The 57,005-nt window shown below is 70.4% G+C and carries 45 protein-coding genes and 8 pseudogenes (1 of these 53 running past the window's edge); 20 read left to right on the top strand and 33 right to left on the bottom strand.

Going from position 1 to position 57,005, the window contains the following annotated elements:
- Positions 1-577, top strand: partial view of a TetR/AcrR family transcriptional regulator gene (locus tag ABEB07_RS31275; protein ID WP_345671410.1) — the 3' portion only. The gene continues 32 nt to the left of window position 1, outside the view; the window shows 577 of its 609 coding nt (coding positions 33-609); its start codon lies off the left edge, out of view; the stop codon is at positions 575-577.
- 1,726 nt (positions 578-2,303) lie between these two features.
- Here the strand turns inward: ABEB07_RS31275 and ABEB07_RS31270 are convergent.
- From ABEB07_RS31270 to ABEB07_RS31225, 9 genes and pseudogenes are all read right to left on the bottom strand, one after another.
- Positions 2,304-3,608: a hypothetical protein gene (locus tag ABEB07_RS31270; protein ID WP_345671409.1), complete on the bottom strand. Its 1,305-nt coding sequence runs from the start codon at positions 3,606-3,608 to the stop codon at positions 2,304-2,306.
- A 747-nt stretch (positions 3,609-4,355) separates the two neighbouring features.
- Positions 4,356-5,735 (bottom strand): condensation domain-containing protein, encoded by a 1,380-nt coding sequence (locus ABEB07_RS31260; RefSeq protein WP_345671408.1) that lies wholly within the window; start codon positions 5,733-5,735, stop codon positions 4,356-4,358.
- Positions 5,732-6,940: a cytochrome P450 gene (locus ABEB07_RS31255; RefSeq protein ID WP_345671406.1), complete on the bottom strand. Its 1,209-nt coding sequence runs from the start codon at positions 6,938-6,940 to the stop codon at positions 5,732-5,734. The genes ABEB07_RS31260 and ABEB07_RS31255 overlap by 4 nt, the downstream gene beginning before the upstream one ends.
- A gap of 110 nt (positions 6,941-7,050) precedes the next feature.
- Positions 7,051-8,259, bottom strand: a complete 1,209-nt coding sequence (locus ABEB07_RS31250; RefSeq protein WP_345671405.1) for a cytochrome P450 — start codon at positions 8,257-8,259, stop codon at positions 7,051-7,053.
- Positions 8,260-8,354: 95 nt separating this feature from the next.
- On the bottom strand, positions 8,355-8,918 hold the full coding sequence (locus ABEB07_RS31245) for a hypothetical protein (protein ID WP_176146549.1): 564 nt from the start codon (positions 8,916-8,918) through the stop codon (positions 8,355-8,357).
- Between the two features lie 102 nt (positions 8,919-9,020).
- Positions 9,021-10,136 carry a cytochrome P450 gene (locus ABEB07_RS31240; protein WP_345671404.1) on the bottom strand — a complete coding sequence of 372 codons (1,116 nt, stop codon included), beginning with the start codon at positions 10,134-10,136 and terminating at the stop codon, positions 9,021-9,023.
- A 175-nt stretch (positions 10,137-10,311) separates the two neighbouring features.
- Positions 10,312-11,520, bottom strand: coding sequence for a beta-ketoacyl-[acyl-carrier-protein] synthase family protein (locus ABEB07_RS31235; RefSeq protein ID WP_425589111.1), 1,209 nt, complete (start codon positions 11,518-11,520; stop codon positions 10,312-10,314).
- A gap of 93 nt (positions 11,521-11,613) precedes the next feature.
- The gene (locus ABEB07_RS31230; protein ID WP_176151674.1) at positions 11,614-11,874 is read right to left on the bottom strand and encodes an acyl carrier protein; all 261 of its coding nucleotides are present in this window, start codon (positions 11,872-11,874) and stop codon (positions 11,614-11,616) included.
- 396 nt (positions 11,875-12,270) lie between these two features.
- A pseudogene (locus ABEB07_RS31225) lies at positions 12,271-12,402 on the bottom strand (helix-turn-helix domain-containing protein); the annotation flags it as partial.
- Between the two features lie 219 nt (positions 12,403-12,621).
- Here ABEB07_RS31225 and ABEB07_RS31220 point away from each other — a divergent pair.
- A complete protein-coding gene (locus ABEB07_RS31220) occupies positions 12,622-13,458 on the top strand; it encodes a tat (twin-arginine translocation) pathway signal sequence (RefSeq protein ID WP_345671401.1) in 837 nt (278 codons plus the stop codon).
- Here ABEB07_RS31220 and ABEB07_RS39330 read toward each other — a convergent pair.
- Positions 13,391-13,639, bottom strand: a pseudogene (locus tag ABEB07_RS39330) (type I-E CRISPR-associated endoribonuclease Cas2); the annotation flags it as partial. The gene ABEB07_RS31220 and the pseudogene ABEB07_RS39330 sit on opposite strands and share 68 nt — an antisense overlap.
- Here ABEB07_RS39330 and ABEB07_RS31210 point away from each other — a divergent pair.
- The 4 genes from ABEB07_RS31210 to ABEB07_RS31195 all read left to right on the top strand — a co-directional run bounded on the left by ABEB07_RS31210 (position 13,640) and on the right by ABEB07_RS31195 (position 23,544).
- Entirely contained in the window at positions 13,640-14,419 is a 780-nt protein-coding gene (locus ABEB07_RS31210; protein ID WP_345671422.1) for an MFS transporter, read from the top strand.
- Between the two features lie 327 nt (positions 14,420-14,746).
- A complete protein-coding gene (locus ABEB07_RS31205; RefSeq protein ID WP_176146552.1) occupies positions 14,747-16,369 on the top strand; it encodes a right-handed parallel beta-helix repeat-containing protein in 1,623 nt (540 codons plus the stop codon).
- Positions 16,370-18,028: 1,659 nt separating this feature from the next.
- Positions 18,029-18,955, top strand: a complete 927-nt coding sequence (locus ABEB07_RS31200; RefSeq protein WP_345671399.1) for an alpha/beta hydrolase — start codon at positions 18,029-18,031, stop codon at positions 18,953-18,955.
- The gene (locus ABEB07_RS31195) at positions 18,952-23,544 is read left to right on the top strand and encodes an nSTAND1 domain-containing NTPase (RefSeq protein WP_345671397.1); all 4,593 of its coding nucleotides are present in this window, start codon (positions 18,952-18,954) and stop codon (positions 23,542-23,544) included. The genes ABEB07_RS31200 and ABEB07_RS31195 overlap by 4 nt, the downstream gene beginning before the upstream one ends.
- A 43-nt stretch (positions 23,545-23,587) precedes the next feature.
- On the opposite strand, the pseudogene ABEB07_RS31190 reads toward ABEB07_RS31195, so the two are convergent.
- Positions 23,588-23,695, bottom strand: a pseudogene (locus tag ABEB07_RS31190) (IS5 family transposase); the annotation flags it as partial.
- Between ABEB07_RS31190 and ABEB07_RS39325 the strand changes: the two are divergent.
- From ABEB07_RS39325 to ABEB07_RS31180, 3 genes and pseudogenes are all read left to right on the top strand, one after another.
- Positions 23,654-23,755, top strand: a pseudogene (locus ABEB07_RS39325) (hypothetical protein); the annotation flags it as partial. The pseudogenes ABEB07_RS31190 and ABEB07_RS39325 overlap by 42 nt on opposite strands.
- A gap of 139 nt (positions 23,756-23,894) precedes the next feature.
- On the top strand, positions 23,895-24,281 hold the full coding sequence (locus ABEB07_RS31185; RefSeq protein WP_345671396.1) for a hypothetical protein: 387 nt from the start codon (positions 23,895-23,897) through the stop codon (positions 24,279-24,281).
- An 80-nt stretch (positions 24,282-24,361) separates the two neighbouring features.
- Positions 24,362-24,853, top strand: coding sequence for a hypothetical protein (locus ABEB07_RS31180; RefSeq protein ID WP_345671395.1), 492 nt, complete (start codon positions 24,362-24,364; stop codon positions 24,851-24,853).
- A gap of 24 nt (positions 24,854-24,877) precedes the next feature.
- Here the strand turns inward: ABEB07_RS31180 and ABEB07_RS31175 are convergent, their stop codons facing one another.
- Positions 24,878-25,222: a hypothetical protein gene (locus tag ABEB07_RS31175; protein WP_345671394.1), complete on the bottom strand. Its 345-nt coding sequence runs from the start codon at positions 25,220-25,222 to the stop codon at positions 24,878-24,880.
- A 123-nt stretch (positions 25,223-25,345) separates the two neighbouring features.
- On the opposite strand from ABEB07_RS31175, the gene ABEB07_RS31170 reads away from it, so the two are divergent.
- Positions 25,346-25,840, top strand: a complete 495-nt coding sequence (locus tag ABEB07_RS31170; protein ID WP_345671393.1) for a hypothetical protein — start codon at positions 25,346-25,348, stop codon at positions 25,838-25,840.
- Between the two features lie 78 nt (positions 25,841-25,918).
- Positions 25,919-26,443, top strand: a complete 525-nt coding sequence (locus ABEB07_RS31165; protein ID WP_345671392.1) for a hypothetical protein — start codon at positions 25,919-25,921, stop codon at positions 26,441-26,443.
- Between the two features lie 126 nt (positions 26,444-26,569).
- Here ABEB07_RS31165 and ABEB07_RS31160 read toward each other — a convergent pair whose 3' ends face one another.
- Genes ABEB07_RS31160 through ABEB07_RS39315 form a run of 5 tightly spaced genes read right to left on the bottom strand, consistent with a single transcriptional unit; the run spans position 26,570 to position 31,068 of the window.
- Positions 26,570-27,268 carry a hypothetical protein gene (locus ABEB07_RS31160; protein WP_345671391.1) on the bottom strand — a complete coding sequence of 233 codons (699 nt, stop codon included), beginning with the start codon at positions 27,266-27,268 and terminating at the stop codon, positions 26,570-26,572.
- Entirely contained in the window at positions 27,265-29,625 is a 2,361-nt protein-coding gene (locus ABEB07_RS31155; RefSeq protein WP_345671390.1) for an XRE family transcriptional regulator, read from the bottom strand. The genes ABEB07_RS31160 and ABEB07_RS31155 overlap by 4 nt, the downstream gene beginning before the upstream one ends.
- Entirely contained in the window at positions 29,622-29,948 is a 327-nt protein-coding gene (locus ABEB07_RS31150) for a helix-turn-helix domain-containing protein (protein ID WP_345671389.1), read from the bottom strand. The genes ABEB07_RS31155 and ABEB07_RS31150 overlap by 4 nt, the downstream gene beginning before the upstream one ends.
- Positions 29,945-30,319: a tyrosine-type recombinase/integrase gene (locus ABEB07_RS39320; RefSeq protein WP_425589108.1), complete on the bottom strand. Its 375-nt coding sequence runs from the start codon at positions 30,317-30,319 to the stop codon at positions 29,945-29,947. Before ABEB07_RS39320 ends, ABEB07_RS31150 begins: the two co-directional genes overlap by 4 nt.
- The gene (locus tag ABEB07_RS39315) at positions 30,283-31,068 is read right to left on the bottom strand and encodes a tyrosine-type recombinase/integrase (RefSeq protein ID WP_425589107.1); all 786 of its coding nucleotides are present in this window, start codon (positions 31,066-31,068) and stop codon (positions 30,283-30,285) included. The genes ABEB07_RS39320 and ABEB07_RS39315 overlap by 37 nt, the downstream gene beginning before the upstream one ends.
- A 199-nt stretch (positions 31,069-31,267) precedes the next feature.
- On the opposite strand from ABEB07_RS39315, the gene ABEB07_RS31140 reads away from it, so the two are divergent.
- Positions 31,268-31,639 (top strand): hypothetical protein, encoded by a 372-nt coding sequence (locus ABEB07_RS31140; RefSeq protein WP_345671388.1) that lies wholly within the window; start codon positions 31,268-31,270, stop codon positions 31,637-31,639.
- An 839-nt stretch (positions 31,640-32,478) separates the two neighbouring features.
- The gene (locus ABEB07_RS31135; RefSeq protein WP_345671387.1) at positions 32,479-32,907 is read left to right on the top strand and encodes a DUF5959 family protein; all 429 of its coding nucleotides are present in this window, start codon (positions 32,479-32,481) and stop codon (positions 32,905-32,907) included.
- Here ABEB07_RS31135 and ABEB07_RS31130 read toward each other — a convergent pair.
- A pseudogene (locus ABEB07_RS31130) lies at positions 32,899-33,177 on the bottom strand (transposase); the annotation flags it as partial. The gene ABEB07_RS31135 and the pseudogene ABEB07_RS31130 overlap by 9 nt on opposite strands.
- A 140-nt stretch (positions 33,178-33,317) precedes the next feature.
- Positions 33,318-33,914, bottom strand: coding sequence for a TetR/AcrR family transcriptional regulator (locus ABEB07_RS31125; protein ID WP_345671385.1), 597 nt, complete (start codon positions 33,912-33,914; stop codon positions 33,318-33,320).
- A 167-nt stretch (positions 33,915-34,081) separates the two neighbouring features.
- Between ABEB07_RS31125 and ABEB07_RS31120 the strand changes: the two genes are divergently transcribed.
- The gene (locus tag ABEB07_RS31120) at positions 34,082-36,610 is read left to right on the top strand and encodes an MMPL family transporter (protein ID WP_345671384.1); all 2,529 of its coding nucleotides are present in this window, start codon (positions 34,082-34,084) and stop codon (positions 36,608-36,610) included.
- Between the two features lie 151 nt (positions 36,611-36,761).
- Here the strand turns inward: ABEB07_RS31120 and ABEB07_RS31115 are convergent.
- The 3 genes and pseudogenes from ABEB07_RS31115 to ABEB07_RS31105 form a co-directional block, all read right to left on the bottom strand.
- Positions 36,762-37,133, bottom strand: a pseudogene (locus ABEB07_RS31115) (MmyB family transcriptional regulator); the annotation flags it as partial.
- Positions 37,134-37,166: 33 nt separating this feature from the next.
- Positions 37,167-37,534, bottom strand: a pseudogene (locus tag ABEB07_RS31110) (transposase family protein); the annotation flags it as partial.
- Positions 37,535-37,621: 87 nt separating this feature from the next.
- Positions 37,622-38,473, bottom strand: a complete 852-nt coding sequence (locus ABEB07_RS31105; RefSeq protein ID WP_345671382.1) for a helix-turn-helix transcriptional regulator — start codon at positions 38,471-38,473, stop codon at positions 37,622-37,624.
- A 139-nt stretch (positions 38,474-38,612) separates the two neighbouring features.
- On the opposite strand from ABEB07_RS31105, the gene ABEB07_RS31100 reads away from it, so the two are divergent.
- The 3 genes from ABEB07_RS31100 (at position 38,613) to ABEB07_RS31090 (ending at position 41,288) form a co-directional block, all read left to right on the top strand.
- Positions 38,613-38,900, top strand: a complete 288-nt coding sequence (locus ABEB07_RS31100) for an Atu4866 domain-containing protein (protein ID WP_176146559.1) — start codon at positions 38,613-38,615, stop codon at positions 38,898-38,900.
- Positions 38,901-38,997: 97 nt separating this feature from the next.
- Entirely contained in the window at positions 38,998-40,434 is a 1,437-nt protein-coding gene (locus tag ABEB07_RS31095) for an MFS transporter (RefSeq protein ID WP_176146560.1), read from the top strand.
- 80 nt (positions 40,435-40,514) lie between these two features.
- A complete protein-coding gene (locus tag ABEB07_RS31090) occupies positions 40,515-41,288 on the top strand; it encodes an SDR family NAD(P)-dependent oxidoreductase (RefSeq protein WP_345671380.1) in 774 nt (257 codons plus the stop codon).
- 623 nt (positions 41,289-41,911) lie between these two features.
- Here the strand turns inward: ABEB07_RS31090 and ABEB07_RS31085 are convergent.
- Positions 41,912-42,742: a glycoside hydrolase family 19 protein gene (locus ABEB07_RS31085; RefSeq protein ID WP_425589110.1), complete on the bottom strand. Its 831-nt coding sequence runs from the start codon at positions 42,740-42,742 to the stop codon at positions 41,912-41,914.
- 323 nt (positions 42,743-43,065) lie between these two features.
- Positions 43,066-44,130, bottom strand: coding sequence for an aldo/keto reductase (locus ABEB07_RS31080; protein WP_345671379.1), 1,065 nt, complete (start codon positions 44,128-44,130; stop codon positions 43,066-43,068).
- 116 nt (positions 44,131-44,246) lie between these two features.
- Here ABEB07_RS31080 and ABEB07_RS31075 point away from each other — a divergent pair, with 116 nt between their 5' ends.
- Entirely contained in the window at positions 44,247-45,080 is an 834-nt protein-coding gene (locus tag ABEB07_RS31075; protein ID WP_176146564.1) for a helix-turn-helix transcriptional regulator, read from the top strand.
- 112 nt (positions 45,081-45,192) lie between these two features.
- Positions 45,193-45,495: a hypothetical protein gene (locus ABEB07_RS31070; protein WP_345671378.1), complete on the top strand. Its 303-nt coding sequence runs from the start codon at positions 45,193-45,195 to the stop codon at positions 45,493-45,495.
- On the opposite strand, the gene ABEB07_RS39310 is transcribed toward ABEB07_RS31070, so the two are convergent.
- From ABEB07_RS39310 to ABEB07_RS31055, 3 genes are all read right to left on the bottom strand, one after another.
- On the bottom strand, positions 45,393-45,728 hold the full coding sequence (locus ABEB07_RS39310) for a tRNA-dependent cyclodipeptide synthase (RefSeq protein ID WP_425589109.1): 336 nt from the start codon (positions 45,726-45,728) through the stop codon (positions 45,393-45,395). The two genes, ABEB07_RS31070 and ABEB07_RS39310, sit on opposite strands and share 103 nt — an antisense overlap.
- A gap of 452 nt (positions 45,729-46,180) precedes the next feature.
- Positions 46,181-46,453 (bottom strand): hypothetical protein, encoded by a 273-nt coding sequence (locus ABEB07_RS31065; protein ID WP_345671377.1) that lies wholly within the window; start codon positions 46,451-46,453, stop codon positions 46,181-46,183.
- A gap of 740 nt (positions 46,454-47,193) precedes the next feature.
- Positions 47,194-48,822 (bottom strand): tannase/feruloyl esterase family alpha/beta hydrolase, encoded by a 1,629-nt coding sequence (locus ABEB07_RS31055; RefSeq protein ID WP_345671376.1) that lies wholly within the window; start codon positions 48,820-48,822, stop codon positions 47,194-47,196.
- Between the two features lie 242 nt (positions 48,823-49,064).
- On the opposite strand from ABEB07_RS31055, the pseudogene ABEB07_RS31050 reads away from it, so the two are divergent.
- Positions 49,065-49,490: pseudogene (locus ABEB07_RS31050) on the top strand (ABATE domain-containing protein); the annotation flags it as partial.
- 109 nt (positions 49,491-49,599) lie between these two features.
- Here the strand turns inward: ABEB07_RS31050 and ABEB07_RS31045 are convergent.
- From ABEB07_RS31045 to nicT, 6 genes are all read right to left on the bottom strand, one after another.
- Positions 49,600-50,556 (bottom strand): DUF5996 family protein, encoded by a 957-nt coding sequence (locus ABEB07_RS31045; protein ID WP_345671375.1) that lies wholly within the window; start codon positions 50,554-50,556, stop codon positions 49,600-49,602.
- A gap of 510 nt (positions 50,557-51,066) precedes the next feature.
- Positions 51,067-51,480: a hypothetical protein gene (locus ABEB07_RS31040; protein WP_176146570.1), complete on the bottom strand. Its 414-nt coding sequence runs from the start codon at positions 51,478-51,480 to the stop codon at positions 51,067-51,069.
- 535 nt (positions 51,481-52,015) lie between these two features.
- Complete coding sequence (locus ABEB07_RS31035; protein ID WP_345671374.1) at positions 52,016-52,681, bottom strand: deoxynucleoside kinase; 666 nt, start codon at positions 52,679-52,681, stop codon at positions 52,016-52,018.
- A 1,123-nt stretch (positions 52,682-53,804) separates the two neighbouring features.
- Positions 53,805-54,431, bottom strand: a complete 627-nt coding sequence (locus ABEB07_RS31030) for a sigma-70 family RNA polymerase sigma factor (RefSeq protein ID WP_345671372.1) — start codon at positions 54,429-54,431, stop codon at positions 53,805-53,807.
- Positions 54,432-54,720: 289 nt separating this feature from the next.
- Complete coding sequence (locus tag ABEB07_RS31025) at positions 54,721-55,473, bottom strand: hypothetical protein (RefSeq protein WP_345671371.1); 753 nt, start codon at positions 55,471-55,473, stop codon at positions 54,721-54,723.
- Positions 55,474-55,871: 398 nt separating this feature from the next.
- The gene (gene nicT / locus ABEB07_RS31020) at positions 55,872-56,972 is read right to left on the bottom strand and encodes a Nickel transporter NicT (protein WP_345671421.1); all 1,101 of its coding nucleotides are present in this window, start codon (positions 56,970-56,972) and stop codon (positions 55,872-55,874) included.
- Between the last annotated feature and the right edge of the window lie 33 nt (positions 56,973-57,005).

Genomic DNA, 57,005 nt, shown 5'->3' with positions numbered 1-57,005 from the left:
CACCCGCCGCACCCTGCTCGACACGGGGCTCAGCCTCTTCACCGAGCGGGACTACACGGCCGTCTCCGCAGAGGAACTGGTGCGCACGGCCGGGCTGACGCGCGGCGCGCTCTACCACCACTTCGACGGCAAGGCCGGGCTCTTCGAGGCCGTCTTCGAGGCGCTGGAGCGCCAGGCCGCCGAGGACATCCGGGCGGTGGTCACTTCCGTGGCGGATCCCGGTGAGCGTGCCTACCGGGCCGTCGACGCGTTCCTCGACGTCTGCAGGGGGCGGGCGTACCGGCACATCGTGCTGCAGCAGGGCCCGATCGCCCTGGGCTGGCAGCGGTGGCGCGAACTGGACCAGCTCCACCTCGGCGGCCTGGTGCTGGACGTCGTGAATGCCGCGCTGGACGCCGGCCGCCTGCGGCCCCACCCCGCCGCTCTGGTCGCCCGGGCCTTCTACGGCGCGCTCACCGAGCTCTCCATCACGATCGCGGAAGCCGACGAGCCGGAGCAGACCCGTACCCAGGCCGCGGAACTCGTACGCGACCTCATCGCCGGAGTGGTGACCGACGGCGGCCCGCCCCCGGCATGACCCGCCGCCGCCTCGTCCTCGCCCCGGCGTCGCCCCGCAGCGGGCGGCGCCGACAGCAAGACGGTCCCGGAGGAGAGCACCAGGTGCTGGACGAGGACGTCGCCAGGCCCTCCTTCGAACGCTGGATCGCAAGGAGGCTCGCGGGGCTCGCGGGGCTCGCCCCCGGCATCCACTCAGAGGCCGAGCGCTGGACCCGCGTCCTGCGTGACGGCGGCCCCCGCAGCCTCCCGCGGCGGGAAGGCACGGTCTGGCTCTACCTCAACCGAGTCCGCCCGGCACTGCTGGAATGGTCAAACCCCTACGACCACCTGCGCGAAGTGACCTGGCCGGTAACTCGCAGAGGCCCTGACCCACGGGCCCGATCCGCTCCACCTCGCCGAGGTGTTCGGGCTCGACGACAGGACCGCGATGCACGCGTTCGGGTTCCGTGAGTGCACGGTGGAGGACCAGGCCCAGCTCGCGGAGTGGCTGACCGGCGAGCTGTGCGGGGCCGACAGCGCGGGCCGGGTCCGCGGCATGGCTGTGCAGCGCGCCCGACGCCTCCCCGTCCACCTTGCCCCCCTCCTGGGCGATACGGCGTATCTGGTCGTCGACGGCGCCCTGCGGCGGGATCGCCGCCGCAGGCTCACCCGCTTCCTGATGCGCGAGGCGTGCAACGAGCGGGGGTGTCCGGACCCGGAGACGGGCGGCCTCCGCACGACGGACCGGGTCCGTGGAGTGGCGGGGCTCTGCCGCCCCAGGCGTGCATCGCCGGGTGCGGCCTGGCCGTGGCGCGCGGGAAAGGGTGACCTGCTCGCGGGCCTGCCCGGACATCCCTCACCCGCAGACGTCCACAGGCGGCAGGGGGCGGACGGGCCCTGCGGCGCCTGCGGCGAGACCGTTACGCTGAGCGTGCGGATTCTGCCTACTGCGACGCAGCGTGCCGCCAGAAGGCATACCGCCGATGGCGAGCAAACCGACCGGCAGACCGGGTCAACGGATCGAACGACCGGCACGGCCAGCCGCGACACCACCGCACCAGCCGATCTCCCATGAGCAACGGAACGCCCGCTGCCCTCGACCCGCCATCGGGCCACCACCTCCTGACCGCCAATGAGGACGCCGGCCCAGTGAACGGCGCACGCGAACAGACACCCCAGCGCCCGCGCCCGCGGATCCGACCGCAGCGGCACCGGCTCCTCCACCGCCCTCGCCAGGGCGCCGTCGTCTGCGGCGGCCGGGTCCGGACCGCCGTCGCCGTCGGGAGCGAAACCGTCCCCGGCCTGCCCGGTCGAGGCAGTGCTGCCGACGGCAGACCGGGCCAGCACGTCCACGGCCGGGCAGCCGGCCGCCGCCCGTTGCACACGGCGGCGACCCTCAAGGTCCCGCGTCGGCCGGCGCAGCCAGCCATGCCCGGGCCGCGTCCAAGTCGGCGCCGACGACGTGGTCGAGGAACAGGGCAGCCGACCACCGGCCGGCCTGATCGCCATCAGCAAGTACGGGGCCATACTCGGCCAGGACGCCCGACCTCACCGGCGCCGGGCCACACCGGAAGAAACACGCCTCGCCCCGCAGGTCCGCCCAGCAGACAAGCCCGACGCCCCGACGGCCAGCGAGTCACTCCTCGTCGCGGGCCCACTCCAGGGCCGGACCATCCCCGCAGGGACGAGGAGCACATGCACCGAACGGAGATCAAGCTGGGCGCTGTGGTCGACGGCACCTGCGGCTCTCGTGCCGTCGGGGCCGGTTAGTCCCAGGTGGAGTCCTGAAGGTTGAACTTGCCCGGAGTGGCAGCCTGCATGAACCGCAGGTAGCCGTCCTGGACGGTGAGCGGCCGGCCGGTCTCGCGGTCCTTCTGCCAGATCTCGTAGTACGGGCCCATGTCGTAGAACGTGACCGGGTCGCCCTTGGCGGGCTGGGGCCGCACCCATCCGTCGCTGGAGTCGATCCACTGGCCTTGCGCCGTGGCGCAGGTGACCTGGAGGCGTCCGCCCCAGTTGCCGTCCTTGCACCACGCGCCGTCGGCGATCTTCACCCACAGGGTGGCAGCGGTCTGGCCGGTAGCGACCGTCTGATTCTTTTCATGGTCCCACCGGCTTTCACCGAGATGCGAGTTGATGCCGAGCCGGTCGGTGCGACCGTCCCTGAAACGGACGGTGGACTCGGAGGTGCGCTCCGGGCGGTAGGTGAGGTCCGGCAGCTTGGCGCGCGAGGTCACGATGCCGTACACGTCCCACGCGAAGGAGCGCAAGTACTGTTGGTTGGTGTCCGGGAAGGTGGTCCGCAGGTACTGCTTGAACGCGTTCTCGTCGACGATGCTCTCGTCCTGGACTGCCTGGACGATCGCCCGCCAGGGCGCCCCGTCGGGGCCCCCGACGCGTTCTGCGGCGGCTTCCTCCGCTGCCTTTACGACCGCCTCGTCGGTGGGGAACTGCGCCAGGATGGCGGCCGGGTCGAGCGTGCCCTCCGCCTCGGCCTTGAGCTCCTTCGCCTCCTCCTCGTCCGCCCCTTCCAGCTCCCGCGCGAGCTCCTGCTTGCGCTGCTCCACGATGGCGGCGACCAGCACGTCGCCGGTGGCCAGGTCCGGGACCGAGATGTCCTCCTCCGCCGCAAGGCTGCGAAGGTCTCCCAAGCGCTCCTCCTCGTCGGTCGGAAGCTGCGCCAGGATGGCGGCCGGGTCGAGCGTGCCCTCCGCCTCGGCCTTGAGCTCCTTCGCCTCCTCCTCGTCCGCCCCTTCCAGCTCCCGCGCGAGCTCCTGCTTGCGCTGCTCCACGATGGCGGCGACCAGCACATCTTCCGTGACCAGGTCGAAAACCGAAATGTCCTCCTCCTCCGCAAGGTTGCGAAGGGCCTCCGTCTGCTCCCTCTTCGTGTGGAGCTTCGGAGGCTCGATGCCCAGCTTCGCCCGGATCAGGGCCTCGACGCGATCGTTCTTACCCGCTTCGTGCGCGGCCTCGATCGCGGTGATCTCCTGCTGGTCGAGGGTCTTCTCCTCCGCCGGCGCGTCCGGGTCGTGGAAGATCAGGAAGCTCCTCTTGCGCAGGTACCCCATGGGGTGCCTCCTTCCTTGTTGACGCCTCGCCTACTTTGTTGTGAACGCTAAGCGATCAAGGGACCGGCGGGGCCCGCCCAAGCCGCATCCACCTGATCGGGTGAGCGCGACCACCCGGGCAGCGCGGCTGTGCGAAGCCGCTTCCGGATTCGCGCAGGCGTTGCCGGTCTCCGCTGGCCGACGGGGCAGCGCGCGGGAGTGGAGCGTGTTGGAAGCGTTGACGAGCCGCTGCCCCGTCAGTCGCTCAGACGACGTGGATGGTGGCGGCCAGGGTGTGAGGCGTCCCCGTGGGTGTGGACACTCTGACGATGGATCTTGGTGTCCCGAGGAAGAGGTGTCCTGGCGGGACGCAGGTCTCCGTATCCGCTGGAGTTCAGGAACGATGCGGTCGCGCTGTGGCGCGCGGCGGACGGGAAGCGCGCGTACGCGGCGGTCACGGCGGACGTCCGGGGGACCGGCGAGACGCCGCGGTCCTGGGTGTGTCAGGCCGACGAGGCGGCGGGACGGGTACGCGGCGACGAACAGACGGCAGTGGAATACGATCTGGTCCGCCGAACCGGCTGGCCCAGTAGGCGCGGGGGTCGGAAGCGTTGCCGCTGAAGCAGGCCGCGAAGCCCAAGCTCATGGTGCCGCACAACAGGGGTGATGGCGCGCCCGGAGGCGAATGCGATCGACGAGGTCCTGGTACCCCGGGTTCTTGCGGCGCTCGGCTGGCAAAAGCGGGCCAGGACAAGGAAACCGTCATCTTCATGCACTCGCGAGTATGCGCAACCTCCGAGTGAGCCTGCGAACCAGACAGCCGACGGTGCGTCGTGCGAGCGGGGTGTCGGCGTGGAGGGTGTTCAGGTGCAGTCCGCTGTGGTTGCGGTGGAACCAGAAGAAGGTTCCGTTGGAGGCCGGGTACCACAGGTGCACTCTCGCGGCGCGGTTTGTCGGGTGCTCGGCCCCGGGCACGGTGCGGAAGTCGAGGTAGGAGAAGAAGAGGGCAGGGCGGTCGTCGGTCGCGGTGTCGTCCGCGTGGCCGAGGAGCTGCTGTGCCCGTGCGGACTGCACTGCGGCTTGCCGGCGTGCTGCTTCGTAACCCTGGCCGGCCCGGGCCATCAGCGCGTCGGTGGAGGCGTGGCGCGGGGCGGGGATCGCGATGGGGACGGCGCTGACGAACCAGCCGAGGGAATGGGAGTGCTGGCCTGGTCCGCGCCGGTTGATCGGCATCAGGGCCCGGAAGGTGTCGGGGCCGCCTTCGTCCCGGACGGAGGCGGCCGTGGCAGCGAGAAGCCCAGTGAGCAGGGTTCCGCCGGACGCCCGGCACGCTGTTTCCACTCGTTGCGTCAGGTGAGCGGCCAGCAGGTTACGGGTGCGGTTGACCGGCGGGTAGCGGTGGCCTGGCTGGACGCCGAGGGCGAGGGGGAAGGCAGGGAGGAACGGCGTTTGGCCGGTGGTGAAGTCCCGCCAGTGCCGCAGTTGTTCGTCTGTCGCGCGCAGCGCTTGGTTGTAGGTGCGCTCCTGACGTGCGAAATCCCAAAAGCTGCCGGCGGGCGTGGGATCCGGTCGGCGGTGGTGGGTGAGATCTTCGTAGGCGCGGGTGAGGTCGGCGACGGTGATCGGGGCGGACAGGACATCGGCCACCAGGTGGTCGTAGACGATGTGAACCGTGGCCGACCTCTCGCGGACGACGGCTCCCATCACGACCAGGGGCCCGGTGATCGGGTTCACCTGCCGGAGCAGCTGGTGCAGGTGGGCGCGTGTGGAGGCTCGTGAGGTGAGTGGTCCCGCCTCGACATGTTCGAGGTGTGCCCGGGTGGGCGCGCAGCCGTGGACGGACACGCCCCATGCGGTGGGGCGGCAGCGGGTGCGCAGGACTTCGTGCCGCTGTACCAGGTGCAGGAGGGCGGCTTCGAGTGCGGGCAGGTCGAGGCGGCTGGGCAGGTCGAAGCTGCAGGCGATGGCGAAGGTGGTGACCGGCCGGTTCGCCGCGTGTGCGGCCCAGGCTGCGGCGAGGTGAACGGCCTGGTTGTAGCTGGTGGGCAGACGGGCAGCCGGCGCGGCAGGGTCGTGTGGGAAGGAGAGGTGCCAGGTGTGGGCGTGGCCGGGGTCGATCTCTGCCTCCTCCACGGGCAGTTGGATCACCGGGTTGCCTTGGTGGCGATGTTGCCGCTGTACACGGGCACGCGCTCGAAGCCGCGCTCGATGAGCACTCCCTGCCGGCGTAGTTCGGTCTCCGCGGTGGCGAGGCGGAGGTCGGGAAACCGGTGGAACAGTGCGGTGAGCGCGTCGGTCGCCTGCAGGCGGGCGAGGGGCGCGCCGGGGCAGTAGTGCGGGCCGAGCCCGAACGCCAGGTGACCGCCCTGGTGCCGGTTCAGCCGCGCGGTGCCGGGTTTGGGGAAGGCCGCCGGGTCGCGGTTGGCGGCCGCCAAGGCGACCAGCACCACCGAGCCCTGGGGAATCACGGTGGTGTCGAGGGCGACGTCGTCGAGGGCGAAACGCCAGACGGAAACCGGGAAGGGGCTGGTGATCCGGAGCAGTTCCTCGGTGAGGCGGGCCGCGGTGGCTTCGGCACGGAGGGCATCGCGCAGGTGGGGGCTGCGCATGATCTCGATCGCTGCGGAGGCGATCAGTGTGGTGGTGGGTGAGATGCCGCCGGAGAAGAGTCCCCAGGCCACAGTGACCAGCTCCTCCGCAGTGAGGTGACCCTGGCTGTGGGCGTGGGAGAGGTGGGTGAGGAGGTCGTCGGCGGGTTGGCGCCGTTTGTGGCCGACGATGCGGGCCCACAGCCCGAACAGGGTGGCTCTTTGTCTGCGGACCGTGGGTTGGTCGGGGTCGACTGCCCTGATCATCTCCAGAGTCAGGCGGGTCAGCTGCTGCCGCGCTGCGGCCGGGATGCCCAGGACGGCCGCGGTGGTCCGCACGGCGAGCGGGCGGGCGTAGTCGGTGACCAGGTCCGGCTCGGCGGCCGCGGCCATGTCGTCCAGAAGCTCGGTGCAGGTCCGCGCGATGAACGGCTTCCATCGTTTGGCGGCCGTACGCGACAGCAGCGGAGCAAGGACCGTCCGCAGCCGGTGGTGGTCAGTGCCGTCGCTGTTGAGCAGGTGACGGCCTTCGGCGGAGAAGATGTCGTCGGGGTAGCGGCGGCCGCCGAAGCCCTGCCGGGGATCGGGCAGTCGGCGCATGTCGTGGGCCAGACGTGCATCCGCCAGCGCTTGTCGTGCCTGGGCGGCGCCGGTGATCAGCCAGGCGACGAGATCCCCGGGCAGCACGACCTGCTGGACGGGCGCCTGCTGGCGCAGTTCCCGGAAGGCCATGGCCGCGTCCCAGGACGAGGGATCGCCGCTCACCAGCCGCGGGTGGGGACATGACCGGGCAGCGGGAGGATGCTGCACCGCCTGGGGGTCGACGGACGTCATGGTCGCTGGTGGTTTCCTTTGGCGAGGGCGAGGGCGCGGGGTCAGGTGAGGGTGACGGGGAGGGCTGTCACGCCGCGGATCGTGGCGGTGATGTCCTTGTGCCGGACCACCCGGTCGGCCAGTTCGATGCTGCGGGTCCGGGCGAGCAGCCGGCCGAGGGCCAGGGAGGCTTCCAGCCGGGCGAGCGGGGCGCCGAGGCAGTAATGAATGCCTGCGCCGAAGCTCAGGTGCGGGTTGGGTGCGCGGTCCACGTCGAGCCGGTCGGGGCGGGCGAAGACGCGGGGGTCGTGGTTGGCCGATCCGATCAACAGGGCCACCGGTGTCCCCCGGTGCAGTGGCGTGCCCGCGATCGAGGTCGGGCGCTGCACCGTGCGGAAGGTGATCTGGATGGAGGAGTCGTAGCGCAGCAGCTCGTTCATGGTGCTGCTGTCCAGACGTCCGTGGCCGGCTCGGCCAGCTTTGCTGCGGGCGGTGGCGAGTTGGGCGGGATGGCGCAGCAGGGCGAGGGCACTGTTGGTGATGATGTTGGCGGTGGTCTCGTATCCGGCCATCAGCAGCAGGGCGCACAGCGGAAGCAGGTCGTGGCGGGCCAGCGTGGTCCCGGAGTCGGCTTCGGCGATCAGGGCGCTGAGGGCGTCGGAGCCGGGGCGCCGGCGCCGGTCGTTGATTTTCCGGTGCAGGTAGGCGACGAATCCGCCGGCCGCCGAGTGGGCGGCGGCCAGGTCGTGCTCGGTGAGGGCATAGGGCGGGTCGAGGAGCCGGGCGATCGGCGGGGTCTGCTCGCGGATCCAGGGCTGCTCCTGTTCGGGCAGGGCGAACAGGCCGCACACCACACGCAGCGACAGGGGGTAGGCGAAGTCGGTGAGCAGGTCGACGTGCTGCTTCTCCAGCGCGATGTCGAGCAGGCCGTCGACGGCGGTGGCGACCTCGGGGGCCAGTGCGCTGATCGCGGCGGGGCCGAAGAGGCGTGCGGCGATACGGCGCAATGGCCCGTGCTCGGGCGGGTCCATGCCCAGGAAGGAGAAGATGCGGTTCGGTGCGGTGAGCGGTCCGTGCCCCAACCGGTTGTCCCGCAAGGCCCGCGACACCTCGGCATGGCGGGTCACCACCATCAGGCCGTGCGGCCCCTCGCACAGGGCGGCCCTTTCGCGCACTGCGGCGTAACGGGCGTACGGGTCGGTGTGGAGGTCGGGATCGAACGGGTCGAAGTACGGCCGTACCGCGAGCCGCAGGGCCGAGGGCGGGTTCATTCTCCAGGTCTTTCGTGCGGAAGCTCGTTCGCCGGTGCACGGCGCGCCGGGGTGTGGCAGCGCCGCGGCGGGGCGCTGCCACCTCCGACGGGTGGTCAGGGCGTGTAGGTGACCGTGCCCTTCTGCGTACTGATGACCTCGCCGTTCGGTTCGGCACCCACGTGGACGGACTGCCCGGTGGCGGAGACGGAGTAGCCGGCGAAGCGGGTGCTGTCGGCGTCGTTGACTCCCTTGATCGTGAGTTCAAGGACACCGTTGTCGCCCGGCCTGGTCTGGAAGTCGGTGAAGGTGCCCGTGGTCACCGTGCCGTCCGACCAGTCCACCCGGCTACGGAAGACGGGCGTGACGCCTGCTGCGGGGGCCGTGGGCGAGGGCAGCGTGCCGCTGAACGTGCTCTCGCCCTCGAGGTAGGCCGTGCCCTGCGCGTCACGACAGGTGACGGTACCCGTTCCCTCGAAGCGGGCCTGGTCGGGGATTCCGGGCTGCGGGGGCGGGGGCGTGCTGGTCGACGTGGTCTCGCAGGTGACAGGCTCGGCCACCGCAGTGGTCGCGGAGGCAGCCGGTGTCAGAAGCGTCATCGACGCGCACACGGCTGCGGCGAGGACAGTGACGGTCGGCAGGCGCCGAGCGGACCTGGCCGCCTTGAGAGAGGGACGCATGGGTCTTTTCCTTTCCTTCTGTCTGTGACGTGTCCGAGCGGGTGTCGTGTCGGGATCGGCTGGGGCACGGCCCAGGAGGCCTTCGCTGTGACGCGATCCGGGTCAGGGGTCGAGCACGACGGGGAAGTGGGTCCAGCCGCGCACATTGACGCGGTCGTTGGGGCGCGGTGAGCCGAAGGGCGCTATGCGGGGAAAGCGCCGCAGCACAGCGGGAAGGACGAGGGAGGCTTCCAGCTTTGCCAGCTGCGCACCCAGGCAGTAGTGGGGACCGCTGCCGAAGGAGAGCAGCCGGCTCGCGGGGCGCTCCGGGGCGAACGTGTCGGGATCGGGGAACTGCTGGGCGTCGCGGTGGGCGTCGCGGATCCACGCCATGACTTCCTGGCCTTCCGGCACCCGCACATCGCCGACGGTCACCTCGCGCCGGGCGATGCGGGTGATCAGCCCGATGGGCGAGGCGAGACGCAGGGCCTCGTTGACCGCAGCGTCGATGGCGTCCTCGTCGCCCGATGCCACCGCCTTGCGTGCCGGTGAGGTCATCAGGCCGTTTACCGCGTGGTCGAGGAGGGTCACCGTGGTGTCGAACCCGCCGGCCAGCGCCAGGGCGAGCGCGGCGGCCGCCTCGTCGTCGCCGAGTGAGGCGGCGACCAGCGAGGCGAGGTCGTCCCTCGGCGTCGCACGCCGTTCGGCCACCAACCGGTCGAGGTAGGGGCGCAGGGTCGCCGCCGCACGGTCCGCACGCGTCACTGCGGCGAGGCCGGTCCCGGGGTCGAGGAGGGCCAGCAGCGGCTGCACCAGCTCGTAGAGAAGAGGACCGTCCTCCTCGGGGACGCCGACGAGAGCGCATCCCGTGCTGCGTGTGACCGGGAGCGTCAACAGCGCATGCAGATCAACGACGTCCCCGCGGGCCCGCTTCTCCAGGAGGTCCAGCTGGTGCTCGACGGTGGTGCGCAGCACGTCGCTCAGCGCGCGCAGCCGCGCGGGCCGGAACGCGGGCGACATGACCCTCCTCAGCCGCTGATGGCTCGCCGCGTTGTGGAACAGCATGTGCGTGCCGAACAACCGCATCCCCGTGCTCTGCCGCCAGCCCGGGAGATGCTCGTCGAACCAGTCGGCGTCCTTGACCATGAACGCCGGATCCCGGGCGATCACCGCCACATCGGCATACCGGCGAAACACCAACACGTCGCTGTCCTGGACCCGGTCCTCGGTGTTCTGCACGCGACTCCTGACGACTACGACGGCATGACATAGAGTCGCCTTGGGAAAGGTCATCTGACCTGCAAAGACACGCGACGCGGTCGGTGATCCCCCTGATGGCCCACGTCGCGGCACATGCGGCTCGCGGTCCGCGCCGCGCACCGGGACGGTGACCGCGGTCTCGGTCCTGTGGACATCAGGCGGTGCCGAACACCAGCGCCGCGTTCTGCCCGCCGAAGGCGAAGGACGTCGACAGGGCGCGGCTGAATTCCACGCTGCGAGCTGTGCCGGTGACGATGTCCATCTCCCGTCCGGGGTCCTGCTCGCCGACATTGGCCGTCGGTGGAACCGACTGCTGCTCCAGCGCGAGCACGGTGACCGCGGCCTCGATGGCCCCCGCGGCGCCCATGGTGTGGCCGATGATGCTCTTCGTCGCCGTCACCGGCGGCACTCTGCCGTCGAAGACCCGTTGGAGCATGATCGCCTCCGCGGCGTCGCCCAGCAGGGTCGAGGTGCCGTGCGCGTTGACGTGGCCGATGCCGCCCGGCGTGCATCCGGCGTCGGCCAGAGCCTGCCGTACGGCCTGCTCGGCGCCCGCCCCCTCGGGGTGCGGGGCCGTCGGATGGTAGGCGTCGGCGGAGGCCCCGTACCCGCACAGCAGAGCGCGGGGGCGGGCCCTGCGGGCGCTCACGTGATCGAGGCGTTCGAGAACGAGAACGGCCGCTCCCTCCCCCAGGACGAAGCCGTCGCGGTCACGGTCGAAGGGGCGCGAGGCGAGCGAAGGCCGGTCGGTCCGTCGCGACAGCGCCCCCATCCGGGAGAAGCAGACGGCGCTCATCCGCGACCACGACTCGCTGCCGCCCGCCAGGACCACGTCGCACAGACCGCCGAGCAGCATGCCCCGGGCCACACCGAGCGCGGTACTGCCCGAGGCGCAGGCGCTGGACACCGTGAAATTCGGTCCCCTGGCCCCGACGTCCAGGGCGATCTCACCGGCCACCATGTTCGGGACACTTCGCGGGAGAGCGAGAGGGGAGACCGCGGCGGGCCGGCCCCGGCCGAGCCGGGTGAACTCGGCGACGTAGGTTCGCAGGCTGTTCGAACCGACTCCGAGTACGACGCCGACCCGCTCCGCAGGACCGTCTGCGAGACACAGGTCCGCGTCCGCTACGGCACGGCGGGCCGCCGCGATCCCCAGATGAGCGAACCGGTCCAGGCGTCGAGTGAGCCGCCCGCCGAGTTCGGCCACAGGATCGAACTCCGCCACGTCACACGAGATGTCGACCGCAAGGCCCTCGAACTCCGGGTTCCTCGCGCCCAGCGAAAGGCCCGTACACAGGTTCTTCCACGTCGTTTCGGCGTCACAGCCCGCTGCCGTGAGCAAGCCGAGACCGGTGACGGCCACCGCCTCACCCACTGGCCCTCCCGAACAGCCGGGCGGACGGGGCGCACAGACGGGCGGGACCCGCAACCGGCAGCGCACAGGCACGGTCCGCTGTCATCGAGGCAGCAGATGCGCGATCGACCAGGCCACCTGGCTCAGGGGCTCGGACCGGGACATGCCGTCCACCAGGGTGCCCAACTCCACACCGGTGCGCTCCTCAAGAACCGCACCCAACTCCATCAGCGCCAGCGAATCCAGGCCCAGCTCATCGAAGGTCGTCGCCGGGGTCAGCATGTCATCCGGGAACGCGAACAACTCCCGGAGAAGATCAAGGAGGCTCTCCGTGCCGAACTCCTCGACCGTCTTTTCCGCCATCACCGGCTCCGTTCCGTCCAAGATCATTCCGAGGTCATTCCGAGGTCATTCCGAGGAGCAAACGACACCGAACGCACGGCGTTACCGTTCTGCACGAATGCACCGGGAAGATCGTTTGTTTATCCGCTTGTCGTTCGTGTGCGGCATGAGGTTCCTGCTCCGGCCGTCCCCGGGCGGCAGCCGTGGAGGAATGCCTGTACCGACACCGAGGATCATGTGCTGCGGGACCAGACACCCCGCCTTTGAGGCTCCTGCGGCTCCGCCCGGGCGGATCGCTCGCCTCCAGGGCCGTCCCAGGCCTGTCAGAGCGACAGTAGCGGACCACGTGCACCAGACCGCGCGACGCGCCGGGCAACGTCGGCACCACCTCTCTCCGGCGGCACGGTGAGTGGTGCGCCGTTGCGCGGTGGAAGAGATCCCGAAACCTGCTCCGAACCGCGAGAGCGCCCCGCTCTTACGCAGATGGACCAGCGTGAGCAACGCCGGACTGAAGCAGCCGAGCTTGCGCCGGCGGGTGTTGGCGCTCCGCGCGGGGTGCGCCCGCAGCGGAGGCGTCGGTAACCCGTTCGAGGGATGGCAGTCCGGGTCCAGACGCGTATCGGGGTGGGGATAGCCCTACCCCATGATCGGCGGCCTGCCCCACAGACCGGCAGGTCAGCGGCGGGTTACCGTCACGTCCTCGGGTCCCGGTCACCGTCCCCCACGGGCCCGCGCCGCCTCTGACGCACCGACACACGAAAGCCCTTCATGGACACCCTTGGCTTCCTGCCCCGTCTCACGACCACACCCCGGCGGCAGATCGGCCTGCTGACCGCCGCGACCGGGGCACTGCTCGTCGCGTTCTTCGTCGCGCCCAACGCACTGGCGCGCAGCTCCGTCAACACCGGCAACGTCGGCACGACCTTCCGGCACGGCCTGGTCACGTACTGGGACTCCGGCAGTCAGGACTTCCCCGGCCAGCTGGACGCCACGGTCTCCTTCTGGTTCCGCTTCCACGTGGTCAAGGCAGGTGTCAGCGCGCTGCTGCTGGCCTCGGTCGTGGCACTCGGCATCGTCTTGTGGCGGCTGCGACGGGAGCGGGCCGGAGAGCGTACGCACCGCTCGCTCGTCCTGCCGTGGATGTTCGTCGCGGTGACCGGACCCTTCGCGCTGGTGGCTCTGATGGCCAATGTGCAGGGCACGGCGGCTCCCTTCGCCTCGCTGCTCCCGATGCTGTCGGGCGGCGGCACGGACGGCGATGTCGGTACGACGGTCGAACAGGCCAGGCAGCAACTCGCCGACTACCCCGACGGCCGGCACTCCCCCGCGCTGACCGTCATGGTCGACGACTTCGCGCTCTACCACGCGGTGCTGGCGGCGATGGCGGCCGCGGTGGCGCTGGCACTCGCCGTGGCGACCGTGATCCTGTGGCGGCGCAAGGCTTCTCCCATGCCGGCCGGAACGCGGGCGCGGTGCCTGATGACATGGAGTGTCGCGGCCTCCACGGCCCTGACGGCCGTAGTCCTGGTCGTGGCCGTCGCGAACGCCACGAGCGCGGCGCACTCCCCGCAGGCCCTCGCGGCCTTCTTCGATGGCGGTTGGTGACCCGACGCGGGTCCCGCAGTGTCGGGCGCTCCCCCCTCTGGGCGTTGGGGCGGCGGATCAGGGTGAGTCCTTCCGCGCGGCCTTGGCCGGCGTATTGCTGGACTTCGTTCCAGAGCACGTCGCGGATGCGTGCGGAGGGGTTGCCGATGAAGACGTCGGCGGAGATTTCGAGGCGCCAGCGATGTTCGGCCTGGCCGTCATTCCCGCCGCCGTCCTCGCGATCGGCATGACCAGGCTGCGGGAGAGCCCCCGCTGGCTGGTCGAGCAGGTGCGCGCCACCGCGGCCTACGCAGTTCTCCAGCGGCTGCGACCTGCGAGATCCGACGTCCGCGGCGAGATCGACGCCATCCGCGAGGTCTCGGCAGCGACGCCGCGCCAGGACAGCCGGGCACTGCTGCAGCCCTGGCTGCGCCCCGTGTTGGTCGTCGCGCTCGGGGTGCCCGCCTTCTCGCGGCTCACCGGTATCAACGCCACCGTCTGCTACGCGTCGACGATCCTGTCCGACGCGGGATTCGGGCAGTCGGTCGCGCTGGTGACCGGCATCGGGAGCGAGCCGATGCTCGTCGCCGCGGGCGTCACCGGGGCCACCACGGTGGACGGCATCGGCCGGCGCAGGACCATGCTCTGGTTCATTCCGCTGTCGGGTCTGGCCATGGCCGTACTGGGTCCGGCCTTCCTCATGGCCGGATCACCCGCGCAGCATTTGATCGTGATCATCGCCCTGTTCGCGTACATCCTGTGCGACGGTATCGGCGTGCGGTCGGTAGTGTGGCTGATCGCCCCGGGGGTCCTGCCGCTCGGGGTGCGCGGTCCTGCGACCAGTCTGGCTACACCGGCGGTCTGGGGCGTCGACCTCCTGATCGCCCTCACCGTGCTCAGCACGATCAACGCGGTGGGCCGCTCGGACACCTACCTCCTCTACCCGCCCTCAACGTGGTCTGCGTCATCTTCGTGGCCCTGAAAGTGCCCGAGACCCGTAACAGACCGTTGGAGAACATCGAACGGGCTCTGCGCGCCCCCGGCTCACTGCGACGCAACGTCGCCGCCTCGCGCTGACCGCTGCGCCCTGTGGTATGCCGAGGGCCGCATCTCCACCTACGGCGGAATCGCGCGCGTCAACGACCGCCCCGAGCCTACCGACCGCCGTGCGAGGACGACTACGAAACCCGCGACAGGAGCTGCCACCGGGCCCGTCCCGTAGGTCGTCGTCGGCGTCGGCGGGTCCACCGTATGATCCTGCGGTCGAGCCGGTGAGCGCCGGCCGTAAAAGGTATGTGGTGGGGGAAACATGAAGCGTCGGTCCATGCTGCTCGGCACCGGCGGGGCAGTCGGTGTGTGGGGTGCCACGGGTCTTGCCGGAGCGCCGCGTGCGGCGGCCTCCGGTACGGCGTCGGCGCCGGTCTTCGACGTGCGCGGGCACGGAGCGGTGGGGGACGGCGCCACGGACGACACCTCGGCCTTCGTCCAGGCGTTCGGCGCAGCTCGCGCCGCGGCCTTCGGTGCCACCGTACTGATCCCGCCGGGAAGCTACCTCGTCGGCGCGTCACTGGTCATGGGCGCGGGGATGACGGTGAGCGCATACGGCGCGCGCATCACCCGCCTCAAGGACAGCGGTGCGCTGCTGAAGAACTTCGACGCCTCCACTGACGCCCCCGGTTACTCGGGCGCCGGCAACCTGACGGTGCTGGGCGGCACATGGGACATGGCGGGTGATGTGTACAGCAGGACCTCCGACGCCATCGGTTTCGGACACTGCCAGGATGTCCTCGTCCAGGACTGCACGATCCTGCGGGTGCCTTCGGCGCATGCGGTGGAACTCAACGCCGTACGGCGGGCACGCATCGTGAACTGCGTCTTCGACGGCCTGGACGCCACGTACACCACCCGCAGCGACAAGGAAGCCGTACAGATAACGGGCGCCATCAGCGCGGCATCACTGCCGTGCCCGCCCTACGACGACACGCCCTGCGCCGACATCCTCATCACCGGTTGCAGCCTCGTGGACTCGACGCACGGCCTGTTCGGCGCGTTGTGCGGTGACCACGGGGGCAAGGCCGGCGTGGTGCACACCGGGGTCAGGGTGCTGGGCAACCATGTCGAGGCCGCAGCGGGCCACGGAGTGAGGGCCGTGGACTGGAGCGCCAGCGTCGTGCACGGCAACACCGTGGAGCGGGCGCAGATCAGCGGAATCAAGGTGGAGTCCCTCGGCGGCAACCCGATGTCGGCCCTGTCCGTCGAGGGCAACATCGTCACCGGCACCGGCACGGACTCCTCGACGGGAGGCGGCATCGTCGTCATCGACGCCGTCACCGATCTTTCGCTCAGCGGCAACGTCGTCACCGGGGTACGGGGAGAGACCGGAATCTACGTGCGATACGCCCGTCGTGCCACGATCACGGGCAACACCGTCTCGCGGACCGTGAGGAGCACAGGTGTGAGCAACTGCCAGGGTGTTCACGTTCAGCATTCGCCCGGTGCGGTGATCGCCCAGAACACGGTGGCGGACTGCGAGGGCGACGGGATCGGCGTCGACGCGGGTCTGTCCGGCGCCGCCATGAACGGCGACGCGCCCGTCGTCACCGGTAACCGGGTCGACGGTGTCGCCGGCCACGGCATCGCTGTCGGGTGCCCTGACGGGGCGCTGCGGGACAACCACATCACCGGAGCGAACACCGCCGGCTCCGCCGCCGCCTACGGCATCCGGCTGGGCGGCGCCGCGTCGAACATGTCCTGCCAGGGCAACGTCGTCCGTCAGGGGACGGGCCAGGCCGCTGCGGCCATCGCGGTCCTGCCGGGTTCGAAGGGCACCTGGGTGACCGGTAACGACCTACGGGGATGGGGCGTGGGTTCCCCTGCCCTGCTCGACCAGGGCACGGGAACCCTCACGACGACGGGCAACGCCACCGGGTGACCCACCCCGCCGGTGCGGAACGGCGTCACAGGACTGGGTTCGAACCTGACAGGCGCTGTCCACCGCTGCGACGATGTGCTGCCACGGCGGGCGCGGCCGGAGGCAGGCGTGCCGGCACGTCAGACGCCGGCGGGGCGCAGTCGGCGGGCAGACCGTCGTGTGCGCTGGCGGAGAAGTTGGTCCACTTCCTTGCCTGTTCCAACGCATCGGCCGCGGCATGGATGTCCTTCTGCCGGTGCGCTTCCTGCTCCTCCGTGGGCTCCTTGCCGAGAGGCTTCGATGCCTTCTCCGCACGAGGGAGTGCCGTCCACCTCGGTGAAGGCGGGTGCTGCCACGCTGAGATGGTCGGCGAAGGCCGCCCCGGGGCTCCGCCCCTCCTCGACGGTGTACCGCGCCCGCCACAGATTCTGGTCTTTTTCCTGTTGGACTTGGTCCGCCACGCGTCTCTCCTTGTGCGATACCGGTGCGCGTCCTCCTTACCGACATCCGGCGCGTGGCGGGCGCCTGATTCCGGAACTCTCACCCCTGTGTCCGAAACCAGGACGCGCTTGCGGAGGAGGTCGAAGCCGGCGCGGCCGAACATCTGGCGCTTGAGCACCGTCCTGGCGGACGGCGTCGGGCCACTGCGGGAGTCGTTCGGTCTGGCGCTCGGTGAGCATCTGGGCGAAGGATCGAGCGTGACCGGTCAGGGCATCGAGCGCTGGGCAGTCGGCCAGGACGGTCTTGCGCCGGAGTTGATCGATCTCGGTCAGGGTCTCGGGTCGGCTGAGGATCCATCTCGTCGCCACGCGGGGTGCCGGCGGTTGCGCGGTGACCGGCCGTGGCGAGGTGCGCTTCGTGACGTCCGTCAGCCGCAGCCGGTTCGGCCCGTCGGCGGTGAAGTCGCGCCGCACCCGGTCGTCGTGGAGCAGCGTTCTCGCTCCGGCCTCCGCGCTTGCCGGACGCGCTCCACCAGCCGTTGTCTCGGCAGGTCCGCACGGCGGTCCGCCCGGCCATCGGCTCACCAGCGGCACGGGCCTCGCCGAGGGGGAAGCGGTGGCCGAACTCGGGTTCGCCGCAAAGGGCGTTGGCCAAGGTATGCCTCGGCGAGCCCGGTCCCGGTGACCGGCGGGCCGGCCACCGGCAGCAGGGCCGGCGGGCCGGCCCGAGCACCGGCACGTCACCGGCACTGGCACCGGCACCCGTTGAGGGGAAGCTGAGGCAGCCGGCTCGCGGACGAGGGGGTGCATCATTTTTGACGGCAAGCTCGCCTGCGACAGATACGCCGCAGTCCTTCCGAGCACCTCGTTCTCCTGCTCCAGCAGCCGCATCCGCTTCCGGGCCTCGCGTAGTTCGGCCGACTCACCCGACACCGGTGCGGGCCAGGCGCCCTCGTCGCGGTGACAGCACTCAGGATGGCGCCACCGGCCGGAGGCATCACGGCGACATCGTCGCCAACTTCCACCACCATCGCGGGCTCGACCAACGTGACGGCCAGTTGCTCCCGGTGGCCCCGTCCGGTGGATTCCCTTGACTAGACTGGCGCAACGACGCGGCAGGCGGCGGCGCCCTCGTGTCAACTCCTCGGAGTGCTCATACAGTTGTGTTGGGCACCCGTCGATGACCGTGCCGTCTCAAGGGTGCGTCGTGGTTGGGGGCCGGCACGGGACGGGGGTAGTGATGGCGCACGTCGTGGTCGTCCACGGAGTGGGGCAGGAGTACCTGGGACGCTCGAGCCTCCATGGACCCGTCGCGGCCGCCCTCGCGGACGGCGTGGAGGCGGCCGAGCGGGCCGGGGCGCTCCCTCCGGGCTCTGTGCCCGACGTCGAGGACATCGACGTCGCCTTCTACGGCGATGTCTTCCGTACCCCGGGAGCGAAGGGCGGCCGGACCGGCCCTCGCTCCGCCGCCGAGGTGACGGACCCCTACGAGGTGGACCTCCTCCTGGCGTGGGCAGCCGCGGCGGGCGGTCCGCAGGAACAGTACGGGACCAAGGCACCCACGCCGCGGACGCTGCAGCGGGCCATGAACGCCCTGCTGCGCTCGCCCTTCCTTCCGGGGCCCGTGGCAGAGCGGTTCCTGCTCGGCGTGCTGCGTCAGGTGCGCCGCTACTTCGGAGAGGACGTGGTGCGCGAGCGGGCCATGGAGGCGGTCGCGGCCCGCGTCGGGCCGGACACGACCGTACTCGTCGGCCACTCCTTGGGGTCCGTCGTCGCGTACGAGGCCCTGTGCGCCCATTCCGAGTGGCCCGTCCGGACCCTCGTGACGCTCGGATCCCCGCTCGGCATGCCCTCGTTGGTCTTCGACCGGCTGCGCCCCGCGCCCCGTTGTGGGCGGGGCCGCTGGCCCGGCAGCCTGGTCCACTGGACGAACCTCGCCGACAGGCACGACGTGGTGGCCTCGGTCAAGCAGCTCGCCGATCTCTTCCCCCCGGTCGCTGCACCGGCAGGGAATACTCCTGACGCTGCGGAAACGCCTCCAGAGGCACAGGCGCGCGTCCTGCGCGACGTGCAGGTGGACAACGGATGGAGAGTCCACGACCTGCTGCGGCATCTGACTGCCCGGGAAACGGGTGCGGCGATCGGTGAGGGTCTGCAAGCGGGATGACTGACGACGTGGAGCCATCGCGACGCTATGTGCTGGCTTTCGGCGCCGCGCGGTACGCGCACGAGGAACTGCCCGACCTGCCGGGCGTTGCCGATGACCTGCCGAGGGTGCTCGGCTCGTTCGCCGCCGTGGGCTACACGCCGGTGCCGGTCTTCCCCGAGGGCAGCCTGGACCCAGCCCGCCCCGAGGATGTCCTGGGGCCCCTCTTGCGGTGGATCCCGGAAAGCTTCGACGACGGCGACACCCTGCTCCTCTACTACAGCGGGCACGGGCAGGCGGACGGCGATGAACACTTCCTGATGTGTTCGAGGTCCGATCCTGGGGCGGCTGAGGTCAGGCTCAGCGCCCTGAGCACCCGCCACCTCGTGGAACTCCCCGCGCTCAAAGGCGTCCGGCGCATCCTGCTCGTGATAGACGCCTGCTACGCGGGCCGGGGCGCGGTTGACGCGGTGACTTGGGCCGTCCGCGCCAAGCACGCGGTCGCCCACGCACCGGGCGCCGACCACCGCTTCCTGAAGTCCTTCGGCGTACTCAGCGCCGCGCGGATCACGGAGGAAGCGAAGGACAGCGCGTTCAGCGCGGCCCTCTCACACGTGCTCGCCGACGAGACCTGGATCGGCAACCGCGCCAGTCACATCTCCCTGCCGGACCTCGTCGGCGCGCTCAACACGGAGTTCCGGCGGCGCGGCGTGGACCACCACGCGGACTGGGCGCAGCTGTGCGACGACACCGTGCGAGGTGACCCTGCCACCGGGTTCTTCCCCAACCCCTTCCACGTCCCCGAGCTGCTCATGGTCGACCGCGACCTCGACGTCGCCGAGCAGCGGCACTTCGTGCGATGGCTCGGCGCGGCGTCCGGTTACGGCGCCGCCGAACAGCAGCGCCGCAACCGGGAGCTGGTAGAACATTTCTCGCCCCGGGGAGCGGGCCGGCAGACCGCCCAGGAGAGCGGCCACTACTTCACCGGTCGGGTCGACGTGCTGAGGCGACTGGCCGGATGGATGCGGGGCGAGAACGACCGCGACGCCCGCGTCTTCGTGGTGACCGGTCCGCCGGGCGTGGGCAAGTCCGCGGTTCTGGGCCGCCTCGTCACACTCGCCGACGACGACGCGCGCGACGCCATTCCCGCCGACGCCGTCGCCCCCGGTACGCTGCCGCCGAGCGGCTCCGTCACCGTAGCCGTGCACGCCCGCGCCCTGGGCCTGCCGCAGATCGTCTCCGCCCTTGCCGCGTCGTTCGACTGCCCCGAGCCGACCGAGGCGGCGCTGCGGGAACGCCTGGGCGCGCTCGACAGCATCACCACCATCGTCGTCGACGCGCTCGACGAGTCGGGCATGGCCCACGACGAGGAGCGCCGCATAGCCCGCTTCCTGGCCGAACTGGCGGGCGCGACGCCCCGGTTGCGGCTGCTCATCGGGACCCGCCCCCATCTCGCGGACGCGGTGGCGGACAAGGCGCCCTACGCCCGGATCGTCGACCTCGCGGCTCCGGAATGGAACGAGCCCGACGACCTCGTGCGGTACTGCGAGCTCATCCTTCGTACGCCGCTCGGACCCCACAGCGGGACCAGCTTGCCCCATGCCCTCATCTCCTCGGCCGCCAACGAGATCGCCCGGGCGGCACACGCCATCTACCTCGTGGCCCGGCTGATGGCCCGCTCGGTCGCCAGCTCCGGAATCCCACCGACGCGCTCGGCGCTGGACCTGCCGGAGTACGATCCGGCGTCCGGGTCCTCAGCACTGGTCGACCGCGCCTTCCGCTGGGCCCTGGCGCGGCAGTTGACCCCGGAGCGGGCGGCAGAGGCGAGGGCGCTCCTCCTGCCGCTCGCCTACGTGGAGGGCCACGGCATGCCCCTCCACCAGATCTGGGCGACACTCGCGGCCGACCACCCGGACCAGGTGGCGCCCACCGCCGAGCGATTGACCCGCCTTCTGCGAAACGACGCCCTCGGACCGTACCTGGTCGAGACCCTCGACGAGGACGGCCGCTCGGTCTACCGCCTGTACCACCAAGCGCTGGCCGACGAGTTGCGGCGGAACGAGGCTCCGCCAGACGCCGAAACCCTGTGGTACGAACGGCTCCGGGAGATGGTGCCCCGGGCAACCGACGGCAGGCCGCGGTGGCAAGAAGCCGACCCGTACGTCCTGCACCACCTGGCGGCGATGGCCGCGGCGGCGGGCCGCCTCGACGAACTCGTCACAGACGGCGAATTCCTCGTCCACGCCCGGCCCACCGGACTCGTCCCATGGCTGCGCGGCCTCGCCACCGAGCGGGGGCGGCTGGCCGCCGCCGTGTACCGCGCCCACCTGGACGTCCACCACGAGATGTCACCGCAGGACCGCCGGCACGTCCTGGCCTGCGACGCCGCCCGCCATCAGCACACCCCGCTGCTGGCCGGCCTCGACCCCAGCACGGAGGAAAGCCGTTGGCGGCCTGTGTGGGCCGCCTCGGGCAGCGTGCCGGCTGCACTGTCGGTGCATCGCCTGGCCGACGGAGGCGGGCCGGTCGACTCGGTGACCTGCGTCGGCCTCGCCGGACGGGACACCATCGTCACCGTCGGCCGCGGATCCCTCCAGGCCTGGGACATGGCGACCGGCCGCTCGATCGAACTGCCCGACGCGGTGGCCGACCTGAACGCCACCGCCGTGACCGCTGCTGCACTGCCTGACCACGACCTGCTGGTCGTCGGCACGGACACGGGCGCCGTCCACATCTACGACCTCGCCTCGGGGCGGATCCGCACCCCCGCTCCGACGGAGGCGGACGCCGCACCGACGACCGCGCTCGTCACCCTCGAACTGGCGGGCAGGAAAGCCGTGGTGAGCGCATCGGCAAGCGGCGAGCTGCGCGCCTGGGACCTCGCCGACGCGACGGCGCTGCCCTGGAGGAGACAGCTGGCGGACGGTAGCCTCAGCAGCCTGGCGACGGCCACCGTGGACGCGAACCCCGAGGCGAGCAACGAGATTCTGCGGCGCGGCTGGGACATCGTGGTCGCCGGCGGTCCACAGGGCGTCCTGTACGTCTGGGACCCGCTGCGCGGCAAGCTCACGCCGACCGCGGCGCAACCGGGACGCCCGGCCATCCGCTCGATCGGCTGCGCCGTCGTCAACACCACTCCCCTCGCCGTGACGACCGACGGCGCCACCGTGCGGGTCTGGTCGCTGCGCAGGCCGCGCGCACCGCGCGAGGTGGAAAGCGTGAAGTTGCCTTCGCCGGCCGTCGCAGTGTCCTGCACCGATCTGGGCGGTCGCCCCATGGCGATCCTGGCCTGCGAGGACGGCACCGTACGGCTGCTTGACCTGGAGACCCGTGAGCTGACCGCCTCCTCGTCGGTGTGGCGGCCGCCGAGCACCGTCGTGGCCCCCAGTCCCTCCGAGCCAACCTCGTTCTCCGCGGTGCACCTGCACGTCTCTGCCGGTCAGGCCGTCACCACCGTACTCGGAACGGCCGACGGATCAACCCACGTCTGTGACCTAGTGGTGCCGACCCGGGCGCCGAGCGACGGTCATACCCGGGCCGTCGTCGGCGCGGCCGTCACCGGTGGCGGGTACCGGCGGCGGTACGTGGTGAGCGCGGGCCGTGACTCGACGGTGCGCGCGTGGCGCATGGACTCGGGAGTGCCGGCCCTGCCTGCCGTCACCGACGGGGTCTCGGCGTTCACCGGCGTCGTCGCGGCCGTGGTCGACGGCCGGCTGCTGGCCCTCTCCCGGTCCGCCAACCGCCCGGTGGAAGTGTGGGACCTCGCGACGGGCACCACGATGGAACGGCAGCGGCCGCGGTGGACCGTGGCAGCGGCGATCGGCTACGAAAGGGGCCGCCCGATCGCCGTCACCGCCGACTTCACCCACCGCGTCGAGGTGTGGGACCTGATCAGCGGTGTCGCGCTGCACCGGCTGGAGAGCTGCGGCAGCCGGGTGACCGCGCTCGCCTGCGCTCCCGCGGACGGCGACCTCGCCATCGCCGTCGCCCTGGCGAACGGCTCGGTGGTGCTCTGGAAGCGCAGCGGCACCGACTTCACGAGACATCGGCTGCAGGAGAGATGGCAGACGACGAAGGTCGTCTGCGTTCGCGTACAGGGGTGCCCCGTCGCCGTGATCGCCTGCGACGACGGAACGATCCGGGCGTGGGACGGCACCGACGCTGTCATCCTCGCACGCCGGGATCTCGACGGGACCGGTCACAACCGGCCGTCCATGTCCAGCCCTGACCGGGGCGGCGGGAAGCCGGAGGGGAACGGTACGCAGGTGGCCGTCGACTCTCGACCCGCGCCCGGTGCGCCATCCCCGGGTACGTCGCACCGGGCGGCGACCACGGGTGTGCGGCGGAGCCACGTGGTGTCTCTCGCGGGACGCGTCGTCGACGGCGGCCTGCTGCTGGCGACGGGCGACGCCGTCGGGCGGGTGACGGTCTGGGAGACGCCCGGCGGCACGTGGCCGCCGCCGTTTTGTGACGCCGCCTCCGACATGTTCACGGTGCCCGGCGACGCTCCCGTTACCTCCCTGGAGTTCACCCCCGACGGACGCCTCGCCCTATGCGCCGACATGGACGTATACCTCTTCGGCAGGCCCGAGGACAGGCCGGTTCGATGACGGTGGGGGGGTCACCGAGAGGTCGTTTTCTCCCGATGCTTTGTCCCGGAACAGGTGTTTGACTCTGGGGTGTCGGGTCGCGCCAAGAGATCGTGTTCTCGCCGGTGAGGTGACGGTCTGCCAGGTCGGTCATGGCAGGCTGGATCACTGCCCGAACTGTGACGCGCCGGCCGGCGCCGCCTGCCGCACCCGTGGCGGGAAGACCGCCGCGAAGTACCACACCCCTCGCTTCGTCCTCGTCTCCAAAGGCAGGGCGCGGCGCTCGCCGCCGTGCCAGCATCCCGCACCGAGCGCCCGTTCGCATCGGGTACGCCAGGACGTCGACCGCGCGGCAGGAGCTGGCGAGTCAGATGGAAGGCCAGGTCATCGCCGCGTCCAAGGGCGTCCGCGGCGGACGCCCGAAGGTCGTCGACGACGACATGCTCACCATCGCCGTCGCGTTCGAGGACAAGGGCGTCCCCGTCCCCGACATCGCGAAGAAGCCGACCATCAAGACCGGGAAGAACGCGGGCAATTCTCCGTCGGTCGCCTCGCTCTACCGGGCGCTCGCGGAAGCCGAGGAAGCCGCGGCCGACGGCGGCCTGCCGCTGCGGCCCGAGCCCGTACGCATCCGCCGGCCCGAGGACCGGCTCACCCCGGAGGAGATCAACCTCCGTGAACGGCTCCAGGCCCAGCCCCACCCGAACGCCGAGCCGCGGTGGCAGCGCGCACGGCCTGCCCCGATCCCATGTGACTGAGGGCGCCATCTGGCCCGGCGGGCCAGGTGGCGACTCAGTACTCGGTAGGGCTGGTCCATGCCGTCCCGTACGGTCGGTCTGTGATGATCAAAGAGAGCGAACCGCGCAGCCTCGGCCTTCCCGCCCCCGAAGCGCGCTTGCAATTCGGGACAGAACCGCACGAGCTTGGTGGCGGGCCGCGGCGCCGCCTGCTCCTGATCGACGATGCGCCTGCCTTCGAACTCAGCTTCCCCTGCGGAACGTGCCCGTTCCTGTTCCGCCGTCTGGAAGGCGCGAACGAGAAGTTGTCCCTTGAAAACATGCAGGACCGGCTGACCGCAGCCCTGGCCGATCCGGATGACGGCGGCGTGATCGAGGCGTTCGGTGCGCTGCTGCCGGAGGGCGAGTACCTTCCACTCCTGCTGGAGGTGGAACCCCGGCTGGTCGTCCCCGGTGCGGAGGGCGACTATTTCAGCGGCGAACAGGTCGCCGCGTGGGGGGTCGACCAGTTCTGGGGCCTCCCGCAGTACCCGCACACTACTGGCGGGAGGGGGTTATTCCGACTGTGCACTATTCCCACCTCTCCCACATGATCCTCGCCAGAGCCCCCGTCCGGCTCAGCCCGGTTCCAGAGAGTCGGCCCGCCGCTTCAGGTCTGCTGCGATGTCGTCCCAGTCCGGTCCATGCAGCCAGAGGTTTTCGGCGGCCTCTCGCAGCAGCGTCGGCTCGTCCGGCCGCTGCAGGAGCACCAGACGGTAGGCCAGGTTGCGGACCCAGACCGGCAGATGGCCGTCGACGACGTGCGGGCTCAGCTCACGCAGCATGGCGAGGATCGAATCTGCGTCAGCGAAGGTCAGCTCTTCGATGAAGTAGCGCTCCTGGTGGTCGCCGTCGCACTTCGGTGTAGGTCGGTACTCGTCTCCGTAGAGACACCGGGCGTGCTCCGTCAGGGTGCTGTGCATGCTCTGGAGCCTATGCCGCCTTGATCCGCCGGACAGAGCCTGCCCGGACCGGTCCGCGACGAGGATCCGTTGGGCGGTGACCGCAACGGTGCCCCCTACGCTCCCGTCTGCGAAAGTCGCACAGTGCTGCGAAACGTTGAGATCACCGCCGAACTGACAGTGCCTCTCCGAGGCGAGGTCTTCCACAACCTCCACTGGCAGAAGAAGCTGGACCTGAGCTTGGACTGCTTCATCTGTAAGCGCACCGGCCGCACTACTCACCTCCGATATGGCGAGGAATGCGCGGTTTGTTCAGGTAGTCAGAGAGCGGATCATCCGGCTGCGGGTCGCGTTGCCGCCTTCGACGTCACCGACGAGCGGGAGCGAACGGCACTCCGGGCCGTCGTCGACTACTGGTGGGCGCCGTTCCATGACACCAAGCGGGACGAGCCGGCAACCGTGCTGACGCGCGCGCCGTGGGTCCGGCTGTACCTGGGATACCGCTGTCCAGAATCGCAGCAGGCCGAAGCGTTCAGTATCCAGAGCAATATGGTTCGCCCCGTGAGCCAAACCTGTACCCACTGTGCTCACCCCCTCGCCACTAGCGCGCAGTCCCCCACCATCCGCCTGATGTCTTGATCCTCACCGCCATACACACCGGTCGGTGTGTTGCCAGCGAGCGCGTGAGTGTCGTTCCCGGCCGCTATGGTGCGGCGCATGCAATCGCTGATCACCGCCATCCACGAGCACGCAGATGCTGCCCGTTTCCTCGCCTGGCCTGGCGACTTTGACCTCGACCGGGGAGACCATGGCGAGGACGTCCACCTCGCATCGGGTGCGGCGCTGGAGGGCTTCGCGGGTGATGGAGCCGGGGGCACGTACTTCTTCTGCGGCGACGGCGGGGAGGAACGTCCGGTCCTGTACGCGGATTCCGAAGGTGGCGCGGCTCTGGTCGCGATCGGCCTGCCGGAACTCCTGCGGCTCCTCCTGGTCGCGCCCTGGTGGCGCGACTGCCGAGCGTTCACCGCGGAGGAGAGCGGTGAGCTGGCCGCCCAGTACGTGGAGGACATGCCCGACCTCGCAGTTCGGCGGGACCGGGCGGCCACTGCTCTCAGCCTTGACCTTCCCACTGAGGCCGACGTCCTGGCCCGCCTGCGCGAGGTCGCGACCGAGGCTGGCAAGGACTTCATCCTGATCTTCACGCCAGAGGATGAGCCCTACGACCCGCTGATCAATGGCTGAGCGGCATGCCCGTCATCGCCCCGACCACATCCGACTCGGTTTCGAGGAAATGATCACTCGCCGCTCGGAAAGCGTTCTTCGGACGGTGCCTCCCAGCCGCGATCAGCCCTACTCGTGACCATCCCGTCATTGTTCCTCGGCACGCGCCGCGAGGCAGCCGGCCTGGTCGCGTCGGGCTGTGCCCTCCGGTGTGAAGGTGAAGCCGTCCGTGAACAAGGTGCCGCCGTCCCGGAATGCCCAGAGGACAGGTTCGGCATGGACGGAAGCCGACGATAAGCTTGGCTGAGGGGCGAAGCTGTTCCAGAGGTGGAAGCAGAGCAGGGTGTCGTCGCGTTGGGCGGTCGCGTAGGCCAGCGTCTTGGGGTAGTTGGGGTTGTTTTCCCCGAAAAGGACCGAGGGCGGCCCGAACGCCGTGACGATATCGCTGAGAAGGCGGTCCTTGCGGCACCAGGTCTCGCTGACGCGACGGATCTCGTGGTGCTCGGCCGGGGTGAGGGTCCGGTCGAGTTGCAGCCAGCCCTGGCGGTGTGCGATCTCGGCATAGACCGAGGCCACGGCGCCCTCGTGTGCATCACCCCAGAGATCTTGAAAGGCTCCGCGCACGCCGGTGGAGGAGGATCCTCGGCGGGTTTGCAGGTCCTTCAATTCCTGCTGCCACTCCTGCTCGGAGGTCTCCGCGAACGCCACCGCGTCGAGGTAGAGCCTGATCGCGGTCTCACCGCCGTACATTCCCGGGCGGCGCAGGGCGCCGTTCAGGTGCGTGACCAGGTAGTCGAGCACTTCTTGGGCTGTGCGCCCGTCGTTGCGTCCGGTCGGGTCGGTCATCGTCTGCCTTCCTGTTGGTCCTCGGCGCGTGCTGCGAGGTAATCGGCCCAGTCGCGTCGGGCGTAGGTGACCCAGCGGATCGCGGTGTGGCGGTGCATGCCGGTCAGGTCGGCGAGGATGGGGCTGGGGAGGTCGGCGGCGAGCGCGGCGAGGGCGGAGTTGCGGGCCGCGCGAACCGGGATTCCGTGGCGGTTGAGCTTCTGCGTCATGGCGTGGGTCGAGATGGGCTTTCCTGGGACCAGGCCCGGGAATAGCAGCCGGGGGCCCGGGGTGGCCTGGGCGAACAGGGATCGTGAGCCGGGCAGGGGCTCTTCCGCCAGATGGTGCAGCAGACCGGCCAGTCGCGGGGGCAGCAGTACGGGGTGACGGCCGAGCATCAGGTGGGTGTGCTTGCCGCCGCGCTGTACATGGTTTGGCGTCAGATGGCAGAGCCGCTCCGCGGACGGACCGAAGAGCAGGGTGATCGCGCCGGCTGCTCGGACGTCCAGGGGCACGGTGTCGTCGGTGAGGCATCGCTGGAGGAGGCTCCAGCGGTCGTCCTCATCGAGCAGGGCCTGAGGCTCCTGCTGCGGGATCGAGGGGACGGTGAGCTCGCGGGTGAGCCGGCGGCTCGCGGTCCAGTTCAGAAAGTGGCGGACCAGGTAGCGCCGTTGGCTCGCGCCGCCAGTAACCCAGCTGTCGACGTGCTCCTGAGTGAGGTCTTCGAGTGCCAGTTGCTGCTGGTCGAGCCAGGCCAGCAGTTCCAGGGCAACGCTGACGCGACGTCTGAGATCGCGGTCGGCGGAGGCCGGGTAGCGGCGGACGGCGGCGCGTTGGCGTGCGCGTCGGAGCAGGAACCAGTGCAGGAAGGGGCGGGCGAGGTTGGCGTGGGCCGCCGGTTTGTCGGCCAGTTCGTGCTCCAGCCAACCGGGGATCCGTTCGATGTCCTCGTTGCGGGGGCCCAAGACGCCGGTGTGCACGAGGAGTTGGCGGATGTAGCGCTGGTTCCGGCTGGGTGGCAGCTCGTCGAGCAGCTCGTGGCTGAGCGGACGGTCCTCGGTGACGAGGCGGGCGAGGAGCTTGCTGTTCGGGCTCTCGCGGATCCACTGGATCGCTTGGAAGGGCGTCGGCGCGGCCGCCAGCGCCGTCGCGAGCGGCCGCAACTGCTCGGGGACTACGCCGTCGGCCCCGGCGAGCAGGAGGCTGACCCGCTCGGCGAGAACGCAGAACGCGCACCGGCCCCGGCTGTGGGGGTTGCCGGCCCGGCCGCACTGGCGGCAGGTGTAGTCGGCGGCGAAGCCGACGCAGGGTCCGCAGACGCCGGTGCCGTCGGCGTCCCGCGCGATGAGCGGCTGGACCGTGCCGCAGCGTGAGCACTCGGCCGGCGACCGGAGGACGGTGTTGTAGCAGGTCATGCAGAGCGGCCCGATCGGCCATCGCATGTTGACCGGCTTGGTCCGGCCGCAGCGGGCGCATGGCTCACCCTGTCGGTTGCGCCGGTAGCAGTTGCCGCAGACGGGCTGGCCCTGGAGCTTGCTGCTGCAGGGCCGGATGCGACCGCAGGCGGAGCAGGTCACCTCGGGGCCGCGGTAGCAGCCGTCACACAGGTCGGGCTCACCGTCGTGCGCGTTGCGTGCGATGCGCTTGAGCTGTCCGCACCGGCCGCAGGGCCGTCGTGGGCGACGGTGGCGGTTGTAGCAGAGGTGGCAGACGGCGCCGTCGGCGTCGACCAGTGCCGTGACCGCGGTCTTGCCGCAGGTCACGCAGGTGTGAGTGGGGCGATTCCAACACCTGACGCACAGGCCCCGGCCGTCTTCTCGGCGGACGACCGGGTTCTGGTGCTCGCCGCACCCGGCGCACTCCTCCAGGCGGGCGGGGTCCTTGTGGTAGCAGGCCGTGCAGATGCCGCCCTCGGGCCGGCGGGCGGAGATCCGCATGCCCTCGCGCTGGCAGCGCGCGCACGTGGCGCGGCGACTGTTGGCGTCACAGGTCGCGCAGAGCCGTCCCTCGGGCCGGAGCTGGCGAAGGTCGGTCCGGACCCTGCCGCAGTGCGCGCAGCCGGGGCGGACCACCGGATGGCCTCCCTCGTGCAGCACCTGGGTCAGTCGCAGCAGGACCGGCGGGCAGAGAGAACTCCTGGAGGTCAGGGCCGCGGGATGGCCGGCCAGGTGCTCGGCGAGCTCTTCAAGGTAGCGGGCCGCCCCGCGGACGGGGATCGGCACCGCGACCGCCAGTGCGGCTGCGGCCTCCTCGGCATCGAGGCCGGGCAGGGCAGCGGTGAGGTGGGTGGTGACAGCGGAGGTGGCGGCTTCGAGGCGCGCGGCCTGGGCGGCGAGGCGGGCGACGACCGACGGCGCGGTCGGCGAGGGCGCGGTCACAGGCCCTCCGGGCGCCGGATGGAGGTCCGGCATACGGCCGGAAGCGGTCCGGGCGTCTCGCCGCCGGCGGTCTTGCGGAGTTCCTCGTTGACGACCTGGACCTCGATCAAGTCGTTCGGCTGGCAGGCGAGGATGTCGCACAGGGCCGCCAGGACATCCATCGACAGCCGCTGCGGAGGCTGCGTGACCAGCCGGAAGACCTGCTCGCGAGAGAGGGCGATACCCCGTTCGGCCAGCAGCGGCGCCAGGTCGGTGGTCTGGAGCATCTCCCGGTCGGCCATGAGCTTGCGCAGGTTCCAGCGGTAGCCCATCTTCTTGATCACTTGGGGTCCTCCCAGATGCCGGGGTAGCGATGAGTCAACTTCCGCTGCAGGGGCCGGTTGCGGTACTCGTCCGAGACGCCGGTGTAGATGGCCGTGGTGCTGGCGTAGCCGTGTCCGGCCTGGTCCTGGACGAACCGCTCCGGGTAGTCGAACTCGACGAGATGCGTGATGTACGAGTGCCTCAGGCAGTGCAATTTCAGCTCTTCTGGCAGGTCAGCGGCCTGCCGTGCGGCGTCGAAGGCTTCGTTCGCCGACCGGCGGGACAGGCGCCCACTGCGTTCGGTGACCCAGATCGCCGGGTGCTTCCCGGCACCGAACCGGGGGCGGACCTCGGTCAGGTAGTGGTCCAGGACGTCGACGATCCAGTCCATCTCCGGGACCGTGAAGATGGTGCGGCGCTTGGGCGGGCTGCCCTTCGAGGACTTCCCGTACCGGACGAACACCGCCCGTGGCGCCCATACTGCGGCGCCTTCGGGTTCCGCCGCAGGTCGGCGACATCGAGATGCACGCTCTCCCGACGGCGCATGCCGTAGGCGTAGTAGCTCTTGAGCAGGGCGGAGTCCCGCATCGCGGCCAACGCGCCCTTGCGACCGCGCTTCCGGATCTCCTCGACCCGTCCGTCGGCGGCGTCGAACAGGGCCTGGATCTCGTCATAGGGCAGCGGGCGACGACTCGGGTCGCCCTCGTACTCGCTGACGTGGGTGACGGTGTTCCACTCGTGCAGGATCTGCACCGGTACCTGGCCGAAGCGCTCCTGGCAGACGTTCACCCAGCCGTAGCGCGCGTCCGTGATGTACTCGCAGAACAGTCGCAGGTGGTTCTGGCAACCGCGGCCGCTCGACACCGTGAACGTCGGCGTCTTCGCCCGCAGGTGGTCGATGAACGCCTCGACCTCGGCCGGCTGGCACTGCCACGGGTACTGGTTGGTGAACTCGGCGAACCGGCGGACCAGCGACAGCCTCGGCTTGATGGTCGAGTCCCAGTTCAGGAAGCGGCTCCTCTGCTGCTTGGTCCACCCCTCCAGCATCGCCTCGAACACCGCTGGCTCGGGGTCCAGATACGAGACCCCGTCCACAAGCATCAGGTGGGCCGCCCCAGCCAGATCAGCCGCTCCAGCCACTCCAACCTCCGTTGCGTTAGATGCAACATTGTTGGATGGCAGGCGTCGAGCGCAAGAGCCGCTGGCCGATCGGTTGCCCTTCGCCCGGTGACCGCGAAGGCACCCCCTCCCACCTGTGGTTATGCGTGTTGCCCGCCCTGCCGAGTGTTGCATCAAACGCAATTCCGCCCCTTTTTCGTATTACCGCACCTTCGAGACCATGGTCGACGCGGACGCCCACCTCTATGAGTTCGTCGTGCCCATGGTCCCCCCGACGTGGAACGACAGGGAGCGGGTCGATGAGTACGTCAGGCTCATGGAGCTGGGCACGGTGCCGACGGCAGTGGCGATCTCCACGCTGGACGTGTGCCAGTCCGCCCTCGGCCTGGCAGATGACCCTGCCGCACACTGGGGCCTGACCCACTTCCTCCTGGACGGCCACCACAAACTGGAAGCCGCCGCCACGGCCGGTCGGCCGGTGCGACTCCTCTCCCTTCTGGCCCTGGGCGAGAGCCTCGCCAGAGCGGACGACGCAGCCCGACTGCCTGCACTGCGTGCCCAGCCCCGCTCTGCTCGAACGACCGGCACCTGAGCCAGAACCGGAGGTCACGCTCGCGGGCCAACACTGACGCACAACCGGGCCAACTCGACCGCCAAGGGGCCAACCGAAGAGCTCAAGTCTCATCCCATGATCACCGGCTTAGCGCCACGTAACCGCTGTACCGCTGTGCCCCAGGACGAGGTCCGTCGTATGACCTCCTACCCGTCGACGGTCGGGCCGGTCCTCGCGCACCCGATTGCTGCGGCCGCCGGCATCACCGCCGCGGACCTCCGGGCGCGGGCGGGTGTGGGCGCGGGAGATGGACGCGGTGCCGGAGCCGGTGGCGCCTCGCCGGTGCCGGGGCTGCGGGGACTGCGGTGCCCGGGTGGTAGCCACCCGGTGACCGACCGGGTGACGAGAGGGAAGGTACTGGCCAAGACGCTCCGTCGCTGTACGGCCCGTCCAGTCGAGGCCGAGTGTCCGTTCCGGCGATGGCGGGTGTGCGGGGGCGTGGACCGCCCTGAGAGCAGCGCATGAACACTCGTCCCCCGGACCTGCCAGGGTGGTCCGGACATCGGCGATGCCCTTCCGTCAGGTCGGGCAGGTGGAGGAGGACCGGGTGACGGGGCCGGAAATACCCGAGGAGCACCTGGAGGACTGCGCCCGGACGGTGGCCGAGGTATCCATCACCGGCCGACGCCTCATTCGCGACGAACTCAACGTGCGACCGGGCCGCCACCGCACTTCGGACAGGCGTGCTGTGAGCCCCGGCTTTCGCGGTGGAGTTCGTGCCCTGCAGCCCATTGCTTCGGAACTGCGGACCGAATGGGGTGGAAGATGCCCTCTGACCAGGCGAGAATCACTCACGACTCACGGACGAAAGGGCGGACATGGGTGGGGGTGCCCCGAAGGAGCTCATCTTCCTTGCTGATGACGAGGGAAACAGCGTCGCGGTCAACGTCCTGGGATGTAACCCCAGCTGGGCTGCCGGACTGAACGCCGAAATCGTCGTCAGGACGCCCTTCGTGTCCGGCCGTATCGGCCTCGCGCTGTCGGCGTCGACGCTGGAAGACTGGGCCGACGCGCTGGACCGGCTTGACGGCGGCATGGACGTGGCCTGGATGGAGATGAGCAGGGGGCCATCCGTCTTCGTCCAGCTCACCGGCGAGCGTGGCTGCCCTGAGGTCGTTGTGGAGGACGAGTCGGGGTCCATGGTCACCGTGCGTGTCCCGCTCGTCCCGCCGGACGACTGGATTGCCGACCACCGGCAGCGCCTGCGCCAAGTGATCGATGCCTGGGTTCCGATGCTGTCAGGGTAGGGAGACGAGCCGCCGCCGGCAGATGAGCGCGCAGCCCAGCGTGAGGAGGGCTGCGTGGATGTCGTCGCGGGTCTCCGAACGGATCCGCAGGCGACGGACCCAGTGAAGGTGGGCGAACGCACGCTCCACGGCCCGGCGTTGGGCACCGAGCCCGGAGCCGTGCTCGGTGCCACGGCGGGCGATCAGTGGCCTCACCCCGAGGCCCCGGACAAGGCGGCGGCACTCGTCGTGGTCGTAGCCGCGATCGGCCGGCACCATGTCTGGTCGTCGCCGGGACGGCTGCGCTTGGTGTCTACTGCCCGTCCTGCCCCGGCCAACGGGGCGTCGTCGCGGTCCGGGTGGCTCAAGTTCGGGCTCGTTCTGCCGGGGCTTCGCTGTCGACCGGGCCTGCGAGCCGCCCGGGCGGTGCGTCACGGATGACGCGGCAAGTCCTCGTCCGCCAGCAGCCGGCGCGTCGCTCCCGCCGCGAAGTCGGACACGGTCGTCAGATCGTCGCCCTGGTCGATTCTGCGGATGCATGCATCGACGACTGCCTGGACCACCACCACGGTCAGTTCGGGCTGTGCCTGCCCCAGTTCGCGCACGACCCGGGCGAGCGCCTCATGCAGCGAGGTGTGCAGATCCCTCACCCGCTCCCGCGCTGACGGCGAGAGCGAGTCGCGCGAGAGCGCGGCCCGCCAGCCGTGGGTGCCGCGAGCCGCCTGTTCGAGGTTGGCCCTGACGTAGGCGGCGGCCTGGGCGGCGGGCGTGGTCTCGGCCGCGATGGCCTGCTCCACCGCGTCGATCCATGCGGGGAATTCGCGGGTGACGACGAGTTCGAGCAGGTCGTCGATGGAGTTGAAGTAGCGGTAGATGCTGTTGCGGGCGATCCCGGCTCGCGCGGCGACCGCTCCGGCTGTGAGGGCTTCGGCGCCGCCCTCTTCCAGGAGTTCCTCGGCCGCGTCGATCAGTTGCGCGAGCCGCTGGGCCCGGTGTTCCCGGACGCTGCCGGCTTCGATCTTGGGCATTTTCTCCGCTCACCTCGGACGCTGTGCCGTCTCCCGCCAACCTACCCCCACGCCCGAGAGGCCGAGGGGGCGTGTTAGCTTGGCCCAACTTAGAGACACCCTGTCGCTAAGTTATGTCCGTGCTTCCTGCCGAAGGCTGCCCGATGCAACCGATGAACTTCCCCGCTGTGCTCCGACGTCTCCTGGGATCGAAGAAGCGCGCCGCCGTCGTGGTGGCCTTCTGGGTCCTGATCGCGGGCCTCCTCGCCGCGGCCGCCCCGGCCCTGGAATCCGTCGAGGACAACGCGTCCGCCAATCTGCCGCCCGCCGCCTCGGACTCCATGAAGGCACGCGATCTCGTCCGCGCCCAGCTTCCGGGCCGGGACGCGACGCCGGCGATCATCGTGGTCCGCGGCAAAGGCACCGACGCCGCGGCGAGCGCCACGCGGGCGGTCGCCGCCATCACCTCGGTCCTTTCCGGAACCAGCCGGCCCGACCATGTCGTGAGCGTGGTCTCCACGGTGACCGCTCCCGGCGCCGCGGCCGAGTTGGTCTCCCAGGACCGCGGTGCCCAGCTGGTCATCGTGTCCATGAAGGGAAGCCCCTCGGACGAGTCCTTCCAGAACGCGGTCGACGAGGTGCGTGCCCTCGCGTCCGACCGGGCCGGGCCCGCCGACGTCGCGGTGACCGGTCCCGCCGGGATCGCCACCGACACCGTGAAGGTCTTCAGCGGCGGTGACAGGGTCCTGCTGCTGGCCACCATCGTGCTCGTTCTGATCATCCTGCTGGCGATCTACCGCTCACCCCTGCTGGCGCTCGTGCCGCTTCTCGCCGTGGGCGTGGCGATGCGCGTGGCGGAGACGCTCGGCGCGATTCTCGCGGACGCCGGAGTCATCACGGTCAGCTCCCAGACCGCCTCGATCATGACCGTGCTGCTGTTCGGGGTGGGCACGGACTACGCGCTGATCATCACCGGCCGCTACCGCGAGACCCTGCTCGACGAGCCAGACCGCGCTCGCGCGATGCAGACCGCCGTGCGCCGCACCGCCGAGTCCGTCCTCGCCAGCGCCTCAACCATCGTGCTCGCCATGTTCGCCCTGCTCGTGGCCGTCTCCCCGGCACTTCACGGCTTCGGACCGTACCTCGCTCTGGGCGTGGCCGTCATGGCGCTGGTGGCGTTCACCTTCATCCCCGCTCTGGTCCTCCTGCTGGGCAGGGGCGTCTTCTGGCCCGGGGGCGTGGACAAGGCCGCCGAACGCAGTCGCGGCGCAGGCATCTGGCACCGCGTCGCCGCCCTGGTCGCGCGGGCCCCCGCCAAGGTGGCCTCGGCCGTGATCGCACTCCTCGTGGTGCTGAGCGCGGGGCTGCTCGGTTACCAGGAGAGCTTCAACACCCTCAGCGGCTTCCGCGCCGCCACCGAGTCGGAGCAGGGGCAGCACCTCGTCCAGGAGGAGTTCGGGCCCGGCGAGATCGCTCACAGTACCGTCGTCGTCCGTTCCCACGACAACCTGCGCTCCAGCCCCGCACGCGCCTACATCGCCACCGCGCTCACCGACGCCGAGCACGTCAGCCGTGTCCCAGACCCCCGCATGGGCGAGGACGGCAAGACCGTCTTCTACGACGTCGTCCTCGACCTCGACCCCTACGGCTCGAAGGCACTCGACGCGATCGGTCCCCTCAAGCAGGCCGCACAAAACGCGGCCCACGCCGCCGGAGTGCGGGACGCCACGGTACTCATCGGCGGCGAGACGGCACAGAGCGCCGACATCCGCTCCGCCCTCGACCGCGACACGACCCTTGTCATGCTCCTGGTCCTGGCCATCGTCACCGCGGTCCTCGTCCCGCTGCTCCGCTCGCTCCTCGCCCCGCTCTACCTGGTCGCGACCCTGATCCTGTCGTTCCTGGCCACCCTGGGCGCCACCACCTTCTTCACCGTGACCGTCCTCGGTGACGACGGCATCGGCAACCGCGTCACCGCGTACATCTTCGTCTTCCTCGTCGCGCTCGGCGTCGACTACAACATCTTCATCATGAGCCGGTTCAAGCAGGAACTGCGCACCCAGCCACCGGCGAAGGCGATCACCGCCGCCCTGACCCGCACCGGCGGCGTCGTCTCCTCCGCGGGCCTCATCCTCGCGGCGACCTTCGCCGTCCTGATGACCCAGCCGATCCGCGAACTGTTCCAGTTCGGCTTCGCCATGGCCTTCGGCATCCTGCTGGACACCTTCCTGATCCGCCCGCTCCTGGTCCCCGCCATCGTCCGCCTGCTCGGCGACCGCGCCCTGTGGCCCACACGCCCAGGCACCCCGCAGACGCCTTCCACACCCACCCCCGACCCTCCTTCCACCGACGTGCCGGCCGCACGGGCCGCCGACGCCGGATCCGCGCGTCTGCTGCGCGCGTTCACCTGGATCGCGATCACCGAAGCATGCACGTGGGCAGGCCTGCTGGTCGGGATGTACCTCAAGTACATTCCCGAGACCACCGAACTCGGCGTACGGATCTTCGGCTCCCTCCACGGTGCCGCCTTCATCGTCTACGTGTCCCTGACCGTCCTGGTCGCGATCCGGCTGAAGTGGCGGCTGGGCCGGACCACGATCTTCGCCCTGCTGGCCGCCGTACCCCCGTTCATGACTGTCGCGTTCGAGATCTGGGCCCGCCGCACCGGCAGGCTCTCTCAGCCGGCTTCGGCCGCGAGTCCGGCTCCAGCCCTGTAACCGCACCTCGCAGAGGGACTCCATCGACACGCGGTGAGCCCGCGCAGACAGGCGGTGCGGAAAGCCTCGGCCGCAAGGTGGGCACAGGACCGAGGAATATCGAGTGGCGACCTTCTGCGACCGTTCGCGAGACCTGTGGGCATCCTTCGTTTCAGGTCGCCTGCGTGGCCAGCCCGCGCAGGGCCCGCACGGCAGGTGATCCGGGGTCAGCCGTCATCAGGACAACCTTCTGGTCGTCCTCGGGCACAAGCAGGACGTCGCACTTCAACCGCAGCGCACCGGCCTCCGGATGGTCCAGAGTCTTGGTGCGATGCCCGGGAGCGTGGATCGGACGTGCCTCCCAGATCTGCCGGAACTCCTCACTGCCGGCGTGCAGTTCGGCCAGCAGCGCGGTCAGCTGCGGGTCATGGGGGTAGCGGTCCGCGGCCCGGCGCAGCCGCGCGACCACGATGTGCCCGAATTTCTCGGCGCTGGAACTCTCGTACGTCCGTCCCTGGCCCAGGAAGCGGCGTCGGGCCAGGTTCGTCGTCCCGCCTCCGGGATCGGTGCCGAGCCGTGGACGGCGTCGAGGACGGGAGTCCCAGCGGTGTGTGGTCCATGCCTGCCGGATCAGATCGCGCACGGTGATGATCGTGTCGGCGAGGTCGAAGAAGGCGTCTGTGACGGTGGTGCGCCGTGGCAGCGGGCGAGCCGGTGGAAGGCGTTCTGCCGGGTGTCCGTGCGTTCGGCATGCCACCGCCGACTGGCCCGCACGGGCGCCTTCTCCCCCTTGGGCGCGACGCGTCCGCGCAGGCCGCGTTCGCCGGGCAGCGCGAGGGACCTGTCCGAGTCATGACCGGCGTCCAGGCGAACCGTGATGTCGTCGGGTAACGGTCCCGGGCCGTTCGGACGATCCAGGGCCGGGGCGAGCGACGGGGAGTCGTGGCCGGCCGGCACTGTCCGGGACACGCCCGAGCTGCACCCGATCGGGAGTGCCGGCCCTCGTTCAGGAAGCCGCGGGCGGGCTGCGGCTCACCACGTGGCAGAGCCGGACGGGGCTCGCTTCTCGCCGGCGTGCAGGGTGCCGAGGAGGGCCAGGGCGTGGGCGGAGGGGCTGGCCGGTTCGGCGTGGTAGATGACGAGTTGCTGGCCCGGAGCGTCGCGGACGTCGAAGGACTGGTAGGTGAGGGAGAGAGGGCCGACGTCCGGGTGGAGGAGTTGCTTGGCGTCCTGGGTCTTGCCGCGCACGGTGTGCTGGGCCCACAGCCGCCGGAATGCGGCACTGTGCTCGGTCAGTGTGTCCACGAGGCGTCGCAGGCGCGGGTGCTCGGGGTCGAAGCCGCTCGCCTGGCGCAGGTTGGCGACAGCTGCGTGGGCGGCCCGGTCCCAGTCTCGGTAGAACTGTCGTCCGGCCGGGTCGAGGAAGGCCATGCGGGCCAGGTTGTCCGCGGGCGTGAAGGGGGCGTAGAGCGCGTCCGCCAAGGCGTTGGCGGCCAGGAGGTCGAGGGTGCGGCTCATGACGAACGCCGGAGTGTGCGCGTAGCCGTCCATCAGCTGACGCAGCGCGGGACTGACCCGCTCGGTGGCGTGGAGGGAGTCGTGGCCGCCCGGTGACACTCCGGCCAGGCGGTGCAGGTGATCGCGGGCATCCGTGTCGAGCAGGAGGGCGCGGCTGAGCGCGTCCAGTACCTGTGGCGAGGGGTGCCGTTCGCGTCCCTGCTCAAGCCGGGTGTAGTAGTCGGCGTTGACGCCGGCCAGGACGGCGACCTCCTCGCGGCGCAGTCCGGCCACTCTGCGCACGCCGTGACTCGCCATGTTGACGTCCTGTGGCCGCAGGCGGGCGCGGCGTGCGCGGAGGAACTCTCCGAGGTGGTTGTCGTCCATGGCCTCCAGGCTAGGCGGTGGCCGCTCTCGCTTCCTGGGTGTGCCGCACCCAGGAAGAACCCACCCTGGTACCCCTGCGCTGGCCTGCGCAGACTCGGTCGGGCACAGCACCGGTGCCCCACTGAGGAAGGGAATCTCGATGACAGGCGATGCGCGGAGCGAGCGCGGTCCCGGGAACGCCGACGTGGTCGGCATGTGGGTGACCGCGGACGGTCACATCCGGCAGGAGCTGCTGCCGGACGGTCGCTACGACGAGGCCCGGGGAGACCGGCGCAGCGCGTACACCGGCCGGTACACGGTGACCGGCAGCCACCTCGAATACGTCGACGACACCGGCTTCACCGCCACGGGTGACATCCGGGACGGCGTGCTCCACCACGAACACCTCGTGCTCTACCCCGAGGACCGGACGCAGAGGCCCTCATGAGCAAGCGCGGCAACGTCGTTTCCCGCGCCCCTGGATACGGAGTCCGCCTCGGTGCGGGCCCTGTTCCGCTCAACCGTCCCCGGAGGAAGGCAGAGCAATGAAACAGACTGACGGAATCGCCACCGCCGCCGGCGAGACCGGGGCCGTCGCGAAGGTTCAGCCGACACCCGGCACGCCAGCCCTGCTGGTGCTGTGCGCGGCTCATTTCATGGACGCGATCGACCTGTCCGACGTGGGTGTGGCCCTGCCCGCGATCCAGCATGACCTCCACATGGCGTCGGGCTCCCTGCAATGGGTCGTGTCCGCCTACGCCCTTGGCTACGGCGGGTTCCTTCTCCTGGGCGGCCGGGTTGCCGATCTGTTCGGCCGACGCCGCGCCTTTATGACCGCGGTCGTCGTCTTCGGCGTGGTGAGTGTGTTGGGGGCACTCGCTCCGACCGGTGGCCTGCTGGTCGCGGCGCGGCTGGTGAAGGGGATCGCCGCGGGCTTCCTGGCCCCGGCGGCCCTTTCCCTGATCACCACGAACTGGCCGGAGGGCCCACGGCGCGGCCGTGCTCTGGGGTGGTATGCCACCGCCGGGGCCTGCGGCTTCGTCGGAGGGCTCGTTCTCGGTGGCGTGCTGACCGAAGTGTCGTGGCGTCTCGTCCTCGCGCTTCCGGTGCCCATCGCCGTGGCGGCGCTGCTCGCGGGGCTTCGCCTGCTTCCGGAGGACCGCCGGGGCGGCACCCGCGAGAAGCTCGACGTTCCCGGTGCACTGACGGCCACCGCAGCTCTGATGCTCCTGGTCTACGCCCTCACTCAGGCTCCGGCGCATGGCTGGCTGTCCGCCCGCACTCTCGTCCTCTTCGCTGCCGCGGCCTGCTCGCTCGCCCTGTTCCTCCGCGTCGAGTCCCGCTCACGCAAGCCGTTGGTCCCGTTGTCCTTCCTCACTCGGCGTGCGACCGCGCGCACCAACCTGACGATCTTCGCGATGTGGGGCGCCTACACGTCGTTCGCGTTCCTCGCCACGCTCTATCTGCAGAACGTGCTGGGGTGGACGCCGCTGCAGACGGCCGGCGCCTTCGTCCCGCTCGGCCTCGCCAACGGCGCGCTGGCGCCGTTCGCGGGACGGCTCGCCGCCCGGTTCGGCGTGCACAGGACGATCGCCACCGGGATGCTGCTCCTGGCGCTGTCCTACGCGCTGTTTTTCCGGATCGGCCCCGGCAGCCCATTCCTCACGGTGATCCTGCCCGTCATGGTCGTCAACGGGATCGGCACCGCCGCGACGTTCCCCGCGCTGAACATGAGCGCGGTGGCCGGGGTGCCCGACCGGGACCAGGGGCTGGCGGGAGCCTTGCTCAACACCTTCATGCAGATCGGCGGTGCTGTCGTCCTCGCCCTCGTCACCGCGGTCGTCGAAGCCGAACAGCAGGCGGACCGCTCCGACCCTCTGGCGGGCTACACCCCTGGCACCGCTGTCATCGTCGCCGCCGTGCTCGCCGGCCTGGGCGCCGCCCTGCTCGTCCGGCACCGGACCGACAGCCGGAACCTCTGACACAGGCGCCCTTCCCCACTGCGAAGCCACCCGTCGCCGGGCGCCGGCACCCGATCACCACCCCATCAGGGAGTACCCGCATGACCTCCACGTCCTTGTCCGTCGAAGCAGTCGAGACTGCCGAGTTCGCTGGAAAGACCGCCCTCGTCACCGGCGCCGCGCGCGGCATCGGCAAGGAGACCGTGGCTCTCCTCCATGCCCGCGGCGCACACGTCGTCGCCCTCGACCTGCGCGAACTGGCCTCGCTGGCGCAGGAGTTTCCCGGGGTCGTGACAGTGGCCGGTGATGTCACCGTGGAAGAGACCGCCTCCCGCGCGGTCGAGTCAGCCGTCGACGCCTTCGGCGGACTGGACATCCTGGTCAACAACGCGGGACGCACTCTGAACAAGCCCGTCACGCACACCACGGCCGAGGACTGGGACAGCGTCATGGACGTCAACGCCCGTGGCGCCTTCTTCTTCGCCCGCGAGGCCTTCCGGGCCCTGGCGGAGCGCGGGGGCGGCGCCATCGTCAGTACCGGTTCCTACGCGTCTGCCGTCGGCCTGCCCGAGGGGGTCGCCTACAGTGCGTCGAAGGGGGCGCTCGCCCAAGTGACGAAGGTACTGGCCCTGGAGGGCGGCCCCCTGGGCATCCGCGCGAACCTCGTCGCCGCGGGCGTCGTCGAGACCGACTTCCTCGACACCTTCCGCCTCGACAGCCGCGCCTATCTGGCGTCCTTCGGGAACCTCCACCCCCTGGGCAGGGTGGCGCGGCCGCGCGAGATCGCGGAAGTCCTGTGCTTTCTGGTCTCCCCGCGATCCTCTTTCGTCACGGGCGCCGTACTGGCCGCGGACGGCGGCTTCACGGCGGCATGATCCACCGCCCGGTCGCCCGTCGGCGGTCATAGGAACATCTGTTCCTTATGTAGTGCACCGGTGCGTCGAACGGCCGACCGCCGGACACGAGGCCCTGTTCAGTCCTCGGCTTCGCACCGCACCTGGCGGCGCTGCGCGATCCCACGGCGCGCGCTGCCCCAGCGAGGCACCGACCCCGGGCCGGGCGGTGCCGCCCCGCTTCGCCGGGCCGCGGGCCGCCGCCCGCCTCGACGCCCTCCTGGAAGGAATGACACGCACACACTGCTCTCCCCGGACCAGGAACCGCCCGAGGTGACCCCCTCCTCGCGGTCGGCGGTTTGGTGACGCTGCCGCCGGCCGGTCCCTTCCTCGCTCGGGTGGAGCCGCGCCGGGCCGTCACCACGGGGGCGCTCTCGTAGGCGGCGGCCTCGCCGCGGTGGCGACCGGCTTCGCTTCCGGCGCGTTTCAGGTCACCATCGATACCAACGGCCGCGGCCGCCGGGTGGGGCACGAGCCGGTCACCGCAGCAACGAACGAAGACATCGAGATGCCGTGTTCCATACGCGTCGGCCAGAAAGCCGGGGACGGGTGCCCAGCAGTCACCGCGGGCGAGGCACCTGCGCCTCGCCCGCGGGGCGCCGCGCTCAGCAGTAGAGGTTGGCGCCGGCCGTCGTGCCCAGGATCTGTACGAACCGCTGATAGGCGTCCACCCGGCTCTGTACCTGTGCGGGATTCTTGCCGTCGCATTCCAGCGATCCGTTGATGCTGCGGATCGTCTGGCCGAAGCCGGCGCCGTTGACCATCGCGTTGTGGGGTGTCATGGTGCCGGGCCCGGACTGCGTGTTCCAGTACCAGAGGCCGGTCTTCCAGGCGACGGAGGCGTCGGTCTGGACCAGATTGGGGTTGTGCAGCAGATCGATGCCGAGCGCGTCGCCCGCGGCCTTGTAGTTGAAGTTCCAGCTGAGCTGGATGGGGCCGCGTCCATAGTAGGCGGACTGACCCGCCGGACAGCCGTACGGCTGGCTCCAGTCGCAGTAGTGCGAATAGTTCGCGGTGTTCTGCTCGACGACGTAGACCAGTCCGCCGGTCTCGTGGCTGACGTTGGCGAGGAAGGCGGCGGCCTCCTGCTTCTTGGTGGTGTCGCTGCCGGTGTTGGCGAAGGCGGGGTAGGCGCTCAGCGCGGCCTTGAGGCCGGCGTAGGTGTAGAAGGAATTTCTGCTCGGGAACATCTGGTTGAACTGCGCTTCGCTCACGGGGAAGGTGCCCGAGGGGTTCGTGGGACCGCTCTCGCAGGCGTACGGGTCCCAATACCAGGTGCTGATGGTGGGGTCGTAGCCCGGGTTGTCGTGCTCGGCGATGTAGGTCCGGCCGTCCGTGTAGCGGACGATGTCGCCGGTGACGTACGACTTGCCGGCCGTCCAGCTCGGGTAGCTCGAACAGGACGCGGCGGACGCGCCTGTGGCCGGCAGCATCATCGGTGCGGCGGAGCCGATCACGATCGCGGCCATGAGGGCGGACAGGTGACGCTTCGGCACAGAACCACTTCCTTTGGGCTGCGGGCCGCCCCAGAGACATGGCGGAGCATGCGTGCATGCCGCCAACAGAGTCGGCCACGGCTCCGGGGCGGCCGCGGTGAGGGGTGTGGGGCCACACTCAACCGGCTTGGTCTGTACCAGTCAAGGGTGCGGCCCGGGAATGGATGACAACGTTGGCAGGAAGTCTTCGGGTGGGTGTCCGGAAGGAGTTGGTCCGCCCGGCCTTCCCGCGTCTTCGCCGCCGCCCTCACCGCCCGTCATCGTCAGCGGCCGGTTTCGATCCTCAGGTCGCCTCCGACTACCGTGCGGATGTGGTCACTGGCGAGCAGGTCGTGGGGGTAGCCGAGGTCGATCGCGCTGGCCTCGTCGAGGCGGGACAGCTGATCGGCGGTGAAGTCGACGTCCAGGGCTCCGAGATTTCCCACCAGTTGCTGGGGGGTGCGCGCGCCGACGACGGGTGCCGTCACGCCCGGGTTCCGCAGGGTCCAGGCAAGAGCGACCTGGGCGGGTGTGTGTCCCAGCTCCGCGGCGACTTCTCCTACGACGTCGGCGACAGCGAGGGTGTGTTCGGTGACCATGCCCAGGCCGGCGTTGAAGCTCTTGCGGTTTCCCTGACCGGAGTCGGCGCTCGCCGCGTTCAGGTCGGCGCGGCTGTAGGTGCCGGACAGCACGCCGCCGCCCAGTGGTGAGTACGGGGTCACCCCGAGTCCCATCGCCCGTGCCATCGGGATCAGGTCACGTTCTCCGGCACGGTTGATGAGGCTGTATTCGATCTGCAGGGCGATCAGCGGCGTCCAGCCGCGCAGGTCGGCGATCGCCTGCATGCGTGAGATCTCCCAGGCGGGGGCGTTGGACATCGCCACGTAGAGGATCTTGCCCTGCCGGACCAGATCGTCCATGCCGCGCAGGATCTCCTCGACCGGTGTCGTGAAGTCCCATACGTGCAGGAAGAGCAGGTCGATGTAGTCCGTGTTCAGCCGCCGCAGGCTGGCCTCCACCGACGCGGACAGGCTCTTGCGGTGGGCGCCCCCTGAATTCGGGTCGCCGGGCCGGCGCAACGTCGTGTACTTCGTGGCCAGCACCAGGCTCTCGCGGCGGTCGCGGATGAATTCGCCCAGCATGCGCTCGGAGGTGCCGTTGGTGTAGGTGTTGGCGGTGTCGATGAAGTTGCCGCCTCGTTCGACGTAGGTGTCGTACAGCTTGCGCGCGTCGTCCTGCTCGGCGCCCCAGCCCCACTCGGTGCCGAAAGTCGCCGTGCCCAGGGCCAGCGGTGAGACCCGCAGCCCGGAGCGGCCCAGCAGCCGGTAGGTGTCGAGGGTGAGCGGCATGGTGATCTCCAGTGCTCGTGATCGTCGTCGAGCACCAGCCTGCGACCGCCGCGAGCCGGGAGTAAGGGAAGGAAGTTCCTGGGAACACCAGTCCCACCCCGGCTGTTGGACCAGCCATGATCACCAGCACCGTGGACGTGACACATGAGCTGGCCGCGTTCGTGCGGAGTCGGCGAGAACGCCTGGATCCGCAGGACGTGGGCCTCCCGGCGAGTCGGCGGTCCCGGCGGACTCCGGGACTGCGTCGCGAAGAGGTCGCTGAACTGGCCGGCATCAGCGTCGACTACATCGTGCGACTGGAACAGGCCCGCGGACTGCGGCCCTCGGCGGATGTGGTGGAGGCGCTGGCCCGGGCACTGCGCCTGGCCCCCGACGAACGCGCCTACCTCTTCGGCCTGGCCCGGCAGCGTCCCCGCGACACCGGCAAGCTCGCCACCACCGCGGCGCCGTCGCTGGCCCGGCTGGTCGCCGACCTCTCGCCGCTGCCGGCCATGCTGATGAATCACCGCTACGACATCCTGGCCTGGAACGACGAGATGGCGAAAGTGCTCTGGGACTTCGGCGCCCTTCCGCCGTCGCAGCGCAACGCGATGTGGCTGTGCCTGATGCATCCGGAGACAAGCAGGTTGTACGAGGACCGCGAACGCGTCGTGCGGGAGGGAGTCGCTCACCTGCGCGCCGCGTGGGCCGCACATCCCGAGGATCAGGCGTTGACCGACCTCATCACCGAATGCCTCAGCCGGGACGCGGAGTTCGCGCGTCGGTGGGCCGAGCAGGACGTCAAAGTCAACGGCCGCGGACACAAGACGATGCGGCATCCCGACATCGGCACGATCACCGTGCAGTTCGAGACACTCACGCCACTTCAAGATCCGGAACAGCTGCTGGTCATCTACCGCGCCGCCGACGAGGAAACCCAGACCGCCATGGACGGACTGCGCGCACGGTGAGGTCGCACCGGGACGCCACGGGCTCACGCGTGGCCGGCGTCGCCCCGGACGACGGCCCCGGTGCGACCTGGCCGCCCTGCGGCGATTCTTCGAGTGGGAGGGATACTTGCGGGTGCCCGCACGTACGGTGCTGCCGGACGTGACGGAGACCAAGCCGGGCGCCGCCGTCGACGGCTCCCGCCGCCGTGCCGCCGCACTGACCGACGAGCAGCGGGCGGAGCGGACCGCGCTGGGGATGCGCGGTAGCAGTCCTGGCAGGCCGGACCTCGCCCTGCGCCGGGCCGCAAGCATCAGGTACTTCGGCGCTGTGGGTTACTCGCGCACTCTCAGCCCGATGTATGCCTGGCCAGGGAAGGCATGGAAGGCGGAGCCTTCGGTGAAGAAGTACTTGGCCTGCGCTGCCGGCCTGCTGTAGGCGACGACTGCCTCCGGCACGCCGAGGATCCCGGCGGCGTTGATGGTGAAAGGCAGTGCCCTTTCGCTGTGGAGGAGTCCGGCGTCGACCTGCTCTTCGGTCGGTTCCCAGCCTGCGGGCATCCTCGCCTTGAGTGCTTCGCGGGTGCCCTCGCGACAGAGCGGCCGGAAGTCGGGATGCTCGATCGCCTGCCGGACGTAGGCGTGAGCCCGGCGGTACTCCGGGTGATCGATCCAGTCGGTTGCCTGGGCTGACCGTCAAGGCGATGCGCTCGCGCCGGGCCAGGATGCGCGCGCAGTTGTCGCTGCACGGTTCGACGTCGATCAGAGCGTCGTGTTCCATCGCGCTGCCTCATCTGTGCCGTGTGCTTCCCGCCACGGTGGCCGGCCGATGTGCGCGCCGCTCCCCGCCGAGCGTGGTCACGCGCCGGCCCTTGGCCGCCAGAGCCGGCAGGGTCCCTGACCGCTGTGGCCGCGGGGTCAGCACCGCGCGCAACCCGCCGCTTGCCGCGTCCACTCGGCCCGCCGCTCGGGCGACGTCCTCACGGCGGCGCAGCACCTCGCGCGCCGCAGTGCTGGAAGTCGGGTTCGGACGTCTCGGCACAGGGCAGGTCTCGCCCCTTGTGCGTCCAGTGTCGGCGGCAGCCCGAACCAGAACCAGCACGCCGGCACCGGCCCTCGTGTCGTCAGGACATGTCGCAGATCCGCTCGGCCTCGGCGGCCAGCGCGCTGCGCCGGACGTCGGCGTCCGCGAGGTTCTGGCGTTCTGCGGTGCCTGGGGTCCCGCCCGCGGCGATCTGCGCCTCATAGTCCTTTTTGGTCGCGTTGTAGTCCTGCCGGGCCTTGTCGGCGGACGCTTGGGCGCTCGCGCACTCATCGCCTGCGAAGAGCGACGCGGCGTGGGCCGCCGAGGGAAGCGTCGCCAAGGCCGCTGCGGCTGCTGCCGCCATGGCGAACATGCGGACGGACGTCATCGTGAAACCTCCCGAAGGACGAACGCATGCGGGCTTTGGCGTGCCCGCTCCTCCCCTGCTCGTGACGACCGGGAAGGACGCGCGGGGTACCAGGAGACTGCTGTGCTGCTGTCCGGGGCCGGTCACGATGTCAGGGTGACCGTCTGGCTGTTGTCGCTGGCGTTGACGCACCTCCGGTAGGGATCCGGACTGCCCTGCTGCTCCCCGCACAGCCAGGTGGCTCTGCCGGCGCTGACGGTTGCCGCCTCCACGAAGCCGTCCGGCGATCATGCATGGCACGGTCGGTCGGCCTGCTGCGCCGTGCCCCGGGCCCGGAGCCCGCGCTGCGCGCGTCAAGGCGGCCAGGCCCTCGCCTACCACCATGAGGGCACAACGCCGCCGCTGCCACTCGCACGACCGACGCCCAGCACGGATGCCCTTCTCTTATCGAAGGATCCTCTCTCCGTCACCCTGCCGGGCGGAAACCGAGACGACGTCACCCAGCTGACGCCGTGCTGGACGCGATCCCCCGCATCCGAGGGATCCGGGGGATCGCGGCACCGGCCGGGCCGGCTGTTCGCCGACCGCGGCTACGACTACGACTACGACTACGACTACGACTACGACTACGACTACGACAAGTACCTACCGCCTCTGGACCCGGCACCGGCACCGCGCGGGCGTGTGCCCTGCTCCGCGACACCTCCGCGGAGCAGGGCACACGCCTGTACCGGGTTGCGGCGTCACTACCGGGTGGGCGCGACGCAGCGGTAGCTGGCGGCCGAGGCGGGGTCGCCGTGGCCGTTCCAGCGGGAGACTTCGGGGTAGCGGCACAGGTCGCGGGTGACGGTTCGACCGGAGGGCAGGGTGGCCGCGGCGCTCAGGGTGCGCGGGGCCTTGCCGTGCTCGACCCAGTCGGTCAGGGCGCCGAGCGCGTCGGTGGGGGCGGGGCCCGGGGCCGGAGTGCCGGCGCAGTGGCTGACGCCCGGGGCCAGGAAGAGCCGGTAGAAGTCGTCGACGCTCCTCGTGCCGCCCATCAGCCGGTCGACCTTCTCCCGGTAGTCCACGGTGCCCTGGGCGGGGATGTACTGGTCGGCCTGCCCCTGCCAGCTGAGCAGCTTGCCGCCGGACGCGCGGAAGGCCGTCAGATCCGGGGCGTCGGTGCCGATGACCGCGTCGTACTCGGCCTCGGACTGCTGGAAGAGCTGGGCGAACCGGTCGTAGGTGATGGTGGTGAGGTCGTAGGAGGGCTGCTTCAGTACGAAGTCCGCGATCCACTGGGCGGGGACGGGGAAGGGGGCGCCGATCACGGTGCCGTCGTCGGCGGTGCGGGTGCCGGCCAGTTCGAAACTCGCGCCGATGGGCAGGCCGGCCCACAGTTGCCGGCCCGAGGCGGTGCGCGGGCCGTCCCAGATCTTGCGGACGACGGCCGCGTCGGCGGCCGTGACGGTGATCGGCGTGCCCTCGCAGTCGATCGTCGTGCCGACGAGCCGGCGAGGGTCGTAGTGGCAGTCCCGCGGGTCGCCGATCAGGCCGTCGGGGTTGCCGTCGAGCATGTCGCAGGCCTTGACCGCGGCGGCGGTGAAGGCGTTGAACTCGCACTGGCTGGGGAAGGTGTGCTCGTTGTTCATGACCACCTGCGGCCACAGGGTGGCGACCTCGAACTCGTCCCAGTTGATCGCGGGCGCGTCGGCGAGGATGCCGTCGTAGTCGTCCGGGTGGCGCTGGGCCTCCATGTAGCCCTGGCGGCCACCGGTCGAGCAGCCGTTGAAGTACGCGTAGTCGGCCGGGGCGCCGTAGACGCCGGCCACGACCTGCTTGCTCACCACGGCCGTGTCGTGCTCGGCGCGTGAGGCGAAGTCCTCCAGCAAGGGCTTGTTGACGTCGCCCTGGGCGTCCAGCGCCCAGCCGGTGTCGGTGTAGCCGCCGACGCCCGCGTCGGTGGTCGCGGCGGCGTAGCCGTGCTTGATCGCGTCGGCCAGGTTCTGGCCGTAGTCGCCGGCGGCGTAGGCGCTGCCACCCACCGTCTGGAGGCGGCCGGTCCAGCCGGTGCGGGGCAGCCAGACGGTGACCTTCTCGTGGTCGCCGGCCCCCGGGTGGGTGAGCGTGAGGACCACCTCGCAGTAGGCGGGGACGTCCGGGACGTCCACCGGCCCGGTCGGGGTGATGTCCACGTGGACGGTCCCGCCCGGCAGGTTCCGTGCCGTCACGGACTCCACGGACGTGCCCGCCGGGCCTCGGACGGACACCGGCGAACACCGGAAGGGCGCGCCTCCGTGCGGTCCGGGACCGGTCTGCGCGGAGGCCCCGGCCGGCAGGCAGACAGCCGCGGCCAGGGGTAAGGCGGCGGCGAGGACGGTCAGAAGTCGTCTCATGGCATTCCCATCGGTGAGGTGGCCGGCTACCGGGTCGGGCCGTCACATGCGTGCGGCCGGCGGCGGACGCGACGTCAGGTCAGTGAGGAACCGCAGGTCGGAGGCCATGTGGGGGGGGCGGTCTCTCGGATGGTGAAGAGATTCGCACACGATTCCGTCACCAGTCAAGACGGTGACGAACGCCGCGTCTTGGGTGTCGGCGCGGCCTTGTGCCAGCATTAGTCACCCGTCAGACTGGTGACATGAACCTGGATCACGTGTTCGTCTGCGGAACCCCGCGCTCGACTTTGCGGCGACGCTCCGAGCGCGGCGCTCGCTGCGTTTCGAGATGTCCGTGACACCCGGCCGCCTGGACGCGTGGCATCCGGAATCCTCGACGAGGTCTCCCCCTGCCGGGAGGCGGACGTGGAGCGCGCGAGGGTCGTCCGGGAGGCGATCTATCAACTGGTCACCGCCCGCCGCCTCAGCGAGCCGTACGCCGCCGAGGCCCTGGACACACTCAACGCCGCGGCGCGCAAGCCGTCAGCGGTGCCCCGGCTCACCCCGGCCGGGCGCTGGACGGCCCCGCGACACCGGAGGAGGCGCCGGCCACCCTGGCGCGACAGGCCATCGAACTGCCGAGCGGACCCGACGGGAGCATCCCCGTACCGATCAGTAAACCGGTTGGCCCTCGGAACGAACCAGCGGCCGGTCCTCGAACGGCTCCGTCGGCAGCGGCCGTAGCAAGTGCTGTTCACCGAAGCCGCAGGGTCGCCGGCTGCTGTCCGAGTGATGAAGTCAGCCGTGAAGGTACTCGGTGGCCGGAGTCGCCGTTCGGCTCATGTGCCAGCCATCGACACGAGGGCCGACGAGTTCGGCCGGCCAGTCGGCCGTGTCGACCGCGGCCTGGTAGACGGCGTCGCCGAACAACACGATCGCCTGACGCGGATCCGGGGTCTGCCGCAGGACATCCCACGGCAGCAGCACCAGGCCGGCTTCCTCGTCCCAGTGGGCGCCCTCCACCCCCCAGGCTCGGTCCGCGAGACCGTCCGGCTGCGGCCAGATGTAGGCGTACATCCCGATGCTCGGCCGGTCCGGCAGGTTCTTGAACGAGAAACCCACCGCGACGTACGCGTTGATCTGCGCGTTCTGCATGAACGGCGGTGCGTCCGGAGGAGGCGGTGCGGGCTGAGGCCGATGACGGGTGGCGGACAGATCGAACCCGCCCCACATCACACCCACCCGCGGGCGGTGGCCGAGGAAGGGCGCCTGCCAGTACTCCAGCCCTCCGGCGACCAGGTTCAAGGTCTGCCACATCAAATGAGCCGCGTGCGCATCCCACGTCCGCTCGTTGTCGTCGTCCTCGAAGGTCGCGGGGGAATCAGGGATCTCGCAGATCAGCGAGGTGCGCGGGGCATGTACGCCGAGTTCGGCCGCGACGTCGCAGAACGCTCGGTAGAACGAGGCGACCGAGCCCTCGGACAACGGCAACCTGCGCTCGTCCTCGTCCGTCTCGATCACGACGTCGCCGTCGAGAAGACGGTAGTGCACGGAGAAGGTCGCGTCCCGGTGGCGGAACGTCGGCGTACGGAGTCCGCGGGGCGTGACGTCCAGGACGATGTTGCCCCAGCCCACTTCGAAGGGGTCGTCCAAGGCGTATTTGCCCGCGACCTGAACGATCCGGTTCACGTAGTCGACCATGGGTGCCAGTTCCGCGTGGTCGAGCTTCGGCCACATGTCGGGACGTTCGCTCACGGAGAGCCCTCCCAAGATATCGATCAGCTCGCCAGATATCGATCAGCTCGCCGGAAAACCGTCGGCAGAGGGCGTCAGTACCGCGACGCACACGTCGAGGACCGCAGCGCACACGTCACCGGTCGGTGGCGGGACGCCGACGGATCCGGAAGGCGGTCCGGCTTCATAGTCCCACGCGATCTGACAACGCGCTTGCTCGTGGGGCCGGGCCCCGCAGTGGCGGCGCACAAGGACTGACGCGCGGTACCGGCTGTCAGGAACTTCCGCTCCGGCGGCACCGACTGCAAGGCGTACCCGTGGGAGGTGTGGGACACCGCCAAGCCCTCGACCGCCTCTCACCCACACCTACGACACCGTCATCAACCCTCGGGGCATGGCCACCTCCATGACCGACACGGTCGCCGGCGCCTTCACCGCCCGCTACCCATCAGCGGGGCCGGGACAGGCGACACAGCCCGTCCCGGCCCCGTTACGCTCGGCAGGCCGGCCGTACCGCCGGGTGTGCGGTGATCAGCCGTTGAGCGGGGTGTCGTAGTGCGTCCACGGGGACCAGTTGCCGTTGTGGTCACGGTTGCGGCCCCAATACTCCGCGCTCTGGTCGTAGTAGAACACCCTGAAGGTCCAGGGGTCGCTGGTGTCGTAGTCATAGGCGTACGCCGTGCTCCACGCCTGACCGCCCATGGACATCCATCCCGTCCAGTCCCCGTCGGAGTCGCTCCAGCGGGTCCACACCGCACGGTCGGTGCCGACGATGAACTCCTGCTTCGTACCGTTGGGGAGCTTGTAGCTGGTCACGCCGTACTCGCAGAGGTAGACGCCGCCTCCGCGCGAGCAGTTGCCCGCCTGGGCCGGTGCGGCCACCACCGCGACGCTCGCGACGGCTGCGGCCGCGATCACGATCGCCTTGACCTTCTGGACCAGCATGACTCTCTCCTTCGGACGTGCGACCGGCCCGTTCGGACGGGGACGCGGTGCTGACGGCAGAACTCTCCGTCTCGCCGCTTGCGTCCCGCTAACGTCCTGCCGACGCCCCCCCATGCGCGGGGCGTGACCCGCTCGGCGCGCAGCCGGACGGCTGGGTCGGACAGCGGCGTCTTCCACGGCCCCACCGTGGTCTGCCGGCTCACTCGGTGGCCTGTCCAGTCAGTGGCCTGGTGAGCCGCGTAGCCCCCGTGCCGGGTCGATGTCGGGCACGGCGAGCCTCGGGTTACGGGCTGATGCGACGACCCACTGCGCTCGTTGCCGCAGATCGCCACGACCGGCGCCTTCCCCACAGGCCCCGGTACGGCCACGAGGCCCTCGCCAACAGGCGCAATGCCTTGACGACATGGGGTCCGGGAGCGGAGCGGGCCACGAGCTGTGCGGCTGAGCCGGATGTCGGGCTTGAGGGCGGCCTCCAGCCCCTCCCGGGCGACCGCGCCCACGACCGGCCACCTCGGCGACGGATCGCCGTGCGGCGTCAGGCGCGCCGGGCTCTCGCCACGGCAAGGGCGTCCGCGACCTCCCCGACGACACGCTTTGCGTCGTCGGGGCTGTTCACCACGTCGGTGCGGTTCATGTCGATCACGAGGACATCGCTGGCGGAATAGTGCTCGTGCACCCACTCGTCGTACCCGGACCAAAGCGTCCGGTAGTACTCGACGAGACTCTGGTCCTGCTCGAAATCGCGCCCTCGCAGTCCGATGCGGCGCAGCACCGTCGCGAAGTCCGCTCTGAGGTACACCATGAGATCGGGTGCCTTGCGGTAGGGCAGGCCGTCGATCTCCCGCATCATCTCCGCGAGCAACCCCTCGTACACCTGCATCTCCAGGGCACTGATCCTGCCGAGGTCGTGGTTGACCTTGGCGAAGTACCAGTCCTCGTAGATCGACCGGTCGAGGACGTTGTCGTCCTCTCGGTACGCCTCCTTGATCGCGGCGAATCGCGTCTGCAGGAAGTAGAGCTGGAGAAGGAAGGGGTAGCGCCTCGCGGCTATCTCCTCAGGACCCGCGGTGTAGAAGAGCGGCAGGATCGGGTTGTCCTCCACGCTCTCGTAGAAGACCTTGCTCCCCAGCTCTTTGGCGATCAGTTCGGCCACGCTCGTCTTCCCGATCCCGATCATGCCGCCGACGCAGATCACTGCCATACCTCGCTTCTCCCCGGACACCGTCCGCGGGCGTGATTCCCGCGCCCCGGCTCTTCCACGGCACACGCACCGCCGCGGAGCACGGTCGCGGATGCGCTCCAGACGCAGGTGACGGGCCTGGCCGCCGTCGGACGACCGAAGCGGCATCATATCGGCACGGAGGGGTGTTCGAATCTACGTGCTCATGCCCTGGTGGGGGAGGCTGGCACTGGGTGGCAGGGGCTTCGGGGCGATCGAGTAGCGGGTGGGCTGAACGATCTCCAGGCGCCCGTATGCCCGCGCCGACGGAGGATCCGCCGGTCACGCATCGATCGCGGCGACCACTCGATCACCGGACGCCAGGTGCCGCGCGGCGGTGCAACCGCCCGCGCTCCGTGTGCCACGCGACCACACGGAGCGCGGACCGGGTGAGGCGGTGCGGGTCGACTCGTCGACACGACCATCGCCGCGTGGCATGCGGGCTCACCCCTATGGGCGTCGATGCCCCAACTGGTCATCTTGGCGGCCGGGGAGCAGTCGGCCCAGTTCGCGCGCTCGGTGACGTCGCCCGTGGCGGGGTCGACGGCCACGCTGTCGTGACGTTCGGGCCAGCTACGGGTGTTCTCCTTGGTCACGTAGGCGGCCTGGTCCTTCGTCGGCGGGCTGACGTTGAGGACGCCGCGCAGCCCGGCAGCATGGGCGGAGGCCACAACCGTGTCGATACCGACGTCCTTGCCCTCCCCCGCAGCCACCGACCGGCGAACGTCCGCTCTTGTCCGAGTACTTCGCCGGTGTACGGGGCGACGAACGCGGGCTGGGTGTAGCCGTCGGGCAATCCGGGCTTGTCGAAGATGACGCGGGTGCTGTCCGTGCCGCCGGTCGCCGGCGTCACCGAGGACAAGGTCCCGTCGGGGACCGACTTGCATGCCGCCGCCACCTGGGCGGACAGCGCCTCGGGCTCACCCCGGGGGGATGACCTTGAGTTGGTGGCGGTAGACGACCGCCTCGATCTGCGGTGCCGCGTGGGTGTTCGGCGGGAGCCAGGGCCGGGCCGGGGCGCCATGCCCCGCGGTATGGCAGCGCGGTTCGGCGACGCCGCCCCGGCTCGGCGGGGCCTCAGCCGATGGCTGAGGCCCCGAGGGTGTCAGGCCGCCGGTGCGCTCGCCGTTTCGGCTTCCCGCAGGAGCCGTTCGAGGACCCCACGGGCGCGGGACACCCGGGAACGGACCGTGCCGACCGGGCAGCCGACGAAGCCGGCCGCTTCCTCGTACGACAAACCCACGATCTGGGTCAGCAGAAATGCCTCGCGCCGCTCGTCGGACAGGCTCTCCAGGAGGTCGATCAGGGCCACTCCGTCCTCGAAGCCCGGCAGGCCGCGCGGCTGGCTGCTCTCCACCGCCGCCTGCCAGTCGACGGCGTCCGCGGTGCGGGGGCGGGCCGCGGCGCGGCGGATGCTGTCGGCGACGGCACGGCGGGCGATGGCCAGCAGCCAGGTGCGGGCCGAGGCGCGGCCCTCGTAGCGGTGCAGGCTGCCGAAGGCCCGTACGAAGGTGTCCTGGGTCAGGTCGTGGGCGGCCTGCGGGTCACCGCTGAGGTAGGTGACATGACGCAGTACGTCACCGTGCAGGGCGCGGACGAAGTGGTCGGCCGCGTCGGGGTCGCCGGCGCGAGCGGCCAGCGCCCAGGCGGTCGCCGACACGTCCGCGGAGGCACGGTCCCTCCCTGGAGCGGCACGATCCGCCGAGGGAGCGGGCATGGCAGAGATCATCATGTGAGGTCCTTCTCGGGTATTCCGGGGGTCACGCCCGCACGGGGCATGACTCGCCAGGGCATGGGGTGCGCCCGTGCACGGCGGCAGGGCGATGCCCGGAGCCCTTCAGGAACACTCCCCTCGTGGGGCGCGCGAGCGCGCCGAGGCGACCTGCCCGCCGACGCGGCGTGGCAGCGAGAAGTCCGCCGGCGCGGCGCGGGGGCGAGAAGTCCGTCGGCGCGTCCGCGTGCGTCACACGCGGGAGCACCGTGAGGTGAGAGGAGCGGGGGCTCCGGTGGTTCCGGCTGTCTCAGCGGACAGCGGTGCCCGCGGGCGGCCCCCGGAAGGTGAGGGAACAGCACAGAAGCAGCAACCGCACCGGAACCGGGGCGGCGGCAGCACGGCGCCGGTGCACCTTCGGACGCCGGAAGGGCGTGGGCAGAGCCGCCAGTAGTCTCAGCGGCGCCGCGAACCAGGCCGCCGTAGCCCGCAGAACGCGGAAGACGGCCCGTTCACCGTGGGCCAGCCACAGGCCGCACAGGATGGCGGCCAGCAGGTGCGCGGCGAACATGCCGAACGATGCCGCACCGCTCGTGCCGGCCATGTCATGCATGCCGTGCAGGGGGTCGAGGCCGGTCACGCCGTGGACCGTGTGGGCGGTGGAGCTCATGTCCATTCCGCCCATGGAACCCATGTCCACGGACCCCATGTCCATGGAACCCATGTCCGTCCCGCCCACGGACCCCATGCCCATCGCGTTCAGGCCCGCCGACGCACCGGCGTGGGCCGGAGCGGCGGGCCTCGACGCCGGCGACTGCGCCAGCGAGAAGCTCTCGTGCAGCACCGCCTGAGCGGCGGTCACGACCGAGACGATCAGGGCGCGGCCGCGCTCCCGCCCGGCCATCAGCCAGCCCGCGGCGCCGGTCGCGGCGGCTCCGGCAGCCATGGCCCACCAGGGGACGGCCGTCCCCGACATGGTCGTGTGGCCGAGAGCGGCGAGCAGCACGCAGACAGCGGCGAACACGCCGGCCCGCACCGTGCGGCACCCCCCTCGGACAGTCATGACCCGCCCATCCTCACACCCGGGAGTTGGACCACCTTCTGAAGGTACGTACCCGCCCCCTCCCTCCGACTCGCCGACGGCGATGTGACACACCTCATGGCAGACGCGCGGGACCCGGGATGCGCGACGAGCGGCTACCGCAGCGACACCGTACCGGGCAGGACCACCACCGTCGGGGCCTCGACCGAGCCGCTGTGTCGCAAGTCCATGGCGAACGCCGCGAGATCACCCGAACGCCACGCTCCGGCGGCCATCGGCACCGTCAGATCGACGCCCGCTCCGGCACTCGGATCAAGAAGGCGCCGAGTTCCGGCATCCGATCGTGGCGTGCGTCAGGTGCCGCGAGAGGTGTGGCGGACCGTGTGGCGGACCGTTCTCCAGGATCACCCCGCCGGTCGTCAGCCGCCGTCGGCGAGGCGGGCGGCCCATCTCTGCTCCACCTTGGCCAGCCGCCAGTACGCCAGCGCGGCCGCCCACACGACCACGAACAGGCCGACGATGATGTACCCGACGTTGTCCAGGTCCAGATCGGCGATCCAGCCGGTCGCCGCGTCGTTCAGATCGAGCTTCTCGTGCAGCACCCCGACCAGTTCGATGGTGCCGATCAGGAACGCGACGGCGATGGACAGGCCGGTGATGGTGAGGTTGTAGAACACCTTGCGCACCGGGTTGGAGAACGCCCACTGGTAGGCGAAGTTCATGAAGGTGCCGTCCAGTGTGTCGAACAGGCTCATCCCCGCGGCGAACAGCAGCGGCAGGCACAGGATCGCGTACCACGACAGTCCGGCCGCCGCGCCGCTGCCCGCCATCACCATCAGGGTGACCTCGGTGGCGGTGTCGAAGCCGAGGCCGAACAGGAAGCCCAGCGGGTACATCTGCCCGGGGCGGGTGATGGACTTGGTGAAGCGGCCCAGGAGGCGGTTCATGAAGCCCCTGGAGTCCAGGTGCTGTTCAAGGGCGTGCTCGTCGTAGGTGCCCGACCGCATCGCCCGGAAGACCCGCAGGATGCCGGCGAGGGCCACGAGGTTGAGCGCCGCGATGAGGTAGAGGAAGGTCCCGGAGACGGTCGTGCCGACGACGCCGAGCGTCTGATGGGTGCGCGAGTCGTCGTTGAGCAGGGTGCCGGCGACGTGCGCTCCTCCCGCGACCAGGGCGGCCATGGCGATCACCACGCTGGAGTGGCCGAGGGCGAACCAGAAGCCGACCGACACCGGCCGCTTGCCGTCGGCCATCAGCTTGCGGGTGGTGTTGTCGATGGCGGCGATGTGGTCGGCGTCGAACGCGTGCCGCATGCCCAGCGTGTACGCGGTCACGCCGAGGCCGATCCCGAACGCCTTGGAGCCGATCTCGTAGTGCCCCGGCACGACGAGCAGGAACAGGACGCCGAACGCGACGACGTGCAGCGCGGCGATCACCGTCAGGAGTCCGGCGGTGCGGACGGTGTCCTCGCGCCGCCAGCGGAAGGGGGGTGCCTCTATGTCTTCCGTCAAGGCGCCCAGGTTCTGTTTGGGATGGTTTGGGGTGTGGAGGTC

The sequence above is a fragment of the Streptomyces similanensis genome (assembly GCF_039543625.1).
GTDB lineage: Bacteria > Actinomycetota > Actinomycetes > Streptomycetales > Streptomycetaceae > Streptomyces > Streptomyces similanensis.
Note: the sequence above shows the minus strand (reverse complement) of the source record. Positions and strands in the feature narration are given on the sequence as shown.

Bases quoted from the DNA above. Each gene is read 5' to 3' on its own strand.
- ABEB07_RS31025 (WP_345671371.1), bottom strand. From the start codon at position 55,473: ATGACTGTCCGAGGGGGGTGCCGCACGGTGCGGGCCGGCGTGTTCGCC.
- ABEB07_RS31125 (WP_345671385.1), bottom strand. From the start codon at position 33,914: ATGCCCAAGATCGAAGCCGGCAGCGTCCGGGAACACCGGGCCCAGCGG.
- ABEB07_RS31195 (WP_345671397.1), top strand. From the start codon at position 18,952: ATGACTGACGACGTGGAGCCATCGCGACGCTATGTGCTGGCTTTCGGC.
- ABEB07_RS31160 (WP_345671391.1), bottom strand. From the start codon at position 27,268: ATGACCGACCCGACCGGACGCAACGACGGGCGCACAGCCCAAGAAGTG.
- ABEB07_RS31210 (WP_345671422.1), top strand. From the start codon at position 13,640: ATGTTCGGCCTGGCCGTCATTCCCGCCGCCGTCCTCGCGATCGGCATG.
- ABEB07_RS31090 (WP_345671380.1), top strand. From the start codon at position 40,515: ATGACCTCCACGTCCTTGTCCGTCGAAGCAGTCGAGACTGCCGAGTTC.
- ABEB07_RS31250 (WP_345671405.1), bottom strand. From the start codon at position 8,259: ATGAACCCGCCCTCGGCCCTGCGGCTCGCGGTACGGCCGTACTTCGAC.
- ABEB07_RS31135 (WP_345671387.1), top strand. From the start codon at position 32,479: ATGGGTGGGGGTGCCCCGAAGGAGCTCATCTTCCTTGCTGATGACGAG.
- ABEB07_RS31185 (WP_345671396.1), top strand. From the start codon at position 23,895: ATGGAAGGCCAGGTCATCGCCGCGTCCAAGGGCGTCCGCGGCGGACGC.
- ABEB07_RS31055 (WP_345671376.1), bottom strand. From the start codon at position 48,822: ATGAGACGACTTCTGACCGTCCTCGCCGCCGCCTTACCCCTGGCCGCG.
- ABEB07_RS31080 (WP_345671379.1), bottom strand. From the start codon at position 44,130: ATGCCGCTCACCCTCGACACCTACCGGCTGCTGGGCCGCTCCGGGCTG.
- ABEB07_RS31230 (WP_176151674.1), bottom strand. From the start codon at position 11,874: ATGGCGGAAAAGACGGTCGAGGAGTTCGGCACGGAGAGCCTCCTTGAT.
- ABEB07_RS39320 (WP_425589108.1), bottom strand. From the start codon at position 30,319: ATGGACTGGATCGTCGACGTCCTGGACCACTACCTGACCGAGGTCCGC.
- ABEB07_RS31085 (WP_425589110.1), bottom strand. From the start codon at position 42,742: ATGATGCTGCCGGCCACAGGCGCGTCCGCCGCGTCCTGTTCGAGCTAC.
- ABEB07_RS31035 (WP_345671374.1), bottom strand. From the start codon at position 52,681: ATGGCAGTGATCTGCGTCGGCGGCATGATCGGGATCGGGAAGACGAGC.
- ABEB07_RS31220 (WP_345671401.1), top strand. From the start codon at position 12,622: ATGGACACCCTTGGCTTCCTGCCCCGTCTCACGACCACACCCCGGCGG.
- ABEB07_RS31200 (WP_345671399.1), top strand. From the start codon at position 18,029: ATGGCGCACGTCGTGGTCGTCCACGGAGTGGGGCAGGAGTACCTGGGA.
- ABEB07_RS31065 (WP_345671377.1), bottom strand. From the start codon at position 46,453: ATGTTCGCCATGGCGGCAGCAGCCGCAGCGGCCTTGGCGACGCTTCCC.
- ABEB07_RS31040 (WP_176146570.1), bottom strand. From the start codon at position 51,480: ATGCTGGTCCAGAAGGTCAAGGCGATCGTGATCGCGGCCGCAGCCGTC.
- ABEB07_RS31205 (WP_176146552.1), top strand. From the start codon at position 14,747: ATGAAGCGTCGGTCCATGCTGCTCGGCACCGGCGGGGCAGTCGGTGTG.
- ABEB07_RS31075 (WP_176146564.1), top strand. From the start codon at position 44,247: ATGATCACCAGCACCGTGGACGTGACACATGAGCTGGCCGCGTTCGTG.
- ABEB07_RS31140 (WP_345671388.1), top strand. From the start codon at position 31,268: ATGGTCGACGCGGACGCCCACCTCTATGAGTTCGTCGTGCCCATGGTC.
- ABEB07_RS31270 (WP_345671409.1), bottom strand. From the start codon at position 3,608: ATGGGGTACCTGCGCAAGAGGAGCTTCCTGATCTTCCACGACCCGGAC.
- ABEB07_RS31095 (WP_176146560.1), top strand. From the start codon at position 38,998: ATGAAACAGACTGACGGAATCGCCACCGCCGCCGGCGAGACCGGGGCC.
- ABEB07_RS31105 (WP_345671382.1), bottom strand. From the start codon at position 38,473: ATGGACGACAACCACCTCGGAGAGTTCCTCCGCGCACGCCGCGCCCGC.
- ABEB07_RS31165 (WP_345671392.1), top strand. From the start codon at position 25,919: ATGCAATCGCTGATCACCGCCATCCACGAGCACGCAGATGCTGCCCGT.
- ABEB07_RS31175 (WP_345671394.1), bottom strand. From the start codon at position 25,222: ATGCACAGCACCCTGACGGAGCACGCCCGGTGTCTCTACGGAGACGAG.
- ABEB07_RS31100 (WP_176146559.1), top strand. From the start codon at position 38,613: ATGACAGGCGATGCGCGGAGCGAGCGCGGTCCCGGGAACGCCGACGTG.
- ABEB07_RS31245 (WP_176146549.1), bottom strand. From the start codon at position 8,918: ATGCGTCCCTCTCTCAAGGCGGCCAGGTCCGCTCGGCGCCTGCCGACC.
- ABEB07_RS31030 (WP_345671372.1), bottom strand. From the start codon at position 54,431: ATGATGATCTCTGCCATGCCCGCTCCCTCGGCGGATCGTGCCGCTCCA.